Raw genomic sequence first — 57,671 nt, forward strand, 5'->3', positions numbered from 1 at the left:
TCAGATCTCCAAGCTCCACACCCTGTTCTATGGAGTCCCTAAAGTAATCGGGAAGCGGAATTCTGGCTCCGCCGGCAATAAACTCCCTTCCGGCACTATCCACCAATGCCCCCCAATTGCAGACCATCACGTTGGAAGCTTCATCCAATACAACTCCCCCTTCTAGTCCAAAGGCTATGTCCGCTCCACTTTCATTCAGTGTAATTCTGGCACGCTGGATAGCCCCCTTCACCGTTTCCTCATCCGATAAAGGCTGTGCACGTACGCCAGAATCCACCTCATGGCTGCTCCAGGTGTATAAGATATCAAGTTGATCCAATGCCTCGAGAACCGCTTTACTCTTCGCAGGATTATTGGAGCCAATTGCTACTTTTATCATAAAATCCCCTTCCCTTGTGTTTTTTCCCAGAATAAAACGGTGAGTTTCCCCACCGTTTTTTGTGATTATCTATTTCGGATGGCATCGACTGTTGCTTGATCCGTTGATTTTACCAGCTTCACAATCAATTCACGAGCTGCTGCATAGTCATCTACATGTACAATGGAAGCATGTGTGTGAATGTAGCGTGAGCAGATTCCAACTACCGCAGACGGAACACCTTCATTGGAAGTATGAACTCTACCCGCATCGGTGCCGCCCTGTGAAATGAAGTATTGATATGGAATGTCGTTGCTTTCTGCCGTGTCAAGGACAAAGTCCCTCATTCCTGTATGCGTAATCATGGAGCGGTCATATATACGTAGCAATGCCCCTTTACCAAGATGGCCAAATTCCTTTTTATCACCTGTCATATCGTTTGCAGGGGACGCATCCAAGGCAAAGAAAATATCTGGCTTGATCATATTGGCAGCCGTCTGGGCACCGCGCAGGCCAACTTCCTCTTGAACAGTTGCACCTGAATATAGGATATTCGGAAGCGTTTCTCCCTGGAGATCTTTAAGAAGCTCGATGGAAAGACCGCATCCATAACGGTTGTCCCAAGCTTTTGCCAGGATTTTCTTTTCATTTGCCATTGGTGTAAATGGGCAGATCGGAACAATAGGCTGACCAGGCTTGATACCGATCTTCAAAGCGTCCTCCTTGTCATCAGCACCGATATCAATCAGCATGTTCTTGATTTCCATCGGCTTGCTGCGTTTTGCTTCATCCAGCAAATGCGGAGGAATGGAACCAACCACTCCAACAACCGGTCCATTATCTGTCATTACCTGAACTCTTTGAGCCAATAATACCTGGCTCCACCAGCCACCAAGCGTCTGAAAGCGAAGCATACCATTTTCTGTGATGCTTGTGACCATAAATCCTACTTCATCCATATGTCCAGCCACCATGACAGTCGGACCAGTTTCATCCCCACGTTTAACCCCGAAGATTCCACCAAGGCGGTCTTGTACCACCTCATCCGAATATTTCTCCAGTTCGCTGCGCATAAAGCGTCTTACATCATGCTCAAATCCTGGTGCCCCTTGCAATTCCGTCAATGTTTTAAAAAGCGATAAAGTTTCTTGGTTCACAGTTTTCATCCCCCAAAATTTTTAATTGACCTGCTTATGTAAAATACTTAGGCTATTTCGTTTAGATTATCGAAATATTTTTATTATTATTGTATCGAACTTTCTGGATACTTTCCACCTTTAGCATGACATTTATTTGAATAACGAGTTATACTATAACTAATGGCAGTCAATGACTAAAATCCAATATACTTACCTACAATTGAAAAGGCTTACCTTTTATAGCAGTTTGAGAAGAGAGAGGATGGGACGTCAATGAAATGGAAAACGTTATTACTTGGTGCAGGCATAGGTATCGCCGCTGCATACTTCTTTACGGAAGCCTCCAAGCAACAGGCGATCAAACCAGAGAAAGCATTAAAAATTGCAAAAGATGCATTCAAGAAAAAAGGACCTGTTGACGGTTCATGGATACAGATGGTTCCTGAAACCGTAATTAAACATGACATTACCTATAGCGTATACCGAGGTGGAATCTCAAGAAGAATTGACAAGGCTCTGGAACAATATGAGTTTATTGTGGATAAGAGCACAGGAGTATTGCTGGATGTTAATCAAATTAAATGATCTTTATATAGGTGCCTGGCCCGGAAGAACTCCGGCCAGGCACCTTTCTTTTTACCTCTCTCTTTCCACCTTGTCCGTTACCTCAAAATTATCATCCCACTTAATTGCCCGGTAGATTGCATCATGATAGAAAGTGAACCATGCATTGCGGGCAATCCCTTCTTTGATCCACTTTTCCTTTGCATTGATCGAAGTCATCGGATAGTCGTCGTAGGCCAGTACCCAAAGGGATGGCGAATGGGCATGTGTTGGCATCAGATCGGCCATATGTAGCAGAATCTCATCCCCTTGAACCAATTCGATGATGCTATGCCCATCACTATGGCCGCCTGTATGTATCATTTTAATTCCTGGTGCAATTGTTATATCTCTTTCGAATGGTATGATCTGCGCCTCGATCCCTTTCCAATTCATTTCCCAATACGTATTCCTTGAACGTATATTAGGATTCTTCATTTCCTCCCACTCTATGCTTGATACATGGATGCTGGCATTAGGAAACACAGATACATATTCCTCTTTCTCGTCATCCCATCTGTTCAACCCGCAGACATGATCAAAATGAAGATGTGTCATGAGAACCATATTTATATCTTCTGGTGTCAGTCCGAGCGTTTCCAGATCCTTTTCAATGGCTGACTCATCGAGAACCCCAAAATTTCTCTTCTGCTTATCAGAAAGCTTGCCATTACCGATTCCAGCATCAATCAAAATGTTTTTATCACCCGTCTGCAATAGTATCGGGTCAGTCCTAAGTTCTATCTGATTCTGTTCATTAACAGGATACTTCCTGGACCAAAGCGCTTTTGGTACCACTCCGAACATCGCCCCTCCATCCAGATGTGTGACTCCCCCATTAAGCCAGGTAAGTTTCCATTGTCCAAAAGTTAATGTTTCCATCTTTTACTCTCCCCTCGATTTACTTGTCCTTATTCTATCAAAAGAAAAGCGAAAGCGCCTTCATTTTAGACCAAATGAAAAAAGAGGCGAATTAGGATCGCTCTCTTTCACCCAAAAGTATTAAATCACTTCAAGTACGTCCCGACCAGGTAGCTTAGGAAATGAATGGTGCGGTTCTGCTTGATACCAATATGCAACAGATGCAATATCATCTTTTCTCGCTTCATACCTCCCTCCAGAACGCCACCCCAATGCTTGAATCGTTACACGCAGATCTTCTTCAAATCGAATCGGATCCATCACATGCCAACGGTACATTCCGAATCTAGTATTGGAACGATACAGGCCATCCGGTTGAATGACTTGATGAAACCCTAGAAATGGTGTAGAAAACTTACCATACTGTCCTTGTGGTTGTTCAAAATTCCAGGCTCCTCCAAAGTAGTCTTCGGTACCTGTTCCGCAAATGGTAGGAAAATCCTTATCTCCATCCAGATAAAACTTGATTTCCCCTTCTCCCCACCAACCATTAGTGTTAACCTGCCAAGCAAGGTAGGTGCCTACATAATGTCCTTTTCCTTTAATGTCATCAAGTATAGTGTGAACTTCACCCGCTTGAAGGGGATTGCTGCGCCTCCACTGAGCATGGAAATATGCCATATCATGAGGAATTTCAGTTAGGGCGTAGTCTATCTGATAATAAAGAACTGTAGCCGTATCCGACCTATTTTCGATGATAATTTTAGCTGATTTACGAAAAGGCATTTCCCAATAACTATTAAAGCCACCAGCAGGATTCACCGAAATCGGTAATGAATTTACATTTTCTCTTTCCTGCCAGCCATTACAGAAAAAATCACCTAGTGGAACGTTAACAGAAGGTTCTGTCTCACCATCCCAATAAATATTAAAAACGAAATCTCTCCATGCATGTGGCGCACAAGTCATCCACATATGCTGGATGACTCCAGGTCCTTCTATTTCGCCCATTGTAAAAGATCCGTTAGCAGGAACTTCTACGGACGGTGAAACCTTCCAGCCTCTACCAAGATCTCTGGCCGGACCTGCGCCAGTACCTTCTGTTGCCATTCCGGCTTTCCCTTTTTCACCAGTAAAATTCTCTGCACTAATGGAGCGTGTTTTTGCATTTGATAGTCGTGATAAATTTCCTAATCCCATTCCTAGGCCATTAAAAGTAGTCATGAACAGATACCTCCTAATTTTTTTCTTATTTTCAGTTTAACGCAATAAAATCCAATAAGGATTAGCATGGATTTTCGACTTTTTATCATTTATTGCTATTTACATGTTCGTGTATTAAACGGAAAATGTTGTTAGGAAATCAATTTTGGGGTGATATTAAATGAATTTCAATCTACATGAGTTGTCTCCATACATTCGTTTTGCTGCAGATAGCATTATTCCAGCACCCTGGGAACTCAAAGAAAGAGTGATTTTTGATTATGAAATTTTATATGTAAAGGAAGGGAAAATTGAGGTTTTACTGGAGGATAAGCAATATTTAGGCGTCCCTGGTGATATCTTTTTATTTCGCCCAAAGAAAAAACATGCAATAAAATCTGTCGGCGATGTCACGATCAGGCAGCCTCATATCCATTTTGACTTGATATATCAGCATGATAGTCCTGATGTTAAAATATCATTTAGCCCTTTCAATCAAATAAGCAGTCAGGAACAAAAACTCTTTCGGAAAGACATATTTCACGAAGCAGCATTTCAGATTGCAGATCATATTCGGCCACAAAATCCTGTCATCATCGAAAAAATGATATTTGATATAATAAACGAATTTGAGACAAAAATGCCATTTTCGGAAATAAATATCAAAGGGTTATTCATCCAGCTATTGGTGCAGATATTCCGCGAAAATTATTGGGCACAAAATCCTAAGGTTTTTTCCAATATGGATGAGTTATACAAAATTCAAACATATTTGAAACACAATGTCTCCAGAAAAGTTCCGTTAGAGGAATTATCCCAGATAGGAAATATAAGCAAATTCCATTTAATCCGGCTATTCAAAAAAGCTTTTGGTACAGGTCCTATTCAATATCATCAATCGCTTCGTTTAGAAAAAGCTAAAGAAAATATATTATTTACAAATTCCTCTATTTCAGATATTGCCGATGAATTTGGCTATGAGAATATCCAATCCTTCAGTAGAGCATTCAAAAAACAGGAAGGTGTCCCCCCGAGCTTTTATAGAAGAAAATAAAAGGCAAAGGTCTTCATTAGCCTGATAGATAAAAAATGCAGGACGGAAAACCATTAGTTTCCCGCCCTGCATTCATTTTTTGATAACCTTATATTAAGTTAATCCTGATACTTCACTTCACAACGATAGATAGGTTGTCCTAAGCTCGAGAACTTTTCCTCATATTCCGTCATGATATTCCCCTCGTAGTCGCTGTTATGCAAGTCCAGGCTCACATATTTCAGAAGCAGTCCGTAGGAAGAGAAACTCATAAGGGAGTATTCGAACAATCCTCTATTATCCGTTTTAAAATGAATTTCACCTTGTTCTACCAATACTGTTTTATATAAATCCAAGAAGTCCTTATAGGTCAGCCTTCTCTTTTCGTGACGACCTTTTGGCCATGGATCGGAAAAGTTAAGGTAAACTTGGTTCACTTCCCCTTTTTCGAAAATCTCGGTCAGTTTCTTTGCATCCACATTCAATAGCTTTACATTCGGAATGTCAGCCTCCACCGCACGTTCCAATGCTTTCACAATGACACTTTCGAATAATTCAATGCCAATATAATTGATTTGGGGATTGGCTTTGGCCATTTCCGTAATAAACGTGCCTTTTCCAGTTCCAACTTCAATATGAATCGGATTAGAGTTGCCAAACAGCTCGGCCCATTTCCCTTTATGCTCTTCAGGATTTGGAATGCAATAATATGCATTTTCTGCAATATAATCTTTTGCCCATGGTTTATTTCTGAATCTCATTGTATGTCACCTCATATGTTGGATATATTTTCTATTTCAGCCCTATTCACAGAAAAAAACCGATCCTAAAGACCGATTTTTTTTGGAGTATAAGAATGATTTTATGACGAAAGCTAAACTTATCATTTATTTATCAAAAGGAGTGCATGTTATGCCGTTAAATTATCATGATCAAATACACTTGTTAAAGGATATTTTGGCGGATCATCAGATTGATTGTTGCGGTTCTGTGGCTGAATATGAACAGCTCGAACGCGTAATCAAATCGTTAATGGTCAATTCCGAGATTGATCAAAATGTGAAAAGTGTTCTTCAGGATATTTATACCTACAGCCAGGCTGGAATCAATTCAAGCAATGTTAACGAGCATGTACAATCCCATCAAGGACAGTTCACCAACTGGATTGACAGTATCGACCAATACTCATAGTTCAACAGGCAATAATCGTTCCAGATAATTCAACCAGTTCATTTTTTCTTTTTCGATGTTTTTCTGATGGTACCATTGAACGGAAAGAATCGTCTGGGCGATCACATACCAATGCATGCGATGGCGCAGATCGTCTGTAAGTTCAATTCCATAGGTGGACAGCCAATCCTGCCAATCCTGTTCAGGGATGTACCAGTATAGCAACATGCAAAGATCGATGGCCGGGTCGGCTATGACCGCTCCGTCCCAATCAATGAGGAAGAGCTCATTGCTGTGCGACAAAAGCCAGTTGTTGTGATTCAAGTCGCAATGACAGACCACTTTATCTTTAAATTGTACATTAGGCATCTCTTGCAACAAGAAGTCCAATGATTTTTGAATCACTTCCAATGACAAAAGATCCAACGCCATACCATTTTTAATATCGTCCAGAATGGTACTTGGCTCGACTGGTTCTTTCCCCAGTCGAGTGAGCATATCAAGGAGCTCTTTAGAGTGGTGTATTTTGTGAAGAAGTTGTGCCACTGTTTCTTTGTTCATATCACTCGGCTTCAATTCCCTTGCACTGATCCAATGCTGGGCCGTAATGACATCCCCGTTTTCCAGCCGCTTTGTCCAAACTAATTTAGGAACAATTCCCTCTGCAGAAAGAACAGCCAAGAATGGCGATGAATTCCTTTTCAAGAAGAGCTTCTTCCCATCATTTTGAGCAAAATATGCATCTCCGGTTAAACCGCCGGCAGGACTGATTTTCCACTCATCACCTAATAAATGTTCCAACCATTTCACCTTCAATTTCAACACAACTTTTCATCAAAAATTAGACAGCCGAGCACCTGGGCACTGAGCTGATCATTCTTATTTCATGTAATCTTCTATCTATATTAATATATCGGACTTCAGCCGTATTTGTTGATAATTAATAAAAAGCAAAAAAACAGCTATTGGATAATTCACAATAGCTATCTAATAAATTTTATCGTTATTTCCCAATTAAATCAAGTACTTCCGGAACAATTAATATTGTGCCAAAACAATTGTACTGATGGGATCCACCATTATTTCCTTTTGGATAATCGGAGGTGAATCAAGGTTCACATGCAGGTTCTTGACGAGAACCTCCCATTCGGAATCATCCGGTAGCGCTATCTTTTCTTGCTGCAGCGCGTTATGGAACACGACAAGAAAATTTTTCCATTTACCATAGACTTTCACGTCCTGCAGCATATACATCAGCAAATGCCCGTTATCTAGTGGAAACGTCAGATGCTTGTGTATTTCTGTGCTGGTGGCGAAGCGGAAAGCTCCGTGGTCTTTCCTTAGCTCAATGAGGCCTTGTACGTATGTCACCTCTTTGGAGAATTGATGCTTTCTCTCCCAATCTATCCAGTTTACAGTATCCGGTGATTTATAGCTGTTCTCTTCTCCCTGCTTCGTACGAAAGAATTCCTGGCCTGCATGCAGGAAAGGGATGCCTTGCGAGAGCAAGATAATGGATGTTGCGAGCATCTGTCTCCGCTTTCGGACCTCTTCACTTTCATGACTATTGCATATTGCCATCTTATCCCACATGGTGTGATTATCATGGGATTCCACATAATTGACCGACTGGGTGGGTTCGAAAAATAACCCTCTAAAATGGGGATCCAGTCCCACACTCCCAGAAAGCGTTTGCTTGAGGCTTTGAATTTTATGGGTATTCCCCAGTGAAAAGCCCCTATCGAACAGATTAAAGGTACTGCCTTTGATGGAGTCTCTGACCATATCATTAAAAAATGCCAGACCAGGCATTTTTTTCGCATTCATAATCATGGCCTTCTGTTCGGCTGGTAAAGGGGTGTTGAGCTCCCACCCTTCTCCAAGGAGGATGCTACCTGGTTTATGTGTATCAACCAGCTCTTTTATGCTGTTCATCGTGGCAATGTCCAGGATTCCCATCAGATCAAACCTGAATCCGTCCACATCATACTCCGTGAGCCAATATCGGATGGAATCCAAAATGAATTTCTGGACCATTCTGCGTTCCGATGCAATATCATTTCCTACTCCCGTTCCATTGGAAGGCATGCCATGATTATCGTGGCGGAAATAATAGCCCGGCACTATCTTCTCAAATGAGGATTCCTCGCGTACAAAAACATGATTGTATACGACGTCAATAATCACCCTTAAGTCTTCTTGGTGCAGCTTCCCGATAAGGTTCTTCAGTTCCATTATCCTGGAATAAGGATCTTCAGGATCTAAGGCATAGCTCCCCTCAGGTACATTGAAAAACAATGGGTTATACCCCCAGTTGTATTCCTTTTTTGGCGCTTCCTCATCTACACCGCCGTAGTCATTTACTGGAAGAAGTTCCACATGGGTAACTCCCAGCTTCTTAATATAAGGTAGCCCTGTAACCCCAACATCTTCAACGGGAGGTTCCTCCATAAAAGCCGCGTATTTGCCTTTTTGATGCATCCCGCTTTTCGGGTGAGAGGAAAAATCCCTTACATGCAGTTCATAGATGATGGCATCCGTCGCTTGTAGAAATGGGGGCAGCGCTGTTTTTGGCACATTGACCTTTTCCGGATTGATAACGACTCCCGCTCCACTATTTATCGTAGTGGCAATTGCATACGGGTCCACCGCTTCCCTCCATATAAGATTCACACACACAAGATAGGTATATTGGAAGCCCTCCAGGTCACCTTGGACTGTAATGCGCCATATTCCTTTATCTTCGGGGACGAGTGAATAATGGATCGGTTCCTGGCTGTTTGGAGCATGCAGCTTTATTTTTACCGAAGTAGCGGTTGGTGCCCAAACAGTGAAGGTGGTCTCCCCAAGGTGATAGGTTGCACCCAGATCATTTTCATCGTAATAGTAGAGTTCATCAAACGCAGAGGTTCTGATCACTGCACCTATCTGCAAATCTGTTTTTCTGCCATGCTCATCTTTTACCTTATATTTAGATCCTATAGAAATAGGGCCATCTGCCTTGCACCTATATTTCACCGAATGCCCCAGATTCACTTTTTCTATGATGTGTAATGGGTGCTGCTTCTCTTGCAATAGGAGGGTAAATAGACTTGATTCTCCATGATGGCGTTCAGTCGGCAGTAAAATGGTAATACAATCTATCTCATCTAAATAGGCTTCAAATTCTCTTTTAATGAAAATCACACCATATTCCTCCCTTCGAAACAGCCTTATCTAAAACTATCTTCCCTTCACTTCCATTCAGGACGGTCCACATAGGTAGATTGGCAGTGGGAAAGCAGGACCCCTGCCGCCTTCAACTGGTTATGTTTAAGCGGGAGTTTGTTGGCTCTCATCTTCTCAAACCACGGCTCATAGCTTCTTTTATCAATGACATGTATGTCAGATGGTCCGTCTGTAATATCTATATAACCGTTCTGATGCAATAGCACCTTTGTAATCGGAAAATCAACTTCGTTATACGCTAGAATATTCTTTATTATAGACCCCATCCGATTCAAGCTAATCGTTGGATTTACAATTTTTCTTTCTTTTTCCTCATCCCTGATTGCCCAGAAGCGTTCATTGTTTCCAAGCACCACACTGTTTTTCTCCTCTTCCAAATACGTAATGGCAATTATTTCGGTTGGCGTAATGAGGATCACTTCCAGTTCAACAGGTGCCTGCTTTACCAGGAAGATAGGTCTATACATGACAAGATACGTATCAGGGAAACGCTGCAAGAAATAAAGAAGCGTAGAATCCCGCTTATAGTTTTTTTGCAGATAGGACATCTCCCGGATTGTGGAACTTGCCCATTTAAGCTGCAAGGGGAGAATCGCATTCAGGAACAGCTGCTTTTTTTCCTCAGGGGTCCTCGCTCCAATAAGCTTCGGCAGTTCCCACTCATCAAGCTCTTCCTCAGACTTTACCACCTTGCCGACATGAAGCTCCTCTTCTATTTCGGGCTTCTTTTTCAATGATTGGAACAGAGTAGCAAGCTTATTGTGCTTTATCGGCTCCTCTTCTTGAAGAGAGGTCAGCTCCGTATCTGCCTGTGAATCCGCCTCCTGCTGCAGGAAGGTGTTCCACTGCTGTTTTTTTAATCGCATATATTGGCTTGGATAGCGATAAACATCCACTTCATAACGAGATATATAATCTTGCAGTTTTATTAGCTGAGCCACATGGGTTCACTCTTTTCTATTTCTATAGTAAATACTGTACGGCGACTGGAAGCGCAAAAGCATATACAATCGCCGATAGAGTCATGCTAATCGAGCTGAAAGCTGCCTCTTCTTTTCCATACTCCATCGCTTTTGCCGTCCCGATGCCATGTGCGGCATTCCCATACCCTACTCCTATTCCTAAAAAATGCTCGATATGAAACATCTTTAGTAAGTAAGGTCCAAAAATGGCACCCATCATGCCGCTTAATACAACAAGTGCTGCAGCAAGACTTGGAATCCCTCCTGTCATGGTAGCGATATCCATTGCAATAGGGGATGTGACCGACTTCGGGAGAAATGTCGCCGCATACGCACGGTCCAAACCTGCCAATTTGACAAAAGCAAAACCTGAAATAAAACCGGCGACTATGCCGGAAGAGACACCTGCAAATAATGGAAGCTTGTATTGATAGATTTTCCCTCGGTTCCGGTACAAGGGATACGCCAGGGCCACCACTGCCGGACTGAGCAACTCATTGATCCAGGTGCCGCCAACCATATAGGTTTCATAGCGGATATTGGAGGTTAAAAGAAGCACGATAAGGAGAACAGTAGTAGTTGCCACGGGTACCAGTAGAGGCCAGCCAAATGAATCGTATATTATTTTCATTCCCATATAGATGAGTACTGTAAGTAAAACAAATGCGATTCCAATAATATAGGTCACCTTATACGCCTCTCTTTTTCCTTTTATCGACCAACTCAACCGTTTTTTGACCCACCAACCCTGATATGATCATGATAAGGAAGGTACTCACTAATAATGCCACTAACAGCAGTGACCCTTTACCGGCAAAGACATCAAAGTATCGGATGACCCCGACCGTTGCAGGAACAAAGAATAAAGGCATGTATTTCAGCAGCAGATCAGCCCCTTCGTCCAACAACCTTTCTTTCACTAACCCGCTTAAAAGCAGGAAAAATAAAAGAAGCATCCCGATAATACTTCCTGGCACCGGTATCTCAACGGCCCGCTGAATCATTACCCCTACCCAATACAAGGCATAGAGGCCTACTATTTGCAGTACAATTCTAATTCCCCTCATTTGATTCTCCTACTCCTGTTTTAAAGGAAAAATTCCTATTTTTTCATATTTCGGAAGCATATGTAGATGCGACTGATATAAAACAATTTCCTTACACTTAAAAGTGTCCGTTCTTGCCAGGTCGCTCAGGCTTGATTCATGTTGGAAAGCAGGCCCCTGCCACTTTCTTGCTACGGTAATATGTGGATGAAAGGACCGTCGATCCAATTCAAAGCCCATCTTTTCACACGCCTCATACACCAGACCTCTCAAAGCGTTCAGATCGGCAGACTCCTCAACGCCGTGCCAGAAAATTCTTGGTGACTGCGGGTTTCCAAAGGTCCCTAAGCGATCCAATGTTAAAGAAAAGTCTTTAGTTTCCTGCGCGATAACCTTCATGGAATCCTTTATGGCAGCTATCTTCTCTTCACTAACCGGTCCCAGAAAGGCCAAGGTAATATGAAGGTCCTCAGGATGAACCCATCTTGTAAAAGCAAATTCACCTTTAAGCTCTTTTAAGTAAACAGTCATTTGATTTTTCCATTCTTCAGGCAATGGGACCGCTATAAAAAAATGATTTTGTAAAGTCATGATTCTCACCTTTCCTATTTTATCAAAAAGTTTGTAGTATGCGGTGGTTAGCAGGGGTGTTTAAAGCAAATGATAATAAAATGTAAAGGTAATCCCGTCCTTATCCATCAATTTAATCAGCTTTTTATGATACAATACGAAGTAGTAAAATGGATGAGACAGAGAAAGGTTGTGTTCTTACAATGAAAGTTGTTTCCAACATGGCAGATTTAATCGGCTCCACCCCTTTAATAAAACTGAACCGTATCGTTCCAAAAGGGGCTGCCACGGTCTATCTTAAATTGGAATTCTTTAATCCAAGCGGCAGCGTAAAAGACAGAGCCGCTTTCAATATGATCATCCAGGCTGAAAAGGATGGATTAATCAAGCCTGGCGATACCATCATCGAGCCGACAAGCGGCAATACAGGCATCGGCTTGGCCATGAATGCAGCAGCACGCGGTTATAAAGCTATTCTTATTATGCCAGATACCATGTCAAAAGAAAGAATTAATCTACTTAAAGCATATGGAGCTGAAGTTGTTTTAACTCCCGGAGATGAAAAAATGCCGGGAGCCATCAATAAAGCGAAGGAGCTTGTTAAAGAGATTCCCAACAGCTTCATGCCGATGCAGTTTGAAAACCATGCAAATTCCGATGCCCACCGTAAATCGACAGCACTCGAAATCATAGATGGCATGAACCAGATCGGCAAGCCGCTATCCGCTTTCGTTGCTACTGCCGGAACCGGCGGTACGATAACAGGGACAGGGGAAGAACTGAAAAAGTATTATATGGGTCTAACCGTGCATGTCGTGGAACCTGCAGGATCACCCGTTCTGAGCGGCGGAAAGCCAGGAAAGCATAAACTCGTCGGCACCAGCCCTGGGTTCATTCCCGACATATTAAACCAGGAAGTCTATGACGAGATATTTAAGATAGAAGATGAGGACGCGTATGAAATTACCCGTCAGCTTGCTGCATTGGAAGGCATCCTCGTTGGTCCTTCATCGGGGGCAGCGTGCTTTTCTGCCATCCAGGTGGCAAAAAGGCTTACCGAGGACGATGTAGTGGTGTGCATTGCATGTGATACCGGGGAAAGATATTTATCGACGGATTTGTTTGATTTTGGTATTGAATGACACTCTCTGGCAAGTGAGATATGTAGTTGAAGGACTTTTTTAGCTTGAATCACCTTGAAAAAGCCCTTCATCGGCTTCATGATGGGCTTTTTTAGCTTGCACCACCACAGAAAAGCCCTTCATACGCTTCATGATGGGCTTTTTTAGCTTGCACCACCACGGAAAAGCCCTTCATACGCTTCATGATGGGCTTTTTTAGCTTGCACCACCACGGAAAAGCCCTTCATACGCTTCATGATGGGCTTTTTTAGCTTGCACCACCACGGAAAAGCCCTTTATACGCTTCATGATGGGCTTTTCGCTTAGGCATCATCACAGAAAAGCCCTTCATACGCTTCATGATGGGCTTTTTTAGCTTGCACCACCACGGAAAAGCCCTTCATACGCTTCATGATGGGCTTTTCGCTTAGGCATCATCACAGAAAAGCCCTTCATACGCTTCATGATGAGCTTTTTTAGCTTGCACCACCACGGAAAAGCCCTTCATACGCTTCATGATGGGCTTTTCGCTCAGGCATCATCACAAAAAAGCCTTTCATACGCTTCATGATGGGGATTTCGCTCAGGCATCATATCAAATATTCCCTTCACCCCGAAACAGAAAAAGCTGCCTGAACCTTAACAGACAGCCAGCTTTCAAATTCATTTAAGCTTCCGCCAGCGCCCGCTGATCGGCCTGTCTGATATATAGAATCAGGCCAAGCCCTCCGAAGGTAAGAATTCCGAAAAAGAGATAAACGTAGGCGACGGAGAAGTATTCTGCGATATATCCGCCCAGGAATGTACAGAACCAGCTGCCAAGGCCGTTCCCTACAGCTGTATACAGGCTAACGGCTGTTGCCCGGACGTTGATGGGTGCAATGTCGCGAACATATTGCATTGCAGCAGGGATAAATAGTCCTACTGAAAAACCTTGTGCAATGGTGGTGGCGTAGACAATGTATAAAGGTGGTTCAAAAAAATAGAAAACCCAGCGAAGCGCTGATACCAGGGCGGCGCTGATCATGATGGAATGCAGGCCGAATCTGGATATCCATTTACCGGCAATTCTCATGAAAGGCGCCTCACTACCTGCAGCCAACAAAAAAGCAATTCCGACACCTGTTACCGTGCCGCCTATATCTGTGATAAACAACCCGAAATAGAAGTTATTCGCAAAGACCGGACCGAAGATGAGGAATGTGGTGACAAGGAAGAGGACAAATTTGGGCATTTTCATCAAAGTACCGATTCCGTCCCTGATATTCACGCTCATCGACTGGCTTTCTTTCGGAAGGAAGAAAACCATGACCATGGCAATCAACAGGCCTATTGCAAATACATAGAAAATGACTGTCAGAGAAAAATACTCCGAAAGTTTACCGGAAACAAGTACCGCTACTGCGAAACCGACCGCTCCCCATAACCGGATGGACCCATAGTTCCCTTTTGTCTTTTGTACATAATTCAAGGTAATGCTATCTGATATCGGTACAAGGGCACTCTGGGAAAACGCCAGTAGAAATGCGATGACAAGCAGTCCAGCATAGCCTCCCACAAAGGAAAAGGCGAATCCAGCCAATGCAGTAAAAAACAATGTACCAATCAGTATCTGTCTTGGCTTTTGCGTATAGTCGCTGAACACACCCCACATCGGCTGTATAAGGATCATCACGACAGGACTGATGGACATGATCATCCCGATCTGTGAGCCCGAGAGCCCGACATCATCCTTAAGATACACCGTTAACAACGGGAAAAGAGCACCAAAACTAAAGAATACTAGAAAATAAAAGCTGTAAAAGTACCGGTTTGTAGACATTGTATGATGGACCTTCTTTCTTGCTGATATATAGCGAAAAGGCTACCAGCTAGAAGCCTGGTAACCTTTTCATTCTATCACAATATTTTTTGAACATCAGATTATTTTGCAAGCTCATAGATGGCTTGTGCATAAATTGCCGTTGCCTTCACCAGGTCCTCGATAAAAATATGCTCATCCTTCTGGTGGGCCACATCCTCACGCCCAGGGAAAAGTGCTCCAAAAGCAACACCAGCCTCAAGCGACCTCGCATATGTCCCGCCACCGATAGACAAGAGCTCCGCCTTTTCCCCTGTCTGCTCCTCATAGACCTTCTGAAGTGATTGAATCAACGCATGGTCCTGTGGTACATGGTGAGGCGGAGCTACTTCATATTTACTTAGCTCGAATCCGCCTGCTTCAGCCGCAGCTTTAATCTTTTCCCGAGTTGCTTCTATGTCGCATGTAACCGGGAAACGGATATTCACTCCAAGAGTCCCGCCGGTGGAAGAATTATAGGAAAATACCCCGGTGTTCACGGTCAGATCACCTGTGATATCATCCTGGAACGAAATGCCAAGCTTTTTCCCCCTCGAATCGAAAGCCAGCTTTTCAGAAACAAATGATACAAATGCCGCTCCATTTGCATCCATTTCTTGGGAATGCAGGAACTCCGCCAAATAGTAGCCGGCATTCTTTCCGTTGTCAGGCTCCATTGCATGAGCTGATTTACCTTTGATGGATAATATTAAGGCGCTCCCTTCCTTCGTATAGCCACCTTCAAGACCCTTCTCTTCTATATAACGGTTAAAAGCATGGCTTGCATCTTCCATGCTGCCATCCACTTCAACAGTTGCTTTCGCGTGATCTGGCACCATATTCAGACGTCTCCCCGACTCGAATGCCAGTAGTTTAACTGAGCCAGCGGTGTCTGTTTGAGCCCCTTTCAACTGCAGACGGATGTCCCCAAGTCCTTTTTCCGCATAGATGATCGGAAAGTCAGCATCTGGAGCAAATCCCATCGTCGGCATTTCTTCCTTTTTGAAATAGTGGTCCACGCACTGCCAGCTGCTCTCCTCATCCGTTCCGATAATGATCCGGACACGCTTCGAAAGCGGAAGCTCCAATTCCTTCACTATTTTCAAGGCATAATAGGCAGCCATCGTCGGTCCTTTATCATCAATTGCACCACGGGCAAAGATTTTCCCATCACGGATAGAAGCACTGTATGGCTCATCCGTCCACCCATCGCCTTCAGGAACGACATCCACGTGACAGAGGATACCAATTAGCTCATCCCCTTGTCCGTGTTCTACATGCCCCGCATAATGATCAACGTTTTTTGTAATAAACCCGTCGTTTTTCCCTTTATGTAACAAATATTGCAGCGCCTCTTCTATACCTTTTCCAAAAGGCGCAACAGGTGTTGCCTCCTCTTCATTCAGCACACTTTTTATTTGCAAAAATTCTTGTGTATCCTTTATGAGTGCTTCCTTGCGTTTTTCCACTTCTTCCAACCAATTGATGTTAGTCATTCCGTTCGATCATCCCTTCCATAAAAAATGAAACAATGTGTTCATCAATAGTACAAAACCAACCAGTCCCAATGCAGGATAGTAGAGCCACCTTGTAACAGCATCCTGATAATGCTCCTTCAAAATCTCCTTGCCTTTATATAAGCCCAAAAAAGGGTGGGTGGTCAATTCATCATATAGTATATTTAACCATTCTTTAATGAAAAAGAAAAATGCGACAAACAACCCGTATTTCATCCATAGCGGCATATAGGCCATCACTGCGATAGTGATTCCGATTAGCTTCAGGTAAGAAGAAACATGACGTAGATTCCGTAGTAAGTATTTGAAGAACAGTTCGGCGAGGGCATTTTCCGGTCGCCTGTCTTCGAAAATACGCTGGGATTTCCGGAAAAGCAATGGTTTAGTCCGTTTGGATACCTTGGGGATATAAACATACTCAGACATCGAGAACATCACACCAACATATTTCTGCTTTATTTTTTCACTTTCCATTACATCAAAATCAAAACTGTCCATTTTCCAGTAAAGGAAATAGGCACTTGCAACCAGTAAGAGTATGCAAACATTTGTATAGAATCCCAACATATAATCTACCAGCAAATAAAAGATTATCCCGCCCAGTACAAAAACGGTGAAACTTATCAGCCTATTACCCCATCCTTTCCATCTCACATCCACCAGCTGACCGATTACAATCAGCAACAACCGTACCAGGACGATGAATACTGTAAAATGAATCAGGGAAAACGCATCCGGTTTGATCTGTTGGAGCAATAAATAGGATAATAGGGCAATCAGGACGGATACAACTGTGTTCTTCAAAATAGCCGCACCAATGCAATAGCCTTTAAGACTTTTAAGAACACTTTTCCGGTGGACAAAAAAGTAGGAATCAGCCGACTCCACATAAATCCGAATAGAACCAGTATTCATAATCAGATAAATAAGGAATAAAGTCAGACCAAATGGTAATTGACTGATTATTTCAAAAATTTTAGGAATCGAGTCATAAACCATTGCCCCAACAAATAGGATGGTAAGGATAATATAGACCAATATGGTCCGATCCACTACAACCTTCATGTTCTTCCATTGGTAATCCCAGTCCTTCTTTCGACGATAACGAAAAAGTGCGAATCCGGTCATATTTGTTTGCTCCGAGTGGATAAGGTGTAGAAGCAGTCCAACAGGGAAGCGCCTGGCATCCCACACTCCTCCTGTATATCCACTAGCGTCCCGGAGGATTTCACCTTACCGTCTGTGAGCAACACGAACCGGTCACAAATCCGCTCTGCCGTATCAAGGACATGTGTACACATCAAAATACCAGCTCCTCTTTCCTGCTCTTGACCAAACAGTTGAAGGAGATCTTTCATTGCAATAGGGTCAAGCCCAATGAAGGGTTCATCCACGACATACAAGGAAGGACGTGACATAAACGCAAATATCAGCATAGATTTTTGCTGCATCCCTTTGGAGAAAGTAGCTGGAGACTCATGTATGACATATCCCATTTCAAACATATCCAGCAGTTTGTCCACCCTTGGTTTCCATTCGGGTTCATTGAGCTCCAAAAGAGAAGCCATCAGATCGATATGCTCCCATAATGTCATATCATAATAAAATACCGGTTTCTCAGGAATATAAGCAAAAGATTTATCGGAAGGGAGTTGAATATCCCCCTCAAAAAAAGGATTCATCCCAAGCAGGGTTTTAATGGTGGTACTCTTACCAGCTCCGTTGGGTCCAATCAGGCCAACCATTTCACCTGCATTTACCTTTAAATATATATTTTGCACGACTTTCATTTCATCGTCATAACCTGCACGCTTTAATTCTAGTGTGAGTAAATTCATTTTAGTTCCTCCTTCCTCCCTATTTACGAGACTTTAAGGAAAAAGTTTCGAATTTTCAAAAAAGAGTGGCGGTTTATTGTCGAGTAATGTAATATTGTGAATAAGGAATAATAAGCCAATTTTACCACGATAATTCCAACATTAATTATTAAAATTGTGTAAATAGCATCATTATTCTAGAATTTTTTATACAAAATCGTGTACAATATAAATAACTTAATACCAAACGCCTAACATCAAGAATTATCTAGTAGTAACATGTTAAATACCGGATAAGGAGTGGTTTTTTGAAGCCTTCAACAAACCGTATGCTAACCCGTATTAAAGCCGTCTACATGTATATTCATGAGAAAGGGACTGTGTCCACACAGCAGTTGGTCGATGAATTTGGGATAACTCCCCGAACCGTCCAGCGTGATTTAAATGTGTTAGCTTTTAATGGTCTTGTTCAAAGTCCGACAAAAGGTAAATGGTCTACTACAGAAAAGAAAGTTAGGTTGTCGTCTTAACGTTACATAAATATAATGTTTGGAAAATAGCAGGGAAAAGGAATCGCTTCGGTAACCGGATCGATTCTTTTTTTATGCGGAATATGTTCGAAGGTTTCGTATACAAAAGAAAGAAAACAGGCAGGAGATGATTCTCCCGCCTGTTTTCATGAGTGACCGCTAAATCAGCCACCTTTTCTCTCATTATTCTACATCAGTTGCTTCTGTAACAGTTTCTTCCACCATTTCTTCTTCCACTACTGCATGTACAGCAGATTGAAGAGCAGCATGCATTTTCGCTTTTTCATTAGCTTTTGCACTTGCCATTGAAAGGGATTTGTTTTCAACAGAAGGGTTTACTTTCTCTTCTTCTGTTGTTTCTTCAGTCGCTTCTTCTGTTGTTTCTTCAGTCGCTTCTTCTGTTGCTTCTTCTGTTGCTTCTTCTGTTGCTTCTTCAGTCGCTTCTTCTGTTGCTTCTTCTTTCACTTCTTCTGTTGCTTCTTCAGTCACTTCTTCTATTGTTTCTTCAGTCGCTTCATCTGTTGTTTCTTCAGTCGCTTCTTCTGTTGTTTCTTCAGTCGCTTCTTCTGTTGCTTCTTCAGATGCTTCTTCTTCCTTCACATCTTCTTCTACTTCTTCTGCGCTTGCATGAACAGCAGAATTAGGTGCTGCATGCAATTTAGCCTGCTCGCTTGCTCTTTCACTCGCCATGGATTTCTTCTTGTTTTCCAAAGAAGGATTCACTTTCGCTTCCTCATCCGTTTCTGGAACTTCAGTTTCGGGTACTTCCGTTACTGGTTCCACCACTTCTTCCGTAGTTTCCTCTGTCGGTTGTTCCACTACTTCAGGAGTTTCCTCCACTTTGCTCGCATGTACAGCGGAATTGGCAGCAGCGTGTGCCTTCGCTTGCTCGCTCGCTTTTACACTTGCTTGAGACTTTGCTTTGTTCTCAGTAGAAGGATTCACTTTCGCTTGTGCAGGAAGTTCAACTTTTACCGTTTCCTCAACTTTAACCTTATGTTCTACTTTTGGCTTGTGGTCTTCTTTGTTTTCTTTACCTGAGGCTTCACTCATCTGAATCCCGAAACCAAAAGATAGGACACCTGTTAATACTAACGTTTTTACGATTGCTTTACTGTTTAGGAAATTGATTTTCATTATGATTCGCTCCTTCAAATTTTTAATAGAATGGTATATACATTATCTATTGAAAAAAGAAAGAGGGCTCTCAGGCGGCGGTGCCGGTGGTGCATTAACCCATTGGCTCCGAAACGTGAGATGCTTTGACACAAAAGGCTCAATCAACACCATAACCGCCTCAACGGGATTCATGCCGAGGAAATCAAGTGATCCTTTGGAAGGCACTTTTGTATCTCCCGTATTACCCGTAGGCTTTTTCTGAGATTGCTGCTGTTGCACCTGGAGGATGGTCGGTTCCCAGTCCTTCCTAGGTGGAAATGGAACAGGATTGTCTGAGCTGGATTCTTCGACTTTGGTTACTGTTGAACCATAACCATCAGATAAGGAAAGGTCCTTCCTGGAAGTATCCGTTCCTGTTTCCTCTTCTATACTATCGTTATGTATGATTTCAGACTGCTTTTGAGTGGAGGCACTCGTTTTGTCCCGAACCTCGACTTTTGGAGGCGTGACTGGAACCGTTTTGTCAGGTTTAGATGGAACTGGTACCACTTCTACCTTTTGTTTTACAGGCTCTTTTTGAACCGCTTCCTTTGCTTTTTCACTGGCTTGCTCGGGTAGTTCCTTTACTGCATTGCTTTTCGCTTGTGGAGTTGGAACGTTCCTTTTTTCCTCCGCAATTGGATTGATTTCCTTTTGAATTGGAGCGCCAGCCTTATCTGGCTTTTGCGGGACGTTCCTATCCGGAACTGTTGCTACTTCAGGGGCTTGCTCCCCCTTCCCCTTAGGCGGATTTCCACCTTTTTCAGCACCAGCTACATTTGGCAAAGTCAGCACAAACAATAGTAATAGAGGCAGAAACCATAATCTTCGCACGTTCATCGCTTCACCTCCTTTTATATTCGGCTATTATAATCTTCTAAATATTTTTTCACTATATGTCGGTTAATGAGGAAAATAGTAGAAATTTATCAGTTTAAGTTTTAGAAATATATAAAAAACACTCCTAATTTACTAGGAGTGTTCTGAGAGATTATCTATTCTCTTTTAAAAGTTCCAGTTCCTCGTCTGTCAATTCTCTGTATTCACCTAGTTCAAGATCCGGATCGAGTTCCAGCGGTCCCATGCTGAGCCTTTTCAGATAGGTAACCGTTTTTCCGACTGCCTGGAACATTCTTTTCACTTGATGGAATTTCCCTTCGACGATGGTGATCTCTATTTCGGATTGTGGACCGGCAAAAAGTATCTTCAGCTCGGCAGGCAGGGTTTCATAGCCATCATCCAATGTCACACCTTCTCGGAATGCTGTAATGTCCTCTTCCGTTACTTCGCCCTCAATTTTTGCATAATACGTCTTAGGTACATGCTTTTTTGGTGAAAGCAGCTGATGCGCTAACTGTCCATCATTGGTCAGGAGCAGAAAGCCTTCCGTATCCTTATCAAGGCGTCCCACTGGAAAAGGTTCAAAGATCTTGTCTTCTTCTTGTAAAATATCCACAACCGTTTCCTGTCTGTGATCCTCGGTAGCCGACAAGAAGCCAGGAGGTTTATGCATCATCAAGTAGATGAACTCGCGGTATTCCACCACATCATCCAAAACCATCACTTCTTGTTCCTCAGGCTCCACATGAACCTTCGCATCCTTTACAACCTGTCCGTCCACTTTTACAACGCCTGTCTTCAACAGCTTTTTCACTTCTTTGCGCGTTCCATAGCCGCTGTTTGCCAATAGTTTATCTAATCTCATAGTTAACTCCTTTGATATTAAAGGCCTCTTTCACCTGTTTTTCTATTTAAAAACGGAAATCTGTTCCCGAAAAGATACATTAATAAATTGCTCCGATAGCTCAGGAAAAAGTAGATTCCCGCTCCCACAGCTGCACTTATGAAAATAACGAAAATTGCCTGCATTCGGCCGTCGCTGTATGGAATGAAGCCTTCCAATAATTGAAGTACAATAAGTACTCCTACTATCATCGCAATATTGAAAATGGTCATCAGCATCGTTCTTCTGAAAACGATGGAATAGTCGAAGCCTGTGTATTTTTTTATTGCCCAAAGATTCATCACTACACTGGCAGTATACCCAATTCCGGTTGCGACAATCGATCCTTCTGCTCCCATCAGGAAAATTAGCGGGAAGTTGAGCACAAGCTTCAATCCGATTCCAAGCGCCAATCCATAGACCGTATATTTCTGGCGGTTGATTCCTTGCAGCACGGATGCCGTTACTGTAAACAAAGCTAATGGAATCGCGGTTGGCGCATACCAGGTCAACAAGTAGCCCCCTAGTTCATCATAGGAATAAAATGCGGCGAACGCAGGTCCACCAAGTATAGAAAGTCCAATACAAGCAGGTATCGTCAAGTAAAGCAATATTTGGAACGTTTTGCTCATTTGTCTCTGCAGGACATCCAAATTATTACTGATAAATGACTTGGTAATGGCAGGCAATAAGGACAGGGCAAAGGCAGTAGCAAGCGTGATCGGAATCATGACAAGCTTTTGGCCGTAATTGTTGATGATTGCAAAAGCATCTCCGGAGTAAACATCGTCATACCCAGCCATTGCCATAAATTTGTTAAAGCTGAAGGTATCGACCAATTGATATAACGGCATGGCAAGTCCGACAAATACAAAAGGTGCCGCATATAGGACTATTTCCTTGTACATTTCCTTGTAGGATATATCCATGGTACCCTTATCCTTTTCCAAAAGGTTGTCCAAATGCTTTTTCCTGCTAAACCAGTACCAAATGAGTATGGCAAGTCCTGCGACTGCCCCAATAAACGCACCAAAAGTGGCATAACCTATTGCGGTAGGCAGACTTCCTTCCGTTACCTTCATAATAATGTATACACTGCCCAGCAGGAATATAATCCTTGCGAGCTGCTCTACAACTTGTGATACGGCTGTCGGCCCCATTGATTCATGGCCTTGAAAAAATCCCCTGATTAAACTCATGACAGGTACCAGTAATAGGGCAAAACTGACCATCCTGATTACCAATGTTATATCATCATAAGAGTGCTTACTGCCATCATTGATGATCATCGGTGAAAATACCGGTGCAAGAAGATACAGCACGAGAAAAGAAACAATCCCTGTTATACTCATTAACAGAATACCTGAACGAAACAGCTTTCTCCCTACTGCATACTCATCTAATGCATTATATTTAGCAACGAACTTCGATACTGCTAAAGGCACCCCCATTGTTGCCACACTCAAAACAACAGAGTAAAGAACATAGGCATATGTATATAATTCCCCTCCACTCTTTCCTACCAAAGTATAAAACGGAAAAATATAGACGAGCCCCAACACTCTGGAAAGCATCGTTCCCAAAGTTAATATAAACGTACCTCTTAATATATTCGATGTTGACATAAAATCCCTACCTACTATTTGTAACGTTTTGTTTAACCTTAGTATTTTACCATAAAGGGTGAAAGCTTGTATGTTTTTTACCAGCCTGCAAGGACGCTTCTGTTGAGCGAAATTCTGGAAAAAGCGATAAATGGCGTGTCTTCTTCCAAGTGTTCAAATGCCTCTTTACAAATGACCACCTTGAACTCCCCATAAGCATCCGCCTCGAGAAGAAGTTGTCCTGCTTCCTCCCTGGAAAAAAGTACCCCGAATTCATCTCTGTTATTTATCCTCACACAAAATATGTATGCATCCATCTCTTTTTCATAAAGCCATGCATAAGAATATTTATCTATTTTAGTTGGAATGAGATCACCTAGTGATGGTATGGACAAGAGTAGAACGGGAATACGATTCTCTTCGGTCCACCCTCCATCTTCAGGATGATGCGCTTCCGTTATATTAGGTGAATAATTCATTGTATACCCCTTTTTCGTTAACTTTATCTCTCAAAATCATACGGAAAGATGTCTATTTTGTCCAACTTCCGTTTACAGTATATAATAACAAATAGGTTTTCTAATTTTAGTTGGTTGGTGAAAAGATGAAATATGATGTAATAATAATTGGCGGTGGTCCGTCCGGTCTGATGGCCTCGATTGCTGCAGCGGAACAGAAAGCACGGGTTCTCCTGTTGGATAAAGGAAATAAGCTTGGCAGAAAGCTGGCGATCTCAGGCGGAGGCCGTTGTAATGTGACTAATAGGCTTCCTGTTGATGAAATCATCAAGCACATCCCCGGTAACGGAAGATTCCTATACAGTGCGTTTTCAGAGTTTAGTAATGAAGATATCATCAAGTTTTTTGAAGGGCTTGGTATTCAATTGAAAGAGGAGGACCATGGCCGCATGTTCCCTGTGACCGACAAGGCACAGAGTGTCGTGGATGCCCTTTTGGATAAAATGAAACAGTTGAAAGTGGAGATTCGTACGAATACTGCAGTGGAAACGGTGGAATATGACAAAGAGCGAACCAAAGGGGTCCTACTGAAAGATGGGGAATTCATTGAGTCCACATGCGTTGTCATTGCAGTTGGAGGAAAATCGGTACCACATACAGGTTCTACCGGTGACGGATATCCTTGGGCAAAAAAGGCTGGTCATACTATTACAGACCTTTTTCCTACGGAAGTTCCATTGACTTCATCTGAACCTTTTATCCGTGAAAAACGACTACAGGGGTTGTCCTTGCGCGATGTTGCTCTAAGTGTTCTGAATCCGAAAGGCAAAGTGGTCAAAACTCATCAAATGGATATGATATTCACTCATTTTGGTGTGTCGGGACCTGCAGTATTGCGCTGCAGTCAATATGTCGTGAAAACGATGAAAAAGTTTAATGCTCGTACTGTCATGATGAATCTAGATGTTCTTCCAAGCATCAACGAAGAGCAAGTTTTTCAGGAGCTGTACAAGCTGTTAAAGGACGAACCAAAAAAAGCCGTTAAGAATGTTCTTAAAGGAATTGTGCCGGAGCGGTACCTATTATTTTTGTTGGAGCAATGTGGTATTGATGAACAGGAAATTGGTGCAACTTTAGCACATGAGAAAATAAGGGAAATCGCGAAAATGTGCAAGCAATTCCGCTTTGAAGTATCCGGCACCTTATCCATTGAGAAGGCATTCGTGACCGGCGGCGGTGTTTCTGTAAAAGAAATTCATCCAAAAGAGATGGCTTCCAAACAGAAAGAAGGATTATATTTTTGTGGGGAAGTACTTGATATCCATGGATATACTGGTGGTTACAATATTACATCAGCTCTTGTTACCGGAAGGCTGGCAGGCTTAAACGCCGGGAAAAAGGCGGCAAGCCTACGCAGTTACCATTAATACAAACGAGAATACTAGTCCAAGTCCTACACCATACATTGCGAATTCATTCATAAATGATTTGTCCTCTGTCATTACCGTTTCGTTTTGAGTGTGGTGGTTCATGTTCCATCCATCCTTTCGAGTTGTGTTATTCAATTAGACGATTGTCACAAATAATTGTTACAGCTTTTTAATAATTGTTTCTAGTTTTTAATAAGTTACTTATCTCTACCCACATTTACGAGCCTGATAAACATCTTTTTCATATTTTTTCAGGCTCTAAATATTACCATTGCCGAAAAGCAATAGATTTGCTCCTCTTCCTCCAGTAAACATCCCACCTGATACTTGATATCTATCAAATCCCTGTCTGCAAGCCCTCTCAGAAAGTCGTTTACCGAATCCTCGAGGTCCCGCTCATGCTCTTCATCAAACATCTTGATCTGCACCACGGTCTGTCCACCTCCTATTTACTACTATGTATAGGAGGAAAACCCTTTGTTTATACCAGGTTGGTGAGCAAATTTAAAAAAGCCCCTATAAAAAGGAGCTTTTACTAGTATCCGAGGACTTTCATCATGCCCAAATAAATGAAAACAACCGCAAAACCTAGAGAATACTTGTTGAACTGAAAATAAGTAATGGGTGGGCGTCGTTCTTTCAATTCTTTCATTAATTCCTTGATGAAGGCATTGTCGACGAATTTCAGAAATGACACTTGTAAGTTACTTTTATCAAGGTCCTTCCAATTGATTTTGATTTCTTCATCGCTATCATCCAAATAATAGTAGGTTATATAATTGCTGCTTAAGTAATCATCGTTTCCCTTCACTTCTTTAAAATATCCGTAGCCATAACTGTTCAGGAGTTTTTCCAAAATCGCGAAAAATGTGTATGGCTCATAACTCAATACATGCACTTCCGTGTTCTTCCGCTCTTTCACCATCGTCAGCAAACCTATGAGCAAAGGTCCGATCACTGCAACAAAGGCCTCCTTTTGCAATTCCATCTGAATGAATGCAATCAACAGTATAAGAGATAACATGGCCCCATACAGGACGCGCCGGTATCGATCACTGTTCGAAGTGGAAGAAACACCCTTTGTTCTGTATTTTGTAATACTTTCGTATACGAGAAGCAAGCCGATGAAAATTAAAAATAGATAGAATGAATGCTGTTGAATGAATTCCATGTGATCCCCCCTTCACTAGTAATACGTGAAAAATGGAGAGAGGTTTCATCTAAATCCCAAACCCGCCCCAAATAAAAAAGACCAGCCCGGGCCGGTCCCCTTTACCAGTGAAAAATTATTCCACGTCGCCTTCCCACTCCAGCATGCCGCCTTCCATGTTACGTACCTTGTAGCCTTGGTCTTGCAGGTAGTGGCAGACATTTTCGCTGCGGCGTCCTGAGCGGCAAATGACGATGTATTCTTTATCCTTATCAAGCTGATCCAGACTTGCCGGGATATCCCCCATGCGGATGTGCTTCGCTTGCTTAATTTTACCTGTTTCGATTTCTTCGTCTTCGCGAACGTCCACAAGAAGCAGTTCTTCCCCTGCATCCAATTTCTTTTTCAGTTCATCTGTTGTAATGGTTTTAATCTCTTCCATTTCGTAAAACCTCGATTCTATGTATTGTTTAAAGATACATTCATTCTAACAAAAATAAAACAAGACTGCCAAATCTCCGGCAGCCTTGCTTTCAAAAATCAAAAGAAATCAATTCGCTACGATATTCACCAATTTACCGGGAACAGCGATGACCTTACGAACCGTTTTTCCTTCGATGGATTCTTTTACTGTTTCATCAGCAAGTGCGATTTCTTCCATTTTTTCACGAGTTGCATCTGCTGGTACATAAAGTTTCGCTTTCAATTTACCGTTAACTTGAACAACGATTTCCACTTCGTCTTCTACTAGCTTAGTCTCATCATACACCGGCCAAGCTTCGTATGTGATGGTTCCTTCGTGGCCAAGCTTCTCCCAAAGCTCCTCGGCAATATGTGGACATACAGGAGACAATAGCTTAACGAAACCTTCCACATACTCTTTTGGAATCACATCCGCTTTGTATGCATCATTGATGAAGACCATCATTTGCGAGATCGCCGTGTTGAAACGAAGTCCTTCATAATCCTCGGTTACCTTCTTGACGGTTGCATGGTACGTTTTCTCCAACGTATCCTCTTCCGTCAATTCCACAACCTTGGAACTTAGCTTGCCATTCTCTTCGACAAACAATCTCCAAACACGGTCAAGGAAGCGGCGGGATCCGTCCAGTCCGTTCGTGCTCCAGGCAATGGAGGCTTCCAAAGGTCCCATGAACATTTCATATAGGCGTAAAGTGTCTGCACCATGAGACTCGACGATTTCATCAGGGTTTACTACATTCCCTTTGGATTTACTCATCTTCTCATTGTTTTCGCCCAAAATCATTCCTTGGTTGAAAAGCTTCTGGAATGGCTCTTTCGTTGGAACAACACCGATGTCGTACAAGAATTTGTGCCAGAAACGAGCATACAATAAATGAAGAACCGCGTGCTCCGCTCCACCGATATAAATATCTACCGGCAACCACTCTTTCAATTTTTCAGGATCAGCCAATTTCTCACTGTTGGTCGGGTCGATATAGCGCAAGTAGTACCAGCAGCTTCCGCCCCATTGCGGCATTGTGTTTGTTTCACGGCGTCCTTTTTTACCTGTTTCAGGATCTACCACATTCACCCAGTCTTCAATTGCTGCAAGTGGAGACTCCCCTGTACCGGATGGACGGATTTCTTTTGTTTTAGGTAAAACAAGTGGCAGCTCGCTTTCAGGTACAGCCGTTGTGGTACCATCTTCCCAGTGGATGATAGGAATCGGCTCGCCCCAGTAGCGCTGACGGCTGAACAGCCAATCACGAAGACGGTGGGATACCTTCTTCTCGCCTTTTTCATTTGTTTCCAACCATTGGATCATGTTGGAGATCGCTTCTTCTTTTCCAAGTCCGTTCAAGAAATCGGAGTTTACGTGCTCCCCGTCCCCTGTGTAAGCTTCCTTGGAAACATCTCCACCAGCAACCACTTCCAGAATTGGCAGCTCAAATTTAGTTGCAAATTCAAAATCACGCTCGTCATGTGCAGGTACTGCCATAATGGCACCTGTTCCGTAGCTCATTAACACGTAGTCCGCTATCCAGATTGGAAGCTTTTCGCCGCTCACAGGATTTACAGCATAAGCTCCTGTGAACTCCCCTGTTTTTTCCTTGGAAAGCTCTGTACGCTCCAAGTCACTCTTACTTTGAATCTTTGTAATATAAGCTTCTACTGCATCCTTTTGGTCTGCAGTTACAATTTTCTTCACTAGAGGGTGCTCTGGTGCCAATACGGCATAAGTTGCACCAAATAGAGTATCAGGGCGAGTCGTAAATACGGTAAAGCTCTCATCCGTGCCATCAATCGCAAAATGAACGTTAGCTCCTTCAGAACGCCCGATCCAGTTACGCTGCATATCCTTCAAGCTTTCCGGCCAATCCAATTCATTCAAATCTTCAAGCAAACGATCCGCATATTCAGTAATTCTAAGAATCCACTGTCTCATCGGACGGCGCTCGACCGGATGTCCGCCACGCTCGGATTTCCCATCGATTACTTCTTCATTCGCAAGGACGGTACCTAATGCCGGACACCAGTTTACTGGTACTTCATCCACATAAGCCAAGCCTTTTTCATAAAGCTTCAAGAAAATCCATTGTGTCCATTTATAATACTCAGGATCTGTAGTGTTCACTTCACGATCCCAGTCATAGGAGAATCCAAGGGACTTGATCTGTCTTCTGAATGTATTGATGTTCTGCTCGGTGAACTCTGCAGGATCATTTCCTGTATCCAATGCATATTGTTCAGCAGGTAATCCGAATGCATCCCATCCCATTGGGTGCAGGACGTTTTGTCCTTGCATACGCTTCATGCGTGAAAGGATATCTGTTGCTGTATAGCCTTCCGGGTGACCTACGTGTAAGCCTGCGCCTGATGGATAAGGGAACATGTCTAGTGCATAGAACTTCTCTTTCCCTTTTTCTTCATGTGTTTTAAACGTTTTGTTTTCTTCCCAATTCTTTTGCCATTTTTGTTCAATGGACTGATGCTGAAACGACATCTTCTTTTCCTCCTAATCTGAAATGCGGAAGCGCCTTGCTCACCCCCGACAAGCATAAGATATTTTCCGGAGAAGGTCGTTCTTTGACCTTTGCAGGAAAATGGCTTATGACCTCGAGGGGGTAGGCGCTGCAGCTGGACATCAACTAAAAATAAATACAAAAAACCCCTCATCCCTATAAAAGGGACGAGAGGTTTGAATATACATAACCTACCGCGGTACCACCCAGATTATTACCACCAATGTGATAATCACTCGAATCCTTAACGCGGATGATACGGCGAGATATTACTAGCTTCCTTAGAAGGGTTCACATCTGCTACTCCAAGGCGAGTTCATGAACGCTCGTTTGTTGACTCTCACCATCCGTCAACTCTCTTGTGCTCGTTTCGTTCACTACTGATCCTTTTCAACGTATAAGTTTAGTTGTTAATCTGTATTGTAAAGAATTTATTGGAAAACTTCAAGGGGTATTTTCATTAATCATTATGAGCGTTTTACGAATAAATTATTCTAAGCAATAATCAGCAGCACTCTTTTTTGTTGTCAGAGTCGTTTTGGTTGCTTTCGCAGCATTTTTCTTCTTGGACTTCCACGATCTCCACTTTGCAGCAGTCATCCTTCTTTTTCTTGAACATTAAAAACATCATCATCTACTCCTTTTAATATCAAATTTTTTTGATTAATTTTACAAAATTTTATTCACAAGCGCAGCAAGGTTCCTGTTGGTCTTTCCAGCTTTTTGTCAACTTCAAAAAACTCGCTTTTAATGCATTGCCGATTGTCTTTCTTTCACCCCTTGAAGCTTTTGCCACCCTATGAAGCAATTGTTCTTCTCTTAGACTGTTGATTTTTTGGCTGTTCATATTTGCCAATGTATAAAGATTGTTATTCATCTTAATCTCTCCTTAAATCAATTTTATTTGATTATCTACTTTGATTATATGCTGCAAGGAAAATATATGCAACCAAAATAATCAAATTATTTTGATTTACTTTCGACAAAAAACGCCAGATGCCCTGCAGCACCTGGCGCTTTCCTTTATTGAACGGTATATCCTCCATCAATAACCGCAGCCTGCCCAGTGATTCCACCAGCTGAATCACTGGATAAAAACATCGCATAGTCTGCAATTTCCTTTACTTGAAGCAATCTTCTCTGCGGGACAAGAGGATAGATAACCTCTTCCAATACATTTTCCAATGGAACTCCCCTGGTCTCAGCAAGATCTTTGAGCTGATTACGTACCAAGGGGGTATCCACATACCCCGGACAAAGGGCATTCACCGTGATTCCATGAGCAGCTCCCTCTAATGCAGTGACCTTTGTCAATCCGATTACACCATGCTTGGCACTATTGTAGGCAGCCTTGCCGGCAAAGCCGACCAAGCCGTTTATGGAAGCCATATTGATGATACGTCCCGATTTCTGTTCTTTCATAATCGGAAAGACATGCTTCGTAGCAACAAATGGAGCAACGAGCATCACCTTTGTCAAAAGCTCAAACTTTTCCGTCGGGAAGTCTTCAATCATGGAGACATACTGGAGTCCCGCGTTGTTGATCAATACATCCATACGCCCGAACTCCCTGATCGCAGTATCGATTGCACCTTTGATTTCATTTTCAGATGTCACATCACACTTGATTCCTAATGTCGTCATTCCTTGCTCATTTAAGGCAGAGCTTGAAGCTTTCACCGTTTCATTATTCAAATCCGTCAACACCACTTTAGCGCCAGCCTCAGCGAATTGTTTTCCTATTTCATACCCAATCCCCTGGGCTGCTCCTGTGATGAGGACAACTTTATCTTTTACCAATGATGCTCCCTCCCTTAATTATTAGATACCAAGTCCAAGTGAGAACAGTGCAATTGCAATGGCCACACCGATCAATGGAACAATTACCGTGACGGCAGCGACAGGTCCATAAGCAGCCTGATGGGTCTCTCCACATATTGCACGGACGGTTGTTACAACATATCCGTTATGCGGAAGGGAATCCAGCGCACCGGATGAAATGGCAACTGTACGGTGGAGGGCTTCCGGATTCACACCCATATCGATATAGTGCGGTGCAATCAATGGAAGCGCGATTACTTGACCGCCTGAAGCGGATCCTGTCATACCGGCAATGACACTGACTGCAATCGCGGCTCCGATAAGGGGGCTTCCAGGGATGCTCGTCATCGCTGATACTACCTCGCCAAATGCAGGCACTGCTTTTGCAACTCCACCAAATCCTACTACAGCGGCCGTGTTACCGATGGCGATCAATGCTCCCATCGTACCTTCAGAAATCGCGTTCCAGAAGGATTTGAAATAGGCTCTACCAACAATGTAAGTGGCTATGATCCCACCCAATAAAGCAATGATCAAAGCCGATTGTTTTAGGTCATCATGGAAATAGAAGCTGATTCCAAGGACAACCAATAACGGAATCATACTGACAAACGGGTTTGGAAGTTTTCTGTTGGCATCCATAACCGGGTCGGTCGCTCTTGCTATGAACGTTTCACCACGATTTACCGCTTTAGTGATCATGCGCTTTAACCACCAGTAACCAAAGATCATCATGAAAATGGCAACTATTAAACTTACTTCCCAGCCCGCATAAGGACTTGTGTTAAGATAGTCGATCGGAATCCAGTTCTGGATTTCCGGAGAACCAGCAGAAGTCATCGTAAATGTTACGGAACCGAATGCAAGCGCCGCCGGAATGAATCGTCGAGGCAGATTAGCCTGTTTGAACAAGCTGATTGCCATCGGATAGACAGAGAACGCTACAACGAATAAGCTCACTCCTCCATAGGTCAAGACGGCACATGCTGCCACAATGGCAAGTACTGCATATTTCATACCAAGTTTATCCACTATTAGTTTGGAGACGGAATCTGCTGCTCCACTATCCTCCATCACTTTCCCGAAAATGGCTCCTAAAAGGAACATCAAATACCAAGATGTAACGAATGATGAAAAGCCACCCATATAACTACCAACAAAGTTTGCTTCTCCTTCCTCCGCCAATTGTGGAAATAACTCCATTCCACTTAATACTGCAACAAATAATGCTGACAGCGGACCTACTACAAGCAGGTTCATTCCTCTCATCGTTAAAAAAATTAAAAGTGCCAAACCTCCGATAAGACCAATCATGCTGAGCATCTACTTTCCCCCTTGTTTTACGGTAAACGCTTTCATTATTTCAAAGCATTTTCCTGTATATTTTGCCTTCCTCTTACCTATATGCAAAAAGCGTGCCAACTAGATTAATCCCCCAGGGACAAATGTTTAAATTTTCCGAACTTATATATTTTCCGAAAGTTCGGACTAATATTCAAGTAACCTTCGTCCATCTTGATAAAAAGCGAGTCCAGATTCCTGGACTGTTTTCCGGAATTCTGGACTCGCTTATCCTATGTGATATTTCTTGATTTTTTCATATAAACTCGACTTGCTTATTCCAAGCAGTTTCGCAGCCTCCAGCTTATCGTCATGTACATTCTCCAATGTTTGTATAATCGCTTGCTTTTCGGCCTCTTCCAAGGTTTCCTTCAGTGATTTGGAACCGAACGGAATGGTATATGATTCCGTCAAATAATCAGGTAGCGCTTCAAGTGTCAGTTTATCTCCTGTGGAGAGATGTACTGCAGCCTGAATGACATTTTCCAATTCCCTGATATTGCCCGGCCAACGGTAACGAGATAATACTGTTAGTGCATCCTGGGTCACTGATGTAATTCTCCTGCCGGTCCTTTTACATATTTTCTGGATGAAATGCTCCACAAGCATCGGGATATCCTCGGTTCTTTCCCTTAAAGATGGAATGTGGAATGGAATGACGTGAATTCGATAATAGAGATCTTCACGGAACCGCTTCTCCTGCATCATTTTTTCCAATGGACGATTGGTGGCTGCTATCACCCTAACATTCACTTGTATAGGCTTATTTGCACCTATCGGTTCCACTTCCCCCTCCTGCAGTGCCCGAAGCAGCTTCATCTGCATCGGCAAAGACATATCCCCTATTTCATCAAGAAAAAGCGTTCCGCCATCAGCCAAAAGGAATTTCCCTTTCTTTCCTCCCTTTTTCGCACCTGTAAAGGCACCTTCCTCATACCCGAAAAGCTCCGATTCCAAGAGGTGCTCAGGTATAGCGGCGCAGTTTATTTTTATAAAAGGCATGGAGCTCCTGTTACTCAGCTGGTGAATACTGTGGGCAAAAAGCTCTTTGCCCGTGCCACTCTCACCACGTATCAGAACGGAAACATCACTGGATGCGATATGCTTGACCTTCTCCTTCAACGTCTGTATGAGCTTGGACTTTCCAATAATGTCTTCTAAAGTATATTTGACCCCTGTTTGCTGTTCGTACTCCTGCAAATAATTCCGAATGCGTCCCAGCATGCTTTTTACATGGCTGTTCATTTTATCCCATTCACTTGTATCACGGAATATGACCGTTCCATAAGCACCAATCACTTCTTTGTTGCCATTGAAGATTGGCACTCGATTAGCTATCATGTAATTGCCCCTAATATATTGTAAGTCCGCCAGCTCCTCCTTGCCTGATTGGACGACATGGTGCATGCGGGTATTTTCAATCACCTCTGTAACATGCTTGCCGATGACAGTCTTGCTATCCACTTCCAAAAAAGCGCTATAGCTGTCGTTCAAAAAGATGATTTCCCCACGATGGTCGACCACCACAATCCACTCAAAAGCATTGGCAATAATCGTATCCATCATTTCATCTGTCAGTAAACTATCCTTTACACCCATAAAAAATCCCTCCTGCATATCCACTCTACTAATATATCATAAAATTCTGACACAATTTAAAAGGAATAATTTTGGAGAAAATCAGTTATGGAGTTTTGCAAAATGCTAAAATGTACATAACATAGCAAATTTCATCAGGGAGGAATGCTCCATGCCAGATTGGTCCTACCATGGCATTTTCAAACCTGTCCTTTCCATACTGCCACCACTTGTAGCAAGGGAGTTCATTCATCGTGGAATGAATACCATTGCTTCCCTTCCTTTCGGGCTGGGAGCACATATCATCAATTTCCTGGGGCGTGAAGAATGCTCTCCGCTTTTACATAAAAAAATTCATCACATAGATTTCAAGAATCCTGTTGGTTTGTCCGGGAAAATCGATCCTCTGCTCTCCGGCACCAGGGCTTTTTCAAATTTAGGTTTCGGTTTTATAGAGATTGGCCCTGTGACATTTGAACCTAGGGAAAGCGGGCAGCAACCAGTAAAAGATAATAAAGCAAACCGCATAGATTTTCCTGAAGTACTATCATCCATCGGTTTAGAGAACACAATCCATAAGCTTCGGAAACTAAGAAAAAAACAGCCGATTTTCCTTCGTCTCTCTGGCAGCAAGGAAGAGGTTAAGAGGATGGCAGCAGAACTTGATCTCTATGCTGATGGCTACATTGTGGAAAATATGCAGACGGAGTTGGGTCTTCACACCAATAAACCGATTTGGATTGCAACGTCGTGCAAGGCAGATCTATCACCGATAAAGTTGAGCTCATTCGATGGCGTAATACTGGAAGATAAACCAGGAGACTTCGAGCTTGCAGAAGCAGTACAACGTCTTAGACAAAGTGGTTACGAGAAAACCATTGTTACGTCAGGGGGAATAGCGGAGCCCGGGCATGCCCATGAACTGTTGAATGTCGGTGCAGACCTGGTACTGCTCTCAGACGGCTATGTATTTTCCGGACCTGGCCTGACAAAAAGAATTAACGAATCATTGTTAGGAAGGATGGAGCAGTCCGCACCGGTTAGCAATGGGTGGTTCTCCTATTGGCTTTTCGGTTTATTCATTCTGCTAGGCGGAATGCTTGCCTTTCTTTTTGGGGTGACATCTATTGTTCTGCCATATGATGAGCATTTCCTTGGGATGAAAAAAGAAGAGATATGGCTTTTTAATGAACGCATTATGCTTTTCATGGCACATGACCGGCTGACACTGGCCGGCACCATGATATCCGGCGGAATCGTATATATGCAGCTTGCTCGATACGGAGTCAGACAAGGGCTCCTTTGGGCAAAACAAGCCATTGATGCGGCTGCCATCATCGGGTTTCTTGGCATCTTTTCTTTTATTGGTTACGGATATTTCGATTGGCTGCATCTTTTGTTCTGGCTTGTTCTGTTGCCTTTTTATTTAAATGGATTTTTGAAAACCAAGGGTCTTAACGGAACACCCTCATCTGGTAATCTAAAAAATCATTCCATATGGAAGGAATCCTTATACGGACAGCTCCTGTTTGTAATTCTTGGATTTTCCTTTGTGGTTGGTGGCATTATTATTTCCTATATCGGGGTCACGTCGGTTTTTGTTCCGACTGACATTATTTATATTTGTATGCCACCCGAGATGCTGGAGGCGTTTAATCAGCGGTTGTTACCGGTTCTTGCTCATGATCGGGCCGGTTTTGGGAGTGCATTGCTTAGTGTCGGCCTTTTGGTTCTGATGCTCGCGCTATGGGGAATTCAAGAGGGGAAAAGATGGGTGTGGTGGACGTTTCTTGTAGGAGGGCTTCCTGCTTTCATTACAGGAATCAATATTCATGTTGCCATCGGCTATACGACGCTCATTCATCTGCTTCCTGCTTATTTTGCTGCTACCCTTTTTGTAGGTGGACTTGTTTTGACTTATCGGTTTCTTCACCTCGGAAAATGACTAAAAGGAGTGCTCTTCCAAATAGGGGAGCACTCCTTTTTTATCGGATATTTTCCATGATGCGGGTTAACGTTCGATTAAACGCTTGGAGTTCCTGATAATCCATGGAGAGGTTATCGACCAGCTGAGTTGGAATGCACTCGGCTTTCTCCTTTAATTGCCTGCCTTTTGGAGTAAGAGAAATAATGACACTTCTCTCATCCTCTCGGGAACGGTTTCTTTCAAGTAGGCCGTTCCCCTCCATTCTCTTTAACATCGGTGTTAATGTACCAGAATCCAGAAACAGCTTCTCCCCCAATTCCTTTACAGAAGTGGTATTTTTCTCCCATAGCACCAGCAGTACAAGGTATTGGGGGTAGGTCACATCTAACTCATCCAAAAGATTTCTATATAATTTTGTAATCTTGCGCTCTACAGAATAAATTTTAAAACAGATTTGGTTTTCAAGCTTCAATTTATCCTCCATCCAGCATTTCCACTCCTTTGACTTCAATTATTATTATAGTACAAATCATATCGGCACATACACAACTTTATTTTACACAATTAAATTGTTGACACCATTAATGATTCGAGATAGGATATAAGAGAAATATATATTGTGCACAATTTAATTTTAAACAATATTAAAAGGAGTGACCTATCAATGGAATTACTTTATACTGCTAAGGTTACAGCTTCAGGTGGAAGAGCTGGGAAAATCGAAAGTAATGATGGCGCGCTGGATTTAGCCTTAGCGATGCCAAAATCACTTGGGGGAACAGGAAAAGAAGGTGCAACCAACCCTGAGCAGCTGTTTGCAGCAGGTTATGCAGCGTGCTTTGACAGTGCTTTGAATTTAGTAGCTCGCCAAGCCAAAAAGCGAATTGAATCAAGTGTTACTGCCGCGATTTCTATCGGTAAGGATACGGATGGCGGATTTAAATTGACAGCAGTTCTCCATGTAGAAATTAGAGGTGCTTCCCAGGAGGAGGCGGAGGAACTAGTAAATCAAGCACATCAGGTTTGCCCTTATTCCAAAGCGACCAGAGGAAATATGGATGTTGCAATTCATACGAATGCAAAGTAATGAATGAAATTTAGACATGCGCTCTTCATGAAGAGCGCATGTTGCGTTGGTACGGCTTATTGAATCGGGGTAACCCGCTCTCATCAAATTTCCCTCCAATCATGACCTTGCATTTCCGCTTCACTTTTCTCATCATCTCAACAAAAAAATCACCGTCCAGCTACCTGCCAAAACGGTGATAAATCAACTATTCAAAGTGCCATCCCATCCGGATACGCCTAACGTCAATCAGTTCGTAATATCTCTTCTTCTATATCCAATAAAGCCTATGACCATTAGAACTAATGCGACTCCAGTCAGAGCGAGCAATGGAACAAGTTCAAAATCTTGCGCGGGCATACTTGGTATATGCCCAAACGGGGACAGGTCAGTCAGCCACTCCGGCAGTTGAAGTGCTCCTCCGAGATAAAGGACTAAAAAGGCATGGACGACAATCGCCCAACTAAATCCGGCTTTTCGAGGAAAAAGTCCATAAAGGAAAACTGCAAAGCCAATGGCGACCCACAGTGCCGGTGAAAAGGCAAGCCCTGCGAAGGTAAGGGCAGAAAGGTAACTGATATCTCCCATACTCTGGCTTCCTGTTATCCCCATTCCAATGCCCGCCATAAAAAGGAAAACGACACTGCTACCTAGTGCAATCACCAAATAGCTCGCCAATAGTCGTTTCCTGGCAACAGGAGTGGAAAGCAAGGAGTCCAGCCGCCCTGCTTTTTCTTCACTCCTTAGCCTCAATACGCTTTGGATTGCTGGAATGGAAGCAAACATTGCAGATACTGTCATAAACATTGCGGCAACGCTATCCGCAAGGACTCCACTTGACATTTCAGGTAGCATACCTTCCAAGGAATCGCCCAGCGCTCCAAACATCTCCTCCGCTTCCCCGATAAAGGCTCCGTAGGACATCCCGAAAAGAAGCAACGCAAAGGACCAAATAAAAAGATTCGTCCTTTGAAGTCGAAACGCAAGTCCAAGTGGGCTTGAAAGGGATTTTGGAGCATCCGCCCTTCCTGGTCGGGGACGGACCAGTCCTGCCCCTACATCCCTCCTATTACTTAATGGATAGGCAATAGCAATGAGCACAATGGTAAAAAGTAGACTAAATAACAAAGGAGTCCAGTCATTCCCCAAATATGCTGCTGTCTGTTGCGCCCATCCGATGGGAGAAATCCATGACAATGCCTCATTCCCCAAATCACCGACTGCACGAAGGCTGAAAGCTATTGCGAGAATACCAGAACCAAGCCCAGAGGCTGCACGTGAATGCTCCATCAGCTGGACAATAACAATAGTCAAGCCTGAAAAAGCTATGCCGATGGAAGCCATTGCAGCACCAAACAGCAGCGATCCTTCCCACGTTATCGACTCGACACCTGTTACCCCAAGTCCAACAGCCACAATCAATCCAAGTAACAGATTTGCTCCAATCGCAAAAATTAATGCAGCTGTTGTATTGGCATATCTTCCTGAAACTGAAGCCCGGACAAGTTCCGACCTGCCTGTTTCCTCCTCTTTACGAGTGTGGCGGACAATGAGGAAAATACTCATCAATGCAACCGCTATTCCCACCATACTCAGCATTTGATGGGACATCATAGACCCAAAATGATAGTCTTCCAGATATAGTTTCGGACCTGTCAACGCAATGGAGGCTGGTGTTGCCATTGTGGTGGCAATTGCTTGGCGATCTGCTTCTGACGGATATAGCTCTTCAAAACTGACAAGTGTAGCTAGAATCGTTAACGTGATACTGAAAAACCAGACCGGAATCTGAATTCGATCGCGGCGAAGCATAAACCGGAGCAGGATCCATGTTCCTGTAAACGTCTGCTGTTTTGTCACTGAAGTGCACCACCTTTTTCAGTAGCTTGATTGATATCATCTCCATAGTGTCGCATAAAAAGCTCTTCCAGTGTTGGTGGAGTGCTGGTCAAAGCCTTGATTTCATACTGGGTCAGATAACGTAGGACTTCATCCATTTTGGAGGAATCCACTTGGAAACTTGCTTCTTTGCCTCTTACCACAAGCTGATGCACACCAGTTAGAGTCTCCAGTCCCATAAGCTTTTGACCTGCTTGAACTGTGATAAATGTTCTTGTCAAATGGCGCAGCTCTTCAAGAGTACCCGATTCCACAATTTTCCCTTCCCGAATAATTCCTACACGATCACACAGCTTTTCAACCTCTGCTAAGATGTGGCTGGATAAGAGTACCGTTTTCCCATCGGCTTTAACTTCCGCCACACATTCCTGAAAAATCGCCTCCATCAATGGGTCTAATCCTGAAGTTGGTTCATCCAGAATAAACAGATCAGCATCCGATGCAAATGCAGATACGAGGGCAACTTTTTGACGGTTCCCTTTGGAATAAGTACGACATTTTTTGGTGGGGTCTAGGTTGAATCGTTCGAGCAATTCATTCCGTCGCTTTTTATCCATATCCCCACGAAGGCGGCTGAATAAATCAATGGCTTCCCCACCGGTCAAATTAGGCCAAAGATTTACATCTCCTGGGACATAGCTTATTCTCTTATGCAGCTCTACCGCATCATTCCATGGATCTTTGCCAAATAGGCTGACCTCGCCACTTGTTTTTCGCAAAAGGCCAAGAAGAATCCGAATGGTGGTGGATTTACCGGCTCCATTGGGACCGATAAAACCGAACACCTCTCCCTCTTTCACCTCCAAGTCGACGCCATCGAGTGCGAGAACCTTTCCATAATACTTGGTTAAATTCTTCAATTGAATTACTGACATCCTAGCCCCTCCGCCCTGTTATTTATAAAAAGCTTTCTGAAACAGTTCAATATATCCGTCCATTTCCTTGAATGGCGCATCTACATCAAAGCTGTCTGCTCTATCGGACTTGATTTTTTCCTTGCTTTCATTTCCAATTCCCTCTATGGTCCAATAGATCGTCTTGATGGCTTTCTGTATGTCGATATCATCCCGGAACTTGGTGTAGTCTAGGTTCTCATATAGTTTTTGATAGCTCTCCTTGGCAAATTGCATCGTAATCTGCTCCACATCCTGCTTTACCTCTTCGGACCTTTCTGCAATCGCGCCCTGAAGAAAGCTGAATACCTCCGGATATTTCTTAATCACTCTCATCTTGACGATGGTAATCTGCTTTAACCTCTCAAGCAAATCAGTTTCATTGAAATCAATTTCTGTCATTATCTCTCGGGAAACCTCGATACCATACTCAATCAAAAACAAATACAAATCCTTTTTATTATTGAAATAGTTGAAAAGCGAACCTTTGGAAATGCCTGACCTTTTGACGATCTCGTTGGTTGATGCCAATTGGTATCCTTTGCTCGTAAACTCCTGCATGGAAGCATTAATAATAGTTGCTCGTTTTTCATAAGCTAAGTTATGGAATTTAGAATTGATTTTTGTCACCTTCTTCCTATTGACCATTGTGGTCATTTTAAATATATCACCTATGACCTTACTGGTCAATATGTTGTTGATTTACGCATAAAAAAAAGCCTCCCATCATTCAACGGGAAGCTTTTCGTATTTATACCATCACTTTACATATATCATTGGTGAATTCCACCGGATCATGGATTGGCAGCCCCTCAATCAATAGTGCTTGATGATAGAGCAGGCTAGTGTAGAGGGCCAATTTTTCTTTATCGGTTGCATGTGCATCCTTCAGGGATTGGAACACTTCATGGTTGGTGTTGATTTCTAACACTTTGTTTGCTTTAATGTTTTGGTTGTCCGGCATTGCTGCGAGGATTTTTTCCATCTCGATGGTCACTTCGCCTTCGGTGGACAAGCAGACAGGATGTGTTTTCAGACGCTTAGATACCTTAACATCGGTTACCTTCCCAGCTAATAGTTCCTTCATTGCCTCAAACAATTCCTTGTTTTCCTCTTGTTTGGCTTTTGTTGCATTGTCATTTTCCTCTGTTTCGATACCTAGATCGCCACTGGACACATTCTTGAATTCTTTTTCCTTATAGTTCATCAGCATCTTAATGGCGAATTCATCGATATCCTCTGTGAAATAAAGCATTTCATAGCCTTTGTCCAATACCATTTCGGTCTGTGGCAGCTTTTCAATCCGATCCTTGGATTCACCTGTAGCATAGTAGATGTACTTCTGGTCCTCAGGCATTCTGGAAACATACTCATCTAAGGTAACCAGCTTTTTCTCTTTTGATGAATAGAACATGATGAGATCCTGCAATGCTTCTTTGTTCGCACCAAAATCTGCATAGACACCATATTTCAACTGGCGGCCAAAAGCCTGGTAAAACTTCTCGTAGTTCTCACGCTCATCCTTTTGCATGCTAAGCAGCGCACTTTTGATTTTCTTTGCCAGGTTTTTCGCGATGAATGTTAATTGGCGGTCCTGCTGAAGCATTTCACGGGAGATGTTCAGCGACAGGTCCTCGGAATCCACAAGGCCTTTGACAAAACTGAAGTGATCAGGCAGCAGGTCCCCACACTTGTTCATGATCAGCACACCGCTAGAATAAAGCTCCAAGCCCTTCTCGAACTCCTTGGAATAGTAGTCATACGGCATATTTTCCGGAATATAAAGGATGGCATTGTAACGGATCGTACCATCCACACTCACATGAAGATGCTTGAGTGGCTGATCAAAGCCGTAATGCTTCTCCTGGTAAAACTTCTCGTAGTCTTCTTTCTTCAATTCATTTTTATTTTTCCGCCAGATCGGAACCATACTGTTGATGGTCTGTTCCTCACGCGTCTCCTCCAACTCCTGATCGTCTTCGGATTTAGGCTTGGTAGTGGTGACATCCATCTTGATCGGATAGCGGATAAAGTCGGAGTATTTTTTGATAATCGTTTTTAGTCGGTACTCCTCCAAATATTCATCGTAGCTCTCGTCTTCGGTATTTTCTTTCATTTTCAAAATGATCGTTGTACCGACAGTTTCCTTTTCAGCAAGCTCAATTGTATAACCTTCTGCGCCCTCTGACTCCCATTTGAAGGCATCATTCTGTCCCAACGCTTTACTGATTACTGTTACGACATCCGCAACCATGAACGCTGCATAGAAACCGACACCGAATTGCCCGATGATATCAAAGCCATCCTTGATTTCATTTTCCTTTTTGAACGCGAGGGATCCGCTTTTTGCAATGACACCAAGGTTCGCTTCAAGCTCTTCTTTCGTCATTCCAATCCCGGTATCCACAATTGTTAAAGTACGTTCTTCTTTGTTTGGGATCACTTTTATAAAGTAGTTGTCCTTATCGAACGTCAAAGAATCATCCGTCAATGCTCTGTAATAGATTTTATCCATCGCGTCACTTGCGTTGGAGATCAACTCGCGAAGAAATACCTCTCGCTGGGAGTAGATCGAGTTAATCATCATTTCTAATAGTCTTTTCGATTCAGCTTGGAATTCTTTCTTAGCCATGCTCACAATCTCCTTCCAGATATGAATATGTATTTAGCACTCTCCTATCAAGAGTGCTAACCCCACTAAATAATTATCACATTTGGATATTTTATGTCAATAGATTTGAGCAAAAAGAAAAGCAGTACATTTCATGAAGAAACGTACTGCCACTTTTAAGCGCTTTTTGAAATGTCAGGTACACTTATTTGCCCTTTCAATTTCCGGTCATAGATGCTAGTGGTGAAAATGGCGATGACCATCAAGCCCATCAGCACTCCAAATAGCATTTCCATGCCATGAAGATCCACCAATATCCCTCCCATCAAAGGGCCAAGCATCCTGCCACCGGTTGCAGTGCTATTTACAATGCCCTGATAGAAGCCTTCCCTGCCTTTAGGCGCAAGGTCGTTTGCAACGGTTGGCACGGCTGGCCAGACAAACATCTCGCCTATGGTAAGGATAACCATCGCGGTGACAAAGGCCGTGTACTGTTCAGCTGTCCCGGCAACGGCAAAGGAAGCAATAAATATCATCAGACCTACCATGATTTGTGCTTTTAACGTCTTGGTGTACCTTTTTACAATATAGGATATTAAAGGTTGTGCCAATACGATGAGCGCACCATTAATCGTCCAAAGTATACTGTATTGCTTAAGTGTTATTCCTAGAGACTGCGTGTGCGTTGCGATTGAAGTCTGCCATTGTACATAACCCATCCAGCATAAAAGGTATCCGATACAAACAATCAGAAGTGCATAAAGCTTTGTATGATCCTTGATTTTTTTTGAATGATCCAGGACTGAAGACTGGACGGTCGGGTTCGCCTGAATGCCTCTGTAGCCAAACAGTGCAATAAGGAAGAAAATCGCATACGTTACTGTGTTCGCCAGGAATATGTAGTCAAAGCGAATATCCGCTACAAGTCCCCCAAGCGCTGCACCTATGGCGACCCCCAGGTTCTGCGACACATACATCGCGTTGAACGATTTCCTTCCGCCTTCCTTCCACACAGAACCGGCCATTGCATACATGGACGGAAAAACGATTCCCGATCCGAAACCGATGATGGTTAGATAGATAATGTAGAAATTCCATGAATGATTCAACGTCATCCCTATTAATGCGGTGATTGTGATGGAAATACCTAGCAGAATCGATCTGTACCCACCAATCTTATCAAACAGATACCCGCCAATCAGGTTTCCAATGACACTTGCCCCTGCATTGACCATAAGCACAAGTCCTGCAACCGACAAGGATTTGCCTAGAATATCATGAATATATATCGTATTTAACGGCCATAAAAAAGAAGCCCCTGTTACGTTTATTGCCATACCAACAACAAGCAACCAAAGAGCTTTGGGCATTTTCAACATACTGCATGCCCTCCTTTAACCAATTATTATTTCGAAAGCCAAAATAATTGTAATTGGTTTTGTTCCCAGTTTCAATACAAATTGCTTGAAATGGGAAAATGTAATAATTAAGAAAATTTAGGGGTCTGGCCCCTTCCCCATGTTTAAAAGAAAAAGCGCCGCCTAGTGGCCACGCCTTTGTTCTTTCTCGCTATGGTTTTTGGATCTGACCGGTTGGGAACGCTTTAGGTTCTGTTGCTTTACATCTTTCACGGGATTATACTCTGCTCCCATTTCCACGGTGTTTCCTGTCTTTTGTTCAGGATTATTCTGTTTGGAACGTTTTTTCATCATTTTCGCCTCCGATGTTAGTGCCTTAACAAGGTCATATCGTTTTGAAGACTTTGAAGTTGCAGTCTCATACGATTGAGCTGCTCACGTTGCTGAGCATTACAGCTGTAAGAAAGATGCATCAAATCATTATAGGTCGTTTCTATCTGTTCCAGTGCATTCGTAAACTCTGTATCATTGTAGTGCTCCAGCTGCTGCGCTTCGCTATATTGGGCATGTGCATTCCGTAAAGTATCCTCACATTGCTGAATGAATTGTTCCACTGATTGTCTAGTTGCCATTTTTTTCACCTCACACTTAATTGTGATGCTCCTTTTTATTTTGCACATTTTTCTTTGTAGCATTCGGTAAAAGCGTACAGGAAAATTCTTGTCTATAAATGAAAGTCCGAAATCAAATTGTAAGCCTTCCCTCTTACGTGCTAAAATCATGTAGGATTAAAAAAAGAGGAGGATGACGGATGACCAACATAAAAAGTCAAAATCCGTTTCCATATTCCGTCGAGGACAAGCGATATCACACCTGGAATTATCATCTCCGCCAAACCTTCGGACATAAGGTGTTCAAGGTAGCATTGGATGGTGGATTTGATTGTCCAAATCGTGATGGCACAGTGGCCCACGGAGGATGCACATTTTGCAGCGCAGCAGGATCCGGTGATTTTGCCGGGAATCGTGCGGATGACTTGATTACTCAATTCAATGACGTAAAAGATAAAATGCACCATAAATGGAAAGACGGAAAATACATGGCCTATTTCCAAGCGTTCACCAATACCCATGCACCTGTAGCAGAGCTTCGGGAAAAGTACGAGACCGTATTATCCCAGGAGGGCGTGGTGGGATTGTCCATCGGTACTCGGCCGGACTGCCTGCCTGATGATGTAGTCGAATATTTGGCGGAACTCAATGAACGTACCTATCTGTGGGTGGAGCTGGGACTTCAAACTGTACACGAGAGAACGGCCCTGCTGATCAATCGGGCCCATGACTTTGACATGTATGCACAAGGTGTCCAAAAACTTCGGAAACACGGCATAAGAGTGTGCTCCCATATTATTAACGGACTTCCGTTGGAAAATAATAAAATGATGATGGAAACGGCACAGGCTGTTGCTGACCTGGACGTCCAAGGCATCAAAATCCATCTTCTTCACCTTTTGAAAGGGACGCCGATGGTCAAGCAGTATGAAAAAGGCCTGCTTGAGTTCTTATCCTTCGATGATTACATCCAGCTCGTATGTGACCAGCTTGAAATCCTTCCACCTCAGATGATTGTTCACCGCATCACAGGCGATGGTCCCATTGATATCATGATCGGGCCGATGTGGAGCGTGGACAAATGGTCTGTTCTAAATGCGATAGATGCCGAACTGAAACGGCGTGACAGCTATCAAGGAAAATACTATGTACCGAAAAAAGAGGCGATGGAATGAAACTGGAGCGAGTATTGCCATATAGCAAAAAAATATTGAAGCTAGCTCTTTCCGAGGGGGATATTGCTGTGGATTGCACCATTGGGAATGGTCATGATACCGTCTTCCTTGCCGAATTGGTCGGACAAACCGGACATGTTTATGGCTTTGATATCCAGGAGGAAGCAGTCAATGCCACTTTGGATCAAGTGCGAAACAACGGTTGTCAAGATCGCGTGACATTATTTCAGGAAAGTCACGCCCGCCTTTTGGAACTTATTCCAGATGCTGACCATTCCCGAATCCGCGGTGCAATTTTTAACCTGGGATATCTTCCGGGCGGCGACAAGGAAATTGTGACACTTGCGGACAGTACGATATCTGCGGTGGAACAGCTTTTGTCCGTTATGGAAAAAGAAGCGGTCATCGTGCTTGTCGTCTACCATGGCCACCCTGAAGGCCAGGTTGAACGGGACGCACTGCTGGATTACGTTGCAGCCCTTGACCAAAAAAGAGCCCATGTGCTGCAGTACCGATTTATGAACCAGGTGAACAACCCACCTTTTATTATTGCGATTGAGAAGAAATAGGATAGAGAGATTGGAGAAGAGTCCTTCATCGGTGGGTGAAGGACGTTTTATGTTTGCTTCCTGTGGAAAGGTCCTTCATCGGCTTTATGATGGACTTTTTGTGCCTGCATCACCATGGAAATGTCCTTCATAACCTCTATGAAGGACATTTTGCGACTGCATCACCATGGAAATGTCCTTCATCGGCTTTATGATGGACTTTTTGTGCCTGCATCACCATGGAAAAGTCCTTCATAAACTCTATGAAGGACCTTTTGCGACTGCATCTCCATGAAAAAGTCCTTCATAACCTCTATGATGGACCTTTTGCGACTGCATCACCATGGAAAAGTTCTTCATAACCTCTATGATGGACCTTTTGTGCCTGCATCACCATGAAAAAGTCCTTCATAACCTCTATGAAGGACCTTTTGCGACTGCATCACCATAAAAAAGTCCTTCATAACCTCCATGAAGGACTTTCCACCAATTTCCCACAATCCTACGAACTCTCCCGCCAACGCTGTATCCGCCGGTATGCCCGTCCATTCACATAAAAAAAGTACGCTGTTCCGCCACTGGAGCGGATAATGCTTTTCGCCATCCCGGAAACATTTTTGCAATCATGGACTTTGCGATCGGAGAGATAAACTCCGAGCAGCCCCCGATTGATCAACCGGTGGAATTTCTCAAAAGGCAGTCCAGTAGTATGCTCATCTGCTTTTGTAACAAAATGCTTCAGCCGCTCCATCAAGACTGCTTCATCTCTATAATACGTACAAAAGTTCAGATCCCCACCTGCCAGATCCTCTTCCTGATCGATAAAGTAATCAAGCAAAATGTGTAGACCCTGAATGTACGGAAAATACCCACCTACGATTTTCGAGGCATGCTGCTCCGAAAAATCCTCACGATACGATTGAGATACCAGGCAGAAGATACCGAGGGTCGAGCCTGAACACGCCGAGAATTCATACCATTCCATCGGTGGAAGCTCCTCCTTATATGAGGCGAACCATTTTTCCAGCCGTGGAACCCGCTCCTCCACCACAACATGCTTATGTACTTGCAGATCACAGTAATATTGGCAAAGCTTCAATAAATGGGGAAAAATAATGGGGTAGTTTTCTATATCCTTCAGCACACCTTGACAAGTCCTTACCAAATCACCCAGATATCCGCCATCCTTCTGTTCTTCTCGAAAACGGTAATAGTTCTTGACAGGGGAACCGACAGTCAAAGCGTCCTTCATCGATTCATGCAGCGCTTCAAAGTCAACTGGATCGAGTGAGGTGCTTCGGTCACATAGGTTGTCCAGATAATCACTGATTGTCTGATAAGCTACAATAAACTTGATCGCTTTTCGAATATCGGTGCCTGCAAGCAAGGAAAGGATCCCCCCACCCTCACAATGAAATGCTTTTGAGTCAATGCTGGCCAATGCCTGCGTCTTTAATTCAGGAGCCGGAATCTCACTGGCCCTTCTTTTCCAATAGGCCAATTCTTCATAGACAACAGGAAAAACATGACGATATACACTTTTCATAAGGGAAAAAGGATGGGTCGGTACCTTCAAGCTTATTCACTTCCTTCTAATTGTAATTCAAAAAAGGCTTTCGAATAGCGGAAAACCTTATCCCGCTCCGGCTCATTGAAAATCTCATGATATAGTCCTTTCCATTCCTTATAGCTTTTTTCTTTGGCCCCTAAGGAATTGAACCAGATGACAGATGCTTCTTTATCTACAATTAAATCATCTCCAGCCTGCATAAGCAAAACCGGAATATCCGGAAACTTATCAATGCTCGTATACGCATGGTTCATCGATTGGACGAGCTCTCGATACCATCTGACGGAAACCTTGGTGATGACCAATGTATCATCGCCTGCAGTTTTGATCAATTCTTCGTTGCGTGTTGCCTTGTCAATTGTAAGCCCGGTATTGAATTTAGATTTTGGCATAATCAAATTGAGGCCTTTCGAAAGGACATCAAGCCCTTTAGCAGGATGATGAAGCAATTTCAAGCAGGGTGATGAGAGGATTACCCCTGCAACCAGCAACGGACTTTTCTCCTGCAAGGTACGTATGACCGCAAGCCCTCCCATGCTATGACCGATGACAAAAACCGGCGGCTTCAGAAGGTACGCCTCCTTGATCCAGTTTTCCACTTCCTCTATATATTCATCGAACGTATCGATATGTCCTCTTCTTCTAGTGGAAAGTCCTTGACCAGGCAGATCCCCCATCACTACGTTGAATCCATTTGCCTTCCATTGGTCGATCAACCACAGATAACGCCCATGGTGTTCTTGGGCACCATGGACGATCACTACGGTTCCCTTCGGATTTTCGACCTCCCATTTCCACATAAAAACACTCCCTTAATTACTTAATGTATCTTTCTGATATAATAAAATAAAACAAATCCTTATGACAAGTTGGAGGCTCCCATGTATAAAATATACCCATATCACGATAAAAAACCCCAGATAGATCCCACTGTTTTTCTCGCTGATTTTTCCGTCATTACAGGGGATGTGACAATCGGGAAAGAAAGCAGCATCTGGTTTCACACCGTCATTCGCGGGGATGTCGCCCCTACCATTATCGGGGACAGAGTCAACATCCAGGATCAGTCCCTTTTGCATCAAAGCCCGAATAGACCTCTAATTATAGAAGATGACGTGACAGTTGGCCATCAATGTACCTTACATAGTTCTTTCATCAGAAAAAACGCCCTGATCGGAATGGGCTCCATCATTCTTGATGGTGCAGAAATCGGGGAGGGCTCCTTTATCGGGGCGGGCAGTCTGGTCTCCCCCGGCAAAAAGATCCCTCCAAACACGCTTGCCTTCGGACGTCCTGCAAAAGTGGTCCGCGAACTGACCGATGAGGATAAAATGGACATGGCACGCATCCGCAGAGAGTATGTGGAAAAAGGACAATATTACAAATCGCTGCAAACTTAACTTGCGGACACACCTTAACCGTTATGATTTCATAACGGTTTCTTTATTTTCTCTCAGGCAAAATTAACCCTTTTTTTACAATCGCTTATTACTTCCTAAATATTCAATACTTAGAATATAGTTATACAGATCAATTTCTTTTTAAAGGGGTTGTGGAAAATGATCAAATTCCTACACAATATTTATGATTTGGATTGTCATGTATTTCGTGGAATCAATCGGCATTTCGAAAAGAAAGCACTTAACCTTTTCTTCCGCACCATCACTCATGCAGGTGGAGCAACCTTTACCATCAGCACGATTCTATTGATTATTCTTCTTTCCTCAAGTTCCCTTAGATACGCCGCCATCGCAAGTGGAGTGGCCTTGGCAATCAGCCATCTCCCTGTATCAACTATGAAAAAATTCTATCCACGAAAACGGCCTTACCTTGCATTAACCGAAATAAAAGTGGCCATCAACCCATTAAAGGATCATTCCTTCCCTTCCGGCCATACCACCGCCATTTTTTCGGCTGTTCTCCCTTTCATCCTGTATGCACCTATGCTTGCAGCCATTCTTCTTCCTCTGGCAATTTGCGTCGGAATTTCGAGGATGTACCTCGGTCTTCACTATCCATCAGATGTGGCAGTCGGCTGTATCCTCGGCACCTCTGTAGGATGCTTTTCCTATTTGGCTCTTGCTTCTTTATATCCATATGCACTTTTATAAAAGAAAAAATGGGGGATTTTTATGAAAATAGCGATCTTCACCGATACTTTTGCACCGGATGTAAATGGTGTAGCCAGGACGTTAAAGAGATTTACCGCCTTCTTGGAGAAAAAACAAATAGAATATCGGGTTTTTGCGCCTGTCAGCTCCGGGGAAGATCTGTTCTCGAGTCACGTACATCGGTTTGTGAGCCTTCCGTTCTTCCTGTATCCTGAATGCAGGATTGCGCTTCCTAACATGATTTCCGTAAAAGCGGAGCTGCAGAAGTTCCAGCCTGACATCATTCATGTGGCAACCCCGTTCAACATTGGCTTATGCGGTTTACACTACGCAAAAAAGCTCAACATCCCGGTTGTTGGTTCCTACCATACCGACTTTGATAAATACCTCGAATATTACGACCTTCAATTTCTCACCAAATTTCTATGGACATACATGAGATGGTTTCACCGGCCGCTACGAAAAATTTTCGTACCTTCCCTGGATACACAGGAGCACCTGAAAAAACACGGATTCACCAATACCGCCATATGGCCGCGGGGAGTGGATTGCAATCTCTTTCATCCCGGAATAACCTCTTCTTCAATTAAAGATAAATTCCATATTAAAGAAAAATACATCATCAGCTTTGTAGGCAGACTTGCTCCCGAAAAAGATGTGGCACTATTGCCTGCCATTGAAGCAGCCCTGCCACAGCATATCCGTGAACATACCCATTGGCTCATTGTAGGAGATGGCCCTATGAAGCAGGACTTAATCAAGCAGGCACCTTCCAATATGACCTTTGCCGGATTCCGGTCAGGTTCCGAGCTTACGGAGATCTATGCAGCATCCGACCTTTTTGTCTTTCCATCTGCAACAGAAACCTTTGGCAATGTGGTCCTTGAATCTCTGGCTTGTGGAACTCCGGTAATCGGGGCAGACGCAGGCGGGGTACGTTCCATCATTGAGAATGGTGTGACTGGAATATTATGTCCTGAAAAAGAAATCGAAGCTTTTGCGGAAGCCATTGCTTCCCTTCTCCATGATTCATCCTTGCGAAAAGAGATGGGCTTGGCCGGCAGGCAATATGCCCTCTTGCAATCATGGGACGCCATTTTTGAAAGATTATTGTCCGAATACCATCTCGCATTACAAGGTGAGGAGCTTCAGGAACTCGCTTAGTTCAAGGAACAGAGTAAATTCCTTTTACAGAAAACTTGCAACCTTCCGATATTCTTGTATATAATAATGATAATCTGACGAACGGAAAGGAGGGAATGAGATGTTACTATCTGTAAAGCATCGCGGGCAATACTTGTCATTTTTACATTTATGCCGCGCGATTTTTCATGATTCATTTGTTAACGGGATACGTCTGTCCTTTTTTAACAAACTGAATACTTGCTTCAGATAGTAAGAGATCTCTCCCCCTTCGTACCCCACTGTTCATAGTGGGTATTTATTAAATAGCCATGGGTTAAGAAGACTCCTTCTTACTCATGGTTTTTTTGTGTTAAAAATAATCTTAAGGAGCTCATTAACATGATGCTATGTACAATAAATGAAATAAGCAAAAGCTTTGCAGGAACGAAAATCTTCGAAAACCTTTCCCTCGACATTCAGGAGAAAGACCGAATCGGATTAGTCGGCAGGAACGGCAGTGGCAAAACCACGATATTTCAGCTGATCAGCGGAAAAGAGGCACCTGATACAGGAGCCATTCATATTAAGAAAGGCATAAATGTCGGATATCTATCGCAGATTCCTTCTTTCCCTGACGGAACCACAGGAGAGAAAGTACTTTCATCGGCTTTTTCCGAAGCAATGGTGATACAGGAAAAAATCAGGGAACTTGAGCTGCAAATGTCCCAGGAAACAGATGAAAGCAAGCTTCAACGAATAATGGAGGAGTATGGTGTCCTTCAGGAGCGCTTCTCCTTTATGGGAGGCTATGAAATCGAAGCCGAGATACAAAAGATAGCAAACGGATTAAAGATTTCCCATCTGCTTTCACAAAAGTTTGCCAGTCTAAGTGGTGGAGAGCAGACGAAAATTTGTCTTGGCTTTATTCTATTGCAGAACCCGGAATTGCTATTGTTGGATGAACCGACCAATCACTTGGACATTTTCTCGGTGGAGTGGTTGGAGCAATATTTGCGCGATTACTCAGGTACAGTAGTCGTGATCTCCCATGACCGCTACTTCCTGGACGAGGTAGCAACCAAAATCATCGATCTGGAGGATGGGGAAACACATACCTACCACACAAACTACAGCGGCTTTATCAAAGAAAAAGAAGAGCGACTTCTCCTGGAGTTCGCAGCCTATCAGGAGCAGCAGAAGAAAATCAAAAAGATGAAAGAGACCATCAAGCGCCTGAAGGAATGGGCCAATCAGGCAAATCCTCCAAACGCCGCTATGCACCGCCGTGCAAAAAGCATGCAAAAGGCACTCGATAGAATGGAAAAGGTGAAACGTCCTATTCTGGAGAGAAAGGCTATGGGTCTTCAATTTGAAGGAAGCGAACGGAGCGGAAAAGACGTCCTTACAATGGATGGATTGGCAAAAGCCTTTGGCGGACGTACTCTCTTTGACCAGCTTGATCTCCATGTCTATTTTCAGGAAAGAGTCGCGATTGTCGGCCAAAACGGAACAGGAAAAACCACTCTTTTGAAAATTCTTTTGGGCGAGGAAAGATATGATTCCGGTGAATTAAAGGTAGGCAGCAATGTGAAAATCGGCTACCTCTCTCAGCATGTCGAGGCCGCTACACCTAAACAGACGCTAATCGACGCTTTTCGGGAATACGTGCCCATCACCCAGGAACAGGCCCGACATGTTCTTGCGAAGTTTCTTTTCTACGGTCCATCTGTATTTAAAAGGGTGGAAAGTTTAAGCGGAGGAGAAAAAATGCGTTTACGTTTGGCCCAGCTGATGTATCAGGATATCAACCTCCTTATTCTCGATGAGCCGACAAACCATCTGGACATTGAATCAAGGGAAGTCCTGGAGGAAGCGCTAGAGGATTTCAGAGGTACGATTGTCACCGTGTCGCATGATCGCTACTTTTTGAATAAGTATTTTGAGAAAACCTGCTGGCTTGAAAGCGGCAGGCTCACCACTTATACCGGCAACTACCAATATGCTCGTGAAAAGAGAAAAGAATTGGAAAAAGAAAAATCGCAAGCAATTGTTCAAGTTGCGGAAAGAAAGAAGGAAATTGTTTCTCCGGAACGAGTAAAAAGAAATGCCCCAACTTCCATCGAGCCCGAGAAGATAGAGGCAAAATTGGAGGAACTGGAACTGGCAATATACGAGTTGGAGGCCCAGATGGAAAAAGAGACAGATCATGTGGCCCTGCAAACGTATCAGGATGAATGGAACAAAAGAGAAACGGAACGCGCCTCCCTCTATGAACTATTGGAGGATGCGCTTTAAACATTGTTGGATGAGCAGGCGATCTATTTCGCCTGCTTTTTGTTGGAGGGCTTTTTTTAAAGCAGTTTCCAGTGATTTTTTTGTCTCGAGGTTACTTTTTCATGAAATACTCATTTTCCCTAGTGGATTCTAGAGGGCAATTTTAAGATATCAACGAAAATTTTCATATATCCACGATTCCGCACCCTATATCAACGAGAAAAAAATTATATCAATGAAAATAAAAATATATCAACAAAAAACAGGGGCATATCGATAAAACGCATATTTCCGCAAAATCCGACACCTAACCGCGCAAGGCAACTAGTTGGAAGCAAGCCACTCCACAAAACAAAAACTGCCGCCAAACCAGGCACATAACCTGATTTGGCGGCAGCCACATTAAAATTTAAGCGTTCGCTTGCTCTTTCAACGCATCCGCTTTGTCCACTTGCTCCCAAGGAAGGTCAAGATCGTTACGGCCGAAGTGACCGTAAGCAGCAGTCTGCTTGTAGATAGGGCGACGAAGGTCTAGCATTTTGATGATTCCAGCTGGACGAAGGTCGAAGTTGTTGCGCACAAGTTCCACTAGCTTCTCTTCAGATACTTTACCAGTTCCAAAAGTGTCCACTGCGATGGATACAGGCTGTGCTACACCGATTGCGTATGCAAGTTGTACCTCACATTTGTCAGCCAATCCGCTTGCTACGATGTTTTTCGCAACATAACGTGCTGCGTATGCTCCGGAACGGTCAACTTTCGTTGCGTCCTTACCGGAGAATGCGCCACCACCGTGACGTGCATATCCACCGTAAGTGTCAACGATGATTTTACGGCCAGTCAATCCAGCATCCCCTTGAGGTCCACCGATAACGAAACGGCCAGTCGGGTTGATGAAGTATTTTGTGTTTTCGTCAATCAAGTTAGCAGGAACTACCGGCTTGATTACGTGTTCTTTCACATTACGTTGGATCTGCTCCAAAGAAATCTCTGGGTGATGCTGAGTAGAGATAACGATTGTATCGATACGTACCGGTTGATCGTTTTCATCATATTCAACAGTAACTTGAGTTTTCCCATCTGGACGTAAGTATGGAAGGATTTCTTCTTTTCTTACTTCTGTTAAACGACGTGAAAGCTTATGAGCCAATGAAATCGGTAAAGGCATTAACTCTTTTGTTTCATTGCAAGCAAATCCGAACATCAGACCTTGGTCTCCCGCACCGATTGCTTCGATTTCCGCATCCGACATTTGCCCTTCACGAGCTTCCAAAGCTTGGTCGACACCCATTGCAATGTCAGCGGATTGCTCGTCGATTGACGTAAGAACCGCACAAGTTTCTGCGTCAAAACCGTATTTCGCACGAGTGTATCCAATTCCTTGGATGGTTTCACGAACGATTTTTGGGATATCTACATAAGTAGAAGTAGTGATTTCTCCAGCAACAAGCACCAATCCGGTTGTTACAGAAGTTTCACACGCTACACGTGCGTTTGGGTCATTAGTAAGAATAGCATCAAGGATGGAGTCGGAAATTTGGTCACAAATTTTATCCGGATGCCCCTCCGTTACGGATTCAGAAGTAAATAAACGACGTTGTTTAGTCATTAAAAAAGTTCCTCCTTTTGTATATGAAAAGCGTTTTACCTCTCTTCATGTATAACAGTATGTTTGATACGGATCTCATTTCCTGTTGTGATGTTCTTTGTTATCTTGTGCAGAATATAAAAAACCTTTCCATAATGTTGAGGAAAGGTTTGGGTTCAAGAATTAGCCTTTCACTCTTATCGGTCAAGGTCAATGCCTTGCTCAGGTTTAGCACCTTTTCTCAAGCGACAAGTTTCTTGTCCAAAAAAATTAGCGAAGTGCTTTTTTCGCGCTCGCCCATTTACCTTTGAGCAGGTTGCTGGGTTTCATAGGGCCTGCCCCTCCACCAGCTCGGAATAAGAGTATCCGTTCAAGGTTCTATATTAGCGTAATAAAAGCTTTATTGTCAACAAAAAACGGCAAATTATTTATATGAAGAAACAGGAAAAAACATATGCTATCATTAAGTAGAATTGTCCGTATACATAAGCCTCTTTTTCACAAAATGTTAACGGATTCACACTTTATTTCATAAAATAATTTAATTAGTATGGACTATTCGATTAAATGTGTTATACTTTTTAACAGATGAGAAATTAATATACAAGTTGAAGGAGAGTTATCCATGATGAAAACGGTTGGTATTGATAATGGTTTAACTAAATTAATATACGGAAGCAACACGCAAATGCAACTTTCTGTACCTCAATTAGTGGAGAAAGTATTAAACCGCAATGAAGGCAGCCTGACATCTACCGGTGCAGTGGTTGCTACAACTGGAAAATATACGGGTCGCTCCCCTAAAGATAAATTCATTGTGGAAGAGGATATCTCCAAGGATAAAATTGACTGGGGAACGGTAAACAGTCCGATCTCTGAAGATGTATTCGAACGTTTATATGATAAAGTATTAAACTACTTAGAAAATAAAGATGAAATTTTCGTGTTTAAAGGTTTCGCAGGAGCGGACGAAAAATATCAATTGCCTATCCAGGTAATCAACGAATTTGCATGGCACAATCTTTTTGCGCACCAGCTATTCATCCGCCCAAATGACGAACAGCTTGCCAAACATGAAACCGCATTCAGTGTTGTCTCTGCACCAAGCTTCAAGGCTGACCCTGCAGTGGACGGTACGAACTCTGAAGCATTTGTCATCATTTCTTTCAAAAAGCGCGTCGTTCTTATCGGTGGGACAGAATACGCTGGTGAAATGAAGAAAAGCATTTTCTCTGTCATGAACTACTTGCTTCCTGAGAATGGTATCATGCCGATGCACTGCTCTGCCAATGTAGGACGTGAAGGCGATGTAGCACTATTCTTCGGATTATCGGGTACTGGTAAGACAACATTATCCGCTGACCCTAACAGAAGGCTGATCGGTGACGATGAGCATGGCTGGTCCAATACAGGCGTATTCAATATTGAAGGCGGTTGCTATGCGAAATGCATCGGACTGACGCACGAAAAAGAGCCGCAAATTTTTGATGCGATCCGTTTTGGATCTGTGCTTGAAAATGTGGTAATCGATGGTCAGTCAAGAATCGCTGACTATGACAACTCCACTTTAACAGAAAATACTCGTGCCGCCTACCCTCTTGAAGCAATGGACAACATTGTGCAGCCAAGTATCGCGGGACACCCAACAACTATTGTGTTCTTGACAGCTGATGCAACTGGAGTATTACCTCCGATCGCCAAGCTTTCAAAAGAACAGGCAATGTTCCACTTTCTGAGTGGGTACACAAGCAAACTGGCAGGAACAGAGCGCGGAATCACTTCTCCGCAAACAACGTTCTCCACTTGCTTCGGTTCTCCATTCCTGCCGCTTCCTGCAACTACGTATGCAGAGATGCTTGGCAAAAAAATCGATGAGCATAATGCCCAGGTCTACCTTGTAAACACCGGCTGGACTGGCGGAGAGTACGGAGTAGGCAGCCGTATGAAGCTTTCTTATACAAGAGCAATGGTTCAAGCAGCCCTTGAAGGCGATCTTACAAATGTGGAAACGGAAAAAGATCCATATTTCGGAGTGGAGATCCCTCTACATGTTCCAGGTGTACCTGATGAAGTGCTGCAGCCTAAGAAAACATGGCATGATGAAGAAAAGTATGATCTTGCTGCCCGTGAATTGGCAGGCAAATTCAAAGAAAACTTCACAAAGTTCAAAAACGTTCCGGAAGACGTACTTGGACTAGGTGGACCAACCGTCTAATAATATAGTGGAGCCATCCGAAATGACATCAAGTTGTCTTCGGATGGCTCTTTTGATTTTTAATCGATTCGAAGTTGGAGCTTATGATGGACTTTTTCATAGGGGGCGATGCTCAAAAGGTCCTTCATTCTCGTGATGATAGACTTTTTCATAGGGAGCTATGCTCAAAAGGTCCTTCATCCACCTGATGATGGACTTTTAAATAGGGAGCTATGCTCAAAAGGTCCTTCATTCTCCTGATGATGGACTTTTTCATAGGGATCGAGGCTCAAAAGGTCCTTCATATTCCTGATGATGGACCTTTTCATAGGGATCGAGGCTCAAAAGGTCCTTCATTCTCCTGATGATGGACTTTTTCATAGGGATCGATGCTCAAAAGGTCCTTCATTCTCCTGATGATGGACTTTTTCATAGGGATCGATGCCCAAAAGGTCCTTCATTCTCCTGATGAT

57 protein-coding genes, 1 riboswitch and 1 other annotated feature (1 of these 59 cut by a window edge) are annotated in these 57,671 nt (G+C 43.1%); of the genes, 16 read left to right on the forward strand and 41 right to left on the reverse strand.

What is annotated here, in order from left to right; genetic code table 11:
• Together ACQCT5_RS14735 and ACQCT5_RS14740 are read right to left on the reverse strand one after the other, a co-directional pair.
• Positions 1 to 379, reverse strand: partial view of a DUF84 family protein gene (locus tag ACQCT5_RS14735; protein WP_499642759.1) — the 5' portion only. The gene continues 146 nt to the left of window position 1, outside the view; only the first 379 of its 525 coding nucleotides appear in the window; it begins with the start codon at positions 377 to 379; the stop codon falls past the left edge of the window.
• A gap of 65 nt (positions 380 to 444) precedes the next feature.
• Complete coding sequence (locus tag ACQCT5_RS14740; RefSeq protein ID WP_499642760.1) at positions 445 to 1,515, reverse strand: M42 family metallopeptidase; 1,071 nt, start codon at positions 1,513 to 1,515, stop codon at positions 445 to 447.
• Positions 1,516 to 1,770: 255 nt separating this feature from the next.
• On the opposite strand from ACQCT5_RS14740, the gene ACQCT5_RS14745 reads away from it, so the two are divergent.
• Entirely contained in the window at positions 1,771 to 2,082 is a 312-nt protein-coding gene (locus tag ACQCT5_RS14745) for a PepSY domain-containing protein (protein WP_499642761.1), read from the forward strand.
• Between the two features lie 51 nt (positions 2,083 to 2,133).
• Here ACQCT5_RS14745 and ACQCT5_RS14750 read toward each other — a convergent pair whose 3' ends face one another.
• Positions 2,134 to 2,982 carry a YtnP family quorum-quenching lactonase gene (locus ACQCT5_RS14750; RefSeq protein ID WP_499642762.1) on the reverse strand — a complete coding sequence of 283 codons (849 nt, stop codon included), beginning with the start codon at positions 2,980 to 2,982 and terminating at the stop codon, positions 2,134 to 2,136.
• Positions 2,983 to 3,102: 120 nt separating this feature from the next.
• The gene (locus ACQCT5_RS14755; protein ID WP_499642763.1) at positions 3,103 to 4,185 is read right to left on the reverse strand and encodes a glycoside hydrolase family 172 protein; all 1,083 of its coding nucleotides are present in this window, start codon (positions 4,183 to 4,185) and stop codon (positions 3,103 to 3,105) included.
• A gap of 160 nt (positions 4,186 to 4,345) precedes the next feature.
• Here ACQCT5_RS14755 and ACQCT5_RS14760 point away from each other — a divergent pair, with 160 nt between their 5' ends.
• On the forward strand, positions 4,346 to 5,218 hold the full coding sequence (locus tag ACQCT5_RS14760) for a helix-turn-helix domain-containing protein (RefSeq protein WP_499642764.1): 873 nt from the start codon (positions 4,346 to 4,348) through the stop codon (positions 5,216 to 5,218).
• A gap of 98 nt (positions 5,219 to 5,316) precedes the next feature.
• On the opposite strand, the gene trmB is transcribed toward ACQCT5_RS14760, so the two are convergent.
• Positions 5,317 to 5,958 (reverse strand): tRNA (guanosine(46)-N7)-methyltransferase TrmB, encoded by a 642-nt coding sequence (gene trmB, locus ACQCT5_RS14765; RefSeq protein ID WP_499642765.1) that lies wholly within the window; start codon positions 5,956 to 5,958, stop codon positions 5,317 to 5,319.
• 151 nt (positions 5,959 to 6,109) lie between these two features.
• Between trmB and ACQCT5_RS14770 the strand changes: the two genes are divergently transcribed.
• A complete protein-coding gene (locus ACQCT5_RS14770) occupies positions 6,110 to 6,388 on the forward strand; it encodes a YtzH-like family protein (protein WP_417899281.1) in 279 nt (92 codons plus the stop codon).
• On the opposite strand, the gene ACQCT5_RS14775 is transcribed toward ACQCT5_RS14770, so the two are convergent.
• The 6 genes from ACQCT5_RS14775 to thpR form a co-directional block, all read right to left on the reverse strand.
• Positions 6,383 to 7,168, reverse strand: coding sequence for a phosphotransferase (locus ACQCT5_RS14775; protein ID WP_499642766.1), 786 nt, complete (start codon positions 7,166 to 7,168; stop codon positions 6,383 to 6,385). The genes ACQCT5_RS14770 and ACQCT5_RS14775 overlap by 6 nt on opposite strands.
• 237 nt (positions 7,169 to 7,405) lie before the next feature.
• Positions 7,406 to 9,553 carry a type I pullulanase gene (gene pulA, locus ACQCT5_RS14780; protein ID WP_499642767.1) on the reverse strand — a complete coding sequence of 716 codons (2,148 nt, stop codon included), beginning with the start codon at positions 9,551 to 9,553 and terminating at the stop codon, positions 7,406 to 7,408.
• A gap of 47 nt (positions 9,554 to 9,600) precedes the next feature.
• Complete coding sequence (locus tag ACQCT5_RS14785; protein ID WP_499642768.1) at positions 9,601 to 10,536, reverse strand: NERD domain-containing protein; 936 nt, start codon at positions 10,534 to 10,536, stop codon at positions 9,601 to 9,603.
• Positions 10,537 to 10,558: 22 nt separating this feature from the next.
• A complete protein-coding gene (locus ACQCT5_RS14790) occupies positions 10,559 to 11,245 on the reverse strand; it encodes an LrgB family protein (RefSeq protein ID WP_499642769.1) in 687 nt (228 codons plus the stop codon).
• 1 nt (position 11,246) lies between these two features.
• Positions 11,247 to 11,624 carry a CidA/LrgA family protein gene (locus tag ACQCT5_RS14795; protein ID WP_499642770.1) on the reverse strand — a complete coding sequence of 126 codons (378 nt, stop codon included), beginning with the start codon at positions 11,622 to 11,624 and terminating at the stop codon, positions 11,247 to 11,249.
• 9 nt (positions 11,625 to 11,633) lie between these two features.
• Entirely contained in the window at positions 11,634 to 12,194 is a 561-nt protein-coding gene (gene thpR, locus ACQCT5_RS14800; protein WP_499642771.1) for an RNA 2',3'-cyclic phosphodiesterase, read from the reverse strand.
• A 182-nt stretch (positions 12,195 to 12,376) separates the two neighbouring features.
• On the opposite strand from thpR, the gene cysK reads away from it, so the two are divergent.
• Positions 12,377 to 13,315: a cysteine synthase A gene (cysK, locus tag ACQCT5_RS14805; RefSeq protein ID WP_499642829.1), complete on the forward strand. Its 939-nt coding sequence runs from the start codon at positions 12,377 to 12,379 to the stop codon at positions 13,313 to 13,315.
• Between the two features lie 646 nt (positions 13,316 to 13,961).
• Here cysK and ACQCT5_RS14810 read toward each other — a convergent pair.
• From ACQCT5_RS14810 to ACQCT5_RS14825, 4 genes are all read right to left on the reverse strand, one after another.
• Positions 13,962 to 15,116, reverse strand: coding sequence for an MFS transporter (locus ACQCT5_RS14810; protein ID WP_499642772.1), 1,155 nt, complete (start codon positions 15,114 to 15,116; stop codon positions 13,962 to 13,964).
• A gap of 101 nt (positions 15,117 to 15,217) precedes the next feature.
• Positions 15,218 to 16,630: a dipeptidase PepV gene (gene pepV / locus ACQCT5_RS14815; RefSeq protein WP_499642773.1), complete on the reverse strand. Its 1,413-nt coding sequence runs from the start codon at positions 16,628 to 16,630 to the stop codon at positions 15,218 to 15,220.
• Positions 16,631 to 16,639: 9 nt separating this feature from the next.
• A complete protein-coding gene (locus tag ACQCT5_RS14820; protein ID WP_499642774.1) occupies positions 16,640 to 17,779 on the reverse strand; it encodes an ABC transporter permease in 1,140 nt (379 codons plus the stop codon).
• Positions 17,776 to 18,489 carry an ABC transporter ATP-binding protein gene (locus ACQCT5_RS14825; protein ID WP_499642775.1) on the reverse strand — a complete coding sequence of 238 codons (714 nt, stop codon included), beginning with the start codon at positions 18,487 to 18,489 and terminating at the stop codon, positions 17,776 to 17,778. Before ACQCT5_RS14825 ends, ACQCT5_RS14820 begins: the two co-directional genes overlap by 4 nt.
• A gap of 287 nt (positions 18,490 to 18,776) precedes the next feature.
• Here ACQCT5_RS14825 and ACQCT5_RS14830 point away from each other — a divergent pair, with 287 nt between their 5' ends.
• Positions 18,777 to 18,998, forward strand: a complete 222-nt coding sequence (locus tag ACQCT5_RS14830; RefSeq protein ID WP_386643068.1) for a DeoR family transcriptional regulator — start codon at positions 18,777 to 18,779, stop codon at positions 18,996 to 18,998.
• Positions 18,999 to 19,181: 183 nt separating this feature from the next.
• On the opposite strand, the gene ACQCT5_RS14835 is transcribed toward ACQCT5_RS14830, so the two are convergent.
• The 5 genes from ACQCT5_RS14835 to ACQCT5_RS14855 form a co-directional block, all read right to left on the reverse strand.
• Positions 19,182 to 20,135 (reverse strand): hypothetical protein, encoded by a 954-nt coding sequence (locus ACQCT5_RS14835; RefSeq protein WP_499642776.1) that lies wholly within the window; start codon positions 20,133 to 20,135, stop codon positions 19,182 to 19,184.
• Positions 20,136 to 20,177: 42 nt separating this feature from the next.
• Positions 20,178 to 20,996 (reverse strand): hypothetical protein, encoded by an 819-nt coding sequence (locus tag ACQCT5_RS14840; RefSeq protein WP_499642777.1) that lies wholly within the window; start codon positions 20,994 to 20,996, stop codon positions 20,178 to 20,180.
• Positions 20,997 to 21,147: 151 nt separating this feature from the next.
• Positions 21,148 to 21,861 (reverse strand): pseudouridine synthase, encoded by a 714-nt coding sequence (locus ACQCT5_RS14845; protein ID WP_499642778.1) that lies wholly within the window; start codon positions 21,859 to 21,861, stop codon positions 21,148 to 21,150.
• Positions 21,862 to 21,878: 17 nt separating this feature from the next.
• A complete protein-coding gene (locus tag ACQCT5_RS14850; RefSeq protein ID WP_499642779.1) occupies positions 21,879 to 23,504 on the reverse strand; it encodes a putative polysaccharide biosynthesis protein in 1,626 nt (541 codons plus the stop codon).
• A 77-nt stretch (positions 23,505 to 23,581) separates the two neighbouring features.
• On the reverse strand, positions 23,582 to 23,962 hold the full coding sequence (locus ACQCT5_RS14855) for a hypothetical protein (protein ID WP_499642780.1): 381 nt from the start codon (positions 23,960 to 23,962) through the stop codon (positions 23,582 to 23,584).
• Between the two features lie 125 nt (positions 23,963 to 24,087).
• On the opposite strand from ACQCT5_RS14855, the gene ACQCT5_RS14860 reads away from it, so the two are divergent.
• Positions 24,088 to 25,368, forward strand: coding sequence for a BaiN/RdsA family NAD(P)/FAD-dependent oxidoreductase (locus tag ACQCT5_RS14860; RefSeq protein ID WP_499642781.1), 1,281 nt, complete (start codon positions 24,088 to 24,090; stop codon positions 25,366 to 25,368).
• On the opposite strand, the gene ACQCT5_RS14865 is transcribed toward ACQCT5_RS14860, so the two are convergent.
• The 10 genes from ACQCT5_RS14865 to ACQCT5_RS14910 form a co-directional block, all read right to left on the reverse strand.
• Positions 25,351 to 25,473, reverse strand: a complete 123-nt coding sequence (locus ACQCT5_RS14865) for a hypothetical protein (protein WP_386643087.1) — start codon at positions 25,471 to 25,473, stop codon at positions 25,351 to 25,353. The genes ACQCT5_RS14860 and ACQCT5_RS14865 overlap by 18 nt on opposite strands.
• Positions 25,474 to 25,622: 149 nt before the next feature.
• Positions 25,623 to 25,802 carry a sporulation protein Cse60 gene (locus tag ACQCT5_RS14870; RefSeq protein ID WP_499642782.1) on the reverse strand — a complete coding sequence of 60 codons (180 nt, stop codon included), beginning with the start codon at positions 25,800 to 25,802 and terminating at the stop codon, positions 25,623 to 25,625.
• A 104-nt stretch (positions 25,803 to 25,906) separates the two neighbouring features.
• A complete protein-coding gene (locus ACQCT5_RS14875; RefSeq protein WP_499642783.1) occupies positions 25,907 to 26,542 on the reverse strand; it encodes a hypothetical protein in 636 nt (211 codons plus the stop codon).
• Between the two features lie 115 nt (positions 26,543 to 26,657).
• Positions 26,658 to 26,963, reverse strand: a complete 306-nt coding sequence (locus ACQCT5_RS14880) for a rhodanese-like domain-containing protein (RefSeq protein ID WP_499642784.1) — start codon at positions 26,961 to 26,963, stop codon at positions 26,658 to 26,660.
• A gap of 108 nt (positions 26,964 to 27,071) precedes the next feature.
• Positions 27,072 to 29,489 carry a leucine--tRNA ligase gene (gene leuS, locus ACQCT5_RS14885; RefSeq protein ID WP_499642785.1) on the reverse strand — a complete coding sequence of 806 codons (2,418 nt, stop codon included), beginning with the start codon at positions 29,487 to 29,489 and terminating at the stop codon, positions 27,072 to 27,074.
• Positions 29,490 to 29,668: 179 nt separating this feature from the next.
• Positions 29,669 to 29,911, reverse strand: a binding site (T-box leader).
• A 102-nt stretch (positions 29,912 to 30,013) separates the two neighbouring features.
• The gene (locus ACQCT5_RS14890; RefSeq protein ID WP_499642786.1) at positions 30,014 to 30,142 is read right to left on the reverse strand and encodes a hypothetical protein; all 129 of its coding nucleotides are present in this window, start codon (positions 30,140 to 30,142) and stop codon (positions 30,014 to 30,016) included.
• 45 nt (positions 30,143 to 30,187) lie between these two features.
• The gene (locus tag ACQCT5_RS14895) at positions 30,188 to 30,385 is read right to left on the reverse strand and encodes a hypothetical protein (protein WP_499642787.1); all 198 of its coding nucleotides are present in this window, start codon (positions 30,383 to 30,385) and stop codon (positions 30,188 to 30,190) included.
• A 146-nt stretch (positions 30,386 to 30,531) separates the two neighbouring features.
• Positions 30,532 to 31,308: a 3-hydroxybutyrate dehydrogenase gene (locus ACQCT5_RS14900; protein ID WP_499642788.1), complete on the reverse strand. Its 777-nt coding sequence runs from the start codon at positions 31,306 to 31,308 to the stop codon at positions 30,532 to 30,534.
• Positions 31,309 to 31,329: 21 nt separating this feature from the next.
• Complete coding sequence (locus ACQCT5_RS14905; protein WP_499642789.1) at positions 31,330 to 32,652, reverse strand: GntP family permease; 1,323 nt, start codon at positions 32,650 to 32,652, stop codon at positions 31,330 to 31,332.
• Positions 32,653 to 32,898: 246 nt separating this feature from the next.
• A complete protein-coding gene (locus tag ACQCT5_RS14910) occupies positions 32,899 to 34,269 on the reverse strand; it encodes a sigma-54 interaction domain-containing protein (protein ID WP_499642790.1) in 1,371 nt (456 codons plus the stop codon).
• Positions 34,270 to 34,420: 151 nt separating this feature from the next.
• Between ACQCT5_RS14910 and ACQCT5_RS14915 the strand changes: the two genes are divergently transcribed.
• Positions 34,421 to 36,193 (forward strand): beta/alpha barrel domain-containing protein, encoded by a 1,773-nt coding sequence (locus ACQCT5_RS14915; protein ID WP_499642791.1) that lies wholly within the window; start codon positions 34,421 to 34,423, stop codon positions 36,191 to 36,193.
• A gap of 40 nt (positions 36,194 to 36,233) precedes the next feature.
• Here ACQCT5_RS14915 and ACQCT5_RS14920 read toward each other — a convergent pair whose 3' ends face one another.
• On the reverse strand, positions 36,234 to 36,659 hold the full coding sequence (locus ACQCT5_RS14920; RefSeq protein WP_499642792.1) for a MarR family winged helix-turn-helix transcriptional regulator: 426 nt from the start codon (positions 36,657 to 36,659) through the stop codon (positions 36,234 to 36,236).
• Positions 36,660 to 36,839: 180 nt separating this feature from the next.
• Here ACQCT5_RS14920 and ACQCT5_RS14925 point away from each other — a divergent pair, with 180 nt between their 5' ends.
• Positions 36,840 to 37,262 (forward strand): organic hydroperoxide resistance protein, encoded by a 423-nt coding sequence (locus ACQCT5_RS14925; protein ID WP_499642793.1) that lies wholly within the window; start codon positions 36,840 to 36,842, stop codon positions 37,260 to 37,262.
• A gap of 228 nt (positions 37,263 to 37,490) precedes the next feature.
• Here ACQCT5_RS14925 and ACQCT5_RS14930 read toward each other — a convergent pair whose 3' ends face one another.
• From ACQCT5_RS14930 to ACQCT5_RS14960, 7 genes are all read right to left on the reverse strand, one after another.
• Positions 37,491 to 39,101, reverse strand: coding sequence for an ABC transporter permease (locus ACQCT5_RS14930; protein ID WP_499642794.1), 1,611 nt, complete (start codon positions 39,099 to 39,101; stop codon positions 37,491 to 37,493).
• Positions 39,098 to 40,015 carry an ABC transporter ATP-binding protein gene (locus ACQCT5_RS14935; protein ID WP_499642795.1) on the reverse strand — a complete coding sequence of 306 codons (918 nt, stop codon included), beginning with the start codon at positions 40,013 to 40,015 and terminating at the stop codon, positions 39,098 to 39,100. The genes ACQCT5_RS14930 and ACQCT5_RS14935 overlap by 4 nt, the downstream gene beginning before the upstream one ends.
• An 18-nt stretch (positions 40,016 to 40,033) precedes the next feature.
• On the reverse strand, positions 40,034 to 40,690 hold the full coding sequence (locus tag ACQCT5_RS14940; RefSeq protein ID WP_499642796.1) for a TetR/AcrR family transcriptional regulator: 657 nt from the start codon (positions 40,688 to 40,690) through the stop codon (positions 40,034 to 40,036).
• A 94-nt stretch (positions 40,691 to 40,784) separates the two neighbouring features.
• Complete coding sequence (htpG, locus tag ACQCT5_RS14945) at positions 40,785 to 42,665, reverse strand: molecular chaperone HtpG (RefSeq protein WP_499642797.1); 1,881 nt, start codon at positions 42,663 to 42,665, stop codon at positions 40,785 to 40,787.
• A 155-nt stretch (positions 42,666 to 42,820) separates the two neighbouring features.
• Positions 42,821 to 44,014: an MDR family MFS transporter gene (locus ACQCT5_RS14950; protein WP_499642830.1), complete on the reverse strand. Its 1,194-nt coding sequence runs from the start codon at positions 44,012 to 44,014 to the stop codon at positions 42,821 to 42,823.
• A gap of 171 nt (positions 44,015 to 44,185) precedes the next feature.
• The gene (locus tag ACQCT5_RS14955) at positions 44,186 to 44,353 is read right to left on the reverse strand and encodes a glycogen biosynthesis protein GlgD (RefSeq protein WP_204418196.1); all 168 of its coding nucleotides are present in this window, start codon (positions 44,351 to 44,353) and stop codon (positions 44,186 to 44,188) included.
• A gap of 17 nt (positions 44,354 to 44,370) precedes the next feature.
• Complete coding sequence (locus tag ACQCT5_RS14960) at positions 44,371 to 44,634, reverse strand: YtzC family protein (protein ID WP_499642798.1); 264 nt, start codon at positions 44,632 to 44,634, stop codon at positions 44,371 to 44,373.
• A 188-nt stretch (positions 44,635 to 44,822) separates the two neighbouring features.
• On the opposite strand from ACQCT5_RS14960, the gene mnmL reads away from it, so the two are divergent.
• Positions 44,823 to 45,788: a tRNA modification radical SAM protein MnmL/YtqA gene (gene mnmL / locus ACQCT5_RS14965; RefSeq protein ID WP_499642831.1), complete on the forward strand. Its 966-nt coding sequence runs from the start codon at positions 44,823 to 44,825 to the stop codon at positions 45,786 to 45,788.
• Positions 45,785 to 46,357 (forward strand): tRNA 5-(aminomethyl)-2-thiouridylate-methyltransferase MnmM, encoded by a 573-nt coding sequence (gene mnmM / locus ACQCT5_RS14970; RefSeq protein WP_499642799.1) that lies wholly within the window; start codon positions 45,785 to 45,787, stop codon positions 46,355 to 46,357. Before mnmL ends, mnmM begins: the two co-directional genes overlap by 4 nt.
• 481 nt (positions 46,358 to 46,838) lie before the next feature.
• Here the strand turns inward: mnmM and tbcS are convergent, their stop codons facing one another.
• Entirely contained in the window at positions 46,839 to 47,912 is a 1,074-nt protein-coding gene (gene tbcS, locus ACQCT5_RS14975; RefSeq protein ID WP_499642800.1) for a tetraprenyl-beta-curcumene synthase, read from the reverse strand.
• A gap of 2 nt (positions 47,913 to 47,914) precedes the next feature.
• Positions 47,915 to 48,706 (reverse strand): alpha/beta hydrolase, encoded by a 792-nt coding sequence (locus ACQCT5_RS14980; RefSeq protein WP_499642801.1) that lies wholly within the window; start codon positions 48,704 to 48,706, stop codon positions 47,915 to 47,917.
• 81 nt (positions 48,707 to 48,787) lie between these two features.
• Between ACQCT5_RS14980 and ACQCT5_RS14985 the strand changes: the two genes are divergently transcribed.
• The 5 genes from ACQCT5_RS14985 to abc-f all read left to right on the forward strand — a co-directional run bounded on the left by ACQCT5_RS14985 (position 48,788) and on the right by abc-f (position 53,437).
• Positions 48,788 to 49,306 (forward strand): gamma carbonic anhydrase, encoded by a 519-nt coding sequence (locus tag ACQCT5_RS14985; RefSeq protein WP_499642802.1) that lies wholly within the window; start codon positions 48,788 to 48,790, stop codon positions 49,304 to 49,306.
• A gap of 159 nt (positions 49,307 to 49,465) precedes the next feature.
• The gene (locus tag ACQCT5_RS14990) at positions 49,466 to 50,017 is read left to right on the forward strand and encodes a phosphatase PAP2 family protein (RefSeq protein ID WP_499642803.1); all 552 of its coding nucleotides are present in this window, start codon (positions 49,466 to 49,468) and stop codon (positions 50,015 to 50,017) included.
• A 21-nt stretch (positions 50,018 to 50,038) separates the two neighbouring features.
• The gene (locus ACQCT5_RS14995) at positions 50,039 to 51,181 is read left to right on the forward strand and encodes a glycosyltransferase family 4 protein (protein ID WP_499642804.1); all 1,143 of its coding nucleotides are present in this window, start codon (positions 50,039 to 50,041) and stop codon (positions 51,179 to 51,181) included.
• Between the two features lie 100 nt (positions 51,182 to 51,281).
• Positions 51,282 to 51,413, forward strand: coding sequence for an RAxF-45 family protein (locus ACQCT5_RS15000; RefSeq protein ID WP_499642805.1), 132 nt, complete (start codon positions 51,282 to 51,284; stop codon positions 51,411 to 51,413).
• A gap of 128 nt (positions 51,414 to 51,541) precedes the next feature.
• Positions 51,542 to 53,437, forward strand: coding sequence for a ribosomal protection-like ABC-F family protein (gene abc-f / locus ACQCT5_RS15005; protein WP_499642806.1), 1,896 nt, complete (start codon positions 51,542 to 51,544; stop codon positions 53,435 to 53,437).
• 388 nt (positions 53,438 to 53,825) lie between these two features.
• Here the strand turns inward: abc-f and metK are convergent, their stop codons facing one another.
• Positions 53,826 to 55,025 (reverse strand): methionine adenosyltransferase, encoded by a 1,200-nt coding sequence (metK, locus tag ACQCT5_RS15010; protein WP_204418205.1) that lies wholly within the window; start codon positions 55,023 to 55,025, stop codon positions 53,826 to 53,828.
• Positions 55,026 to 55,198: 173 nt separating this feature from the next.
• Positions 55,199 to 55,367, reverse strand: a riboswitch (SAM riboswitch).
• Between the two features lie 265 nt (positions 55,368 to 55,632).
• On the opposite strand from metK, the gene pckA reads away from it, so the two are divergent.
• Positions 55,633 to 57,219 (forward strand): phosphoenolpyruvate carboxykinase (ATP), encoded by a 1,587-nt coding sequence (pckA, locus tag ACQCT5_RS15015; RefSeq protein WP_499642832.1) that lies wholly within the window; start codon positions 55,633 to 55,635, stop codon positions 57,217 to 57,219.
• Positions 57,220 to 57,671: the final 452 nt, after the last annotated feature.

Source organism: Sutcliffiella halmapala, from assembly GCF_050107295.1.
In the GTDB taxonomy this organism is placed as follows: Bacteria; Bacillota; Bacilli; order Bacillales; family Bacillaceae_I; genus Sutcliffiella_A; species Sutcliffiella_A halmapala_A.

Coding starts and splice junctions, on each gene's coding strand:
- ACQCT5_RS14935 (WP_499642795.1), bottom strand. CDS start 40,015: ATGTCAGTAATTCAATTGAAGAATTTAACCAAGTATTATGGAAAGGTT.
- ACQCT5_RS14795 (WP_499642770.1), bottom strand. CDS start 11,624: ATGAGGGGAATTAGAATTGTACTGCAAATAGTAGGCCTCTATGCCTTG.
- mnmM (WP_499642799.1), top strand. CDS start 45,785: ATGAAACTGGAGCGAGTATTGCCATATAGCAAAAAAATATTGAAGCTA.
- ACQCT5_RS14820 (WP_499642774.1), bottom strand. CDS start 17,779: ATGACCGGATTCGCACTTTTTCGTTATCGTCGAAAGAAGGACTGGGAT.
- metK (WP_204418205.1), bottom strand. CDS start 55,025: ATGACTAAACAACGTCGTTTATTTACTTCTGAATCCGTAACGGAGGGG.
- ACQCT5_RS14825 (WP_499642775.1), bottom strand. CDS start 18,489: ATGAATTTACTCACACTAGAATTAAAGCGTGCAGGTTATGACGATGAA.
- ACQCT5_RS14915 (WP_499642791.1), top strand. CDS start 34,421: ATGCCAGATTGGTCCTACCATGGCATTTTCAAACCTGTCCTTTCCATA.
- ACQCT5_RS14995 (WP_499642804.1), top strand. CDS start 50,039: ATGAAAATAGCGATCTTCACCGATACTTTTGCACCGGATGTAAATGGT.
- ACQCT5_RS14890 (WP_499642786.1), bottom strand. CDS start 30,142: ATGATGATGTTTTTAATGTTCAAGAAAAAGAAGGATGACTGCTGCAAA.
- ACQCT5_RS14980 (WP_499642801.1), bottom strand. CDS start 48,706: ATGTGGAAATGGGAGGTCGAAAATCCGAAGGGAACCGTAGTGATCGTC.
- ACQCT5_RS14875 (WP_499642783.1), bottom strand. CDS start 26,542: ATGGAATTCATTCAACAGCATTCATTCTATCTATTTTTAATTTTCATC.
- ACQCT5_RS14865 (WP_386643087.1), bottom strand. CDS start 25,473: ATGAACCACCACACTCAAAACGAAACGGTAATGACAGAGGACAAATCA.
- htpG (WP_499642797.1), bottom strand. CDS start 42,665: ATGGCTAAGAAAGAATTCCAAGCTGAATCGAAAAGACTATTAGAAATG.
- ACQCT5_RS14895 (WP_499642787.1), bottom strand. CDS start 30,385: ATGAATAACAATCTTTATACATTGGCAAATATGAACAGCCAAAAAATC.
- ACQCT5_RS14860 (WP_499642781.1), top strand. CDS start 24,088: ATGAAATATGATGTAATAATAATTGGCGGTGGTCCGTCCGGTCTGATG.
- trmB (WP_499642765.1), bottom strand. CDS start 5,958: ATGAGATTCAGAAATAAACCATGGGCAAAAGATTATATTGCAGAAAAT.
- ACQCT5_RS14940 (WP_499642796.1), bottom strand. CDS start 40,690: ATGACCACAATGGTCAATAGGAAGAAGGTGACAAAAATCAATTCTAAA.
- ACQCT5_RS14855 (WP_499642780.1), bottom strand. CDS start 23,962: ATGAATTATTCACCTAATATAACGGAAGCGCATCATCCTGAAGATGGA.
- ACQCT5_RS14920 (WP_499642792.1), bottom strand. CDS start 36,659: ATGGAGGATAAATTGAAGCTTGAAAACCAAATCTGTTTTAAAATTTAT.
- ACQCT5_RS14910 (WP_499642790.1), bottom strand. CDS start 34,269: ATGGGTGTAAAGGATAGTTTACTGACAGATGAAATGATGGATACGATT.
- ACQCT5_RS14880 (WP_499642784.1), bottom strand. CDS start 26,963: ATGGAAGAGATTAAAACCATTACAACAGATGAACTGAAAAAGAAATTG.
- ACQCT5_RS14750 (WP_499642762.1), bottom strand. CDS start 2,982: ATGGAAACATTAACTTTTGGACAATGGAAACTTACCTGGCTTAATGGG.
- ACQCT5_RS14985 (WP_499642802.1), top strand. CDS start 48,788: ATGTATAAAATATACCCATATCACGATAAAAAACCCCAGATAGATCCC.
- pckA (WP_499642832.1), top strand. CDS start 55,633: ATGAAAACGGTTGGTATTGATAATGGTTTAACTAAATTAATATACGGA.
- ACQCT5_RS14840 (WP_499642777.1), bottom strand. CDS start 20,996: ATGAACGTGCGAAGATTATGGTTTCTGCCTCTATTACTATTGTTTGTG.
- ACQCT5_RS14745 (WP_499642761.1), top strand. CDS start 1,771: ATGAAATGGAAAACGTTATTACTTGGTGCAGGCATAGGTATCGCCGCT.
- ACQCT5_RS14850 (WP_499642779.1), bottom strand. CDS start 23,504: ATGTCAACATCGAATATATTAAGAGGTACGTTTATATTAACTTTGGGA.
- ACQCT5_RS14810 (WP_499642772.1), bottom strand. CDS start 15,116: ATGTCTACAAACCGGTACTTTTACAGCTTTTATTTTCTAGTATTCTTT.
- ACQCT5_RS14950 (WP_499642830.1), bottom strand. CDS start 44,014: ATGCCCAAAGCTCTTTGGTTGCTTGTTGTTGGTATGGCAATAAACGTA.
- pepV (WP_499642773.1), bottom strand. CDS start 16,630: ATGACTAACATCAATTGGTTGGAAGAAGTGGAAAAACGCAAGGAAGCA.
- abc-f (WP_499642806.1), top strand. CDS start 51,542: ATGATGCTATGTACAATAAATGAAATAAGCAAAAGCTTTGCAGGAACG.
- ACQCT5_RS14835 (WP_499642776.1), bottom strand. CDS start 20,135: ATGAAAATCAATTTCCTAAACAGTAAAGCAATCGTAAAAACGTTAGTA.
- thpR (WP_499642771.1), bottom strand. CDS start 12,194: ATGACTTTACAAAATCATTTTTTTATAGCGGTCCCATTGCCTGAAGAA.
- ACQCT5_RS14755 (WP_499642763.1), bottom strand. CDS start 4,185: ATGACTACTTTTAATGGCCTAGGAATGGGATTAGGAAATTTATCACGA.
- ACQCT5_RS14905 (WP_499642789.1), bottom strand. CDS start 32,652: ATGCTCAGCATGATTGGTCTTATCGGAGGTTTGGCACTTTTAATTTTT.
- ACQCT5_RS14960 (WP_499642798.1), bottom strand. CDS start 44,634: ATGGCAACTAGACAATCAGTGGAACAATTCATTCAGCAATGTGAGGAT.
- ACQCT5_RS14770 (WP_417899281.1), top strand. CDS start 6,110: ATGCCGTTAAATTATCATGATCAAATACACTTGTTAAAGGATATTTTG.
- ACQCT5_RS15000 (WP_499642805.1), top strand. CDS start 51,282: ATGTTACTATCTGTAAAGCATCGCGGGCAATACTTGTCATTTTTACAT.
- ACQCT5_RS14990 (WP_499642803.1), top strand. CDS start 49,466: ATGATCAAATTCCTACACAATATTTATGATTTGGATTGTCATGTATTT.
- ACQCT5_RS14760 (WP_499642764.1), top strand. CDS start 4,346: ATGAATTTCAATCTACATGAGTTGTCTCCATACATTCGTTTTGCTGCA.
- ACQCT5_RS14925 (WP_499642793.1), top strand. CDS start 36,840: ATGGAATTACTTTATACTGCTAAGGTTACAGCTTCAGGTGGAAGAGCT.
- leuS (WP_499642785.1), bottom strand. CDS start 29,489: ATGTCGTTTCAGCATCAGTCCATTGAACAAAAATGGCAAAAGAATTGG.
- ACQCT5_RS14845 (WP_499642778.1), bottom strand. CDS start 21,861: ATGAGATTAGATAAACTATTGGCAAACAGCGGCTATGGAACGCGCAAA.
- cysK (WP_499642829.1), top strand. CDS start 12,377: ATGAAAGTTGTTTCCAACATGGCAGATTTAATCGGCTCCACCCCTTTA.
- ACQCT5_RS14955 (WP_204418196.1), bottom strand. CDS start 44,353: ATGAAAAAACGTTCCAAACAGAATAATCCTGAACAAAAGACAGGAAAC.